Annotated in this window: 49 protein-coding genes (1 of these 49 only partly in view); 19 read left to right on the top strand and 30 right to left on the bottom strand. The window is 70.5% G+C overall.

Annotated elements, in window-relative coordinates:
• The first annotated feature begins 535 nt into the window (after positions 1–535).
• Entirely contained in the window at positions 536–1546 is a 1011-nt protein-coding gene (gene trpS, locus ACFVXC_RS05105; protein ID WP_389901593.1) for a tryptophan--tRNA ligase, read from the top strand.
• 46 nt (positions 1547–1592) lie between these two features.
• Here trpS and proC read toward each other — a convergent pair whose 3' ends face one another.
• The 4 genes from proC to ACFVXC_RS05125 all read right to left on the bottom strand — a co-directional run bounded on the left by proC (position 1593) and on the right by ACFVXC_RS05125 (position 5300).
• Entirely contained in the window at positions 1593–2405 is an 813-nt protein-coding gene (gene proC / locus ACFVXC_RS05110; protein WP_389901594.1) for a pyrroline-5-carboxylate reductase, read from the bottom strand.
• A 75-nt stretch (positions 2406–2480) separates the two neighbouring features.
• The gene (locus tag ACFVXC_RS05115) at positions 2481–3218 is read right to left on the bottom strand and encodes an ABC transporter permease (protein ID WP_389901595.1); all 738 of its coding nucleotides are present in this window, start codon (positions 3216–3218) and stop codon (positions 2481–2483) included.
• Positions 3215–4066 carry an ABC transporter ATP-binding protein gene (locus tag ACFVXC_RS05120; protein ID WP_389901596.1) on the bottom strand — a complete coding sequence of 284 codons (852 nt, stop codon included), beginning with the start codon at positions 4064–4066 and terminating at the stop codon, positions 3215–3217. The genes ACFVXC_RS05115 and ACFVXC_RS05120 overlap by 4 nt, the downstream gene beginning before the upstream one ends.
• A gap of 724 nt (positions 4067–4790) precedes the next feature.
• Positions 4791–5300 carry an EamA/RhaT family transporter gene (locus tag ACFVXC_RS05125; protein ID WP_389901597.1) on the bottom strand — a complete coding sequence of 170 codons (510 nt, stop codon included), beginning with the start codon at positions 5298–5300 and terminating at the stop codon, positions 4791–4793.
• Between the two features lie 244 nt (positions 5301–5544).
• Here ACFVXC_RS05125 and ACFVXC_RS05130 point away from each other — a divergent pair, with 244 nt between their 5' ends.
• The gene (locus tag ACFVXC_RS05130) at positions 5545–7899 is read left to right on the top strand and encodes a PQQ-binding-like beta-propeller repeat protein (protein WP_389901598.1); all 2355 of its coding nucleotides are present in this window, start codon (positions 5545–5547) and stop codon (positions 7897–7899) included.
• 70 nt (positions 7900–7969) lie between these two features.
• On the opposite strand, the gene ACFVXC_RS05135 is transcribed toward ACFVXC_RS05130, so the two are convergent.
• The 5 genes from ACFVXC_RS05135 to ACFVXC_RS05155 form a co-directional block, all read right to left on the bottom strand.
• On the bottom strand, positions 7970–8263 hold the full coding sequence (locus ACFVXC_RS05135) for an SH3 domain-containing protein (protein ID WP_389901600.1): 294 nt from the start codon (positions 8261–8263) through the stop codon (positions 7970–7972).
• A 253-nt stretch (positions 8264–8516) separates the two neighbouring features.
• Positions 8517–10370, bottom strand: a complete 1854-nt coding sequence (gene ilvD / locus ACFVXC_RS05140; RefSeq protein WP_389901602.1) for a dihydroxy-acid dehydratase — start codon at positions 10368–10370, stop codon at positions 8517–8519.
• A gap of 145 nt (positions 10371–10515) precedes the next feature.
• Positions 10516–11178: a TetR family transcriptional regulator gene (locus ACFVXC_RS05145; RefSeq protein ID WP_389901604.1), complete on the bottom strand. Its 663-nt coding sequence runs from the start codon at positions 11176–11178 to the stop codon at positions 10516–10518.
• Positions 11175–11999 carry a sugar phosphate isomerase/epimerase family protein gene (locus tag ACFVXC_RS05150; RefSeq protein WP_389901605.1) on the bottom strand — a complete coding sequence of 275 codons (825 nt, stop codon included), beginning with the start codon at positions 11997–11999 and terminating at the stop codon, positions 11175–11177. The genes ACFVXC_RS05145 and ACFVXC_RS05150 overlap by 4 nt, the downstream gene beginning before the upstream one ends.
• A 180-nt stretch (positions 12000–12179) precedes the next feature.
• Positions 12180–13112 carry a Ppx/GppA family phosphatase gene (locus ACFVXC_RS05155; RefSeq protein ID WP_389901606.1) on the bottom strand — a complete coding sequence of 311 codons (933 nt, stop codon included), beginning with the start codon at positions 13110–13112 and terminating at the stop codon, positions 12180–12182.
• Between the two features lie 71 nt (positions 13113–13183).
• Between ACFVXC_RS05155 and ACFVXC_RS05160 the strand changes: the two genes are divergently transcribed.
• The gene (locus ACFVXC_RS05160) at positions 13184–14035 is read left to right on the top strand and encodes a hypothetical protein (RefSeq protein ID WP_389901608.1); all 852 of its coding nucleotides are present in this window, start codon (positions 13184–13186) and stop codon (positions 14033–14035) included.
• Positions 14036–14315: 280 nt separating this feature from the next.
• Here the strand turns inward: ACFVXC_RS05160 and ACFVXC_RS05165 are convergent, their stop codons facing one another.
• Positions 14316–16079, bottom strand: coding sequence for a hypothetical protein (locus tag ACFVXC_RS05165; RefSeq protein WP_389901610.1), 1764 nt, complete (start codon positions 16077–16079; stop codon positions 14316–14318).
• A gap of 223 nt (positions 16080–16302) precedes the next feature.
• On the opposite strand from ACFVXC_RS05165, the gene radA reads away from it, so the two are divergent.
• Both radA and disA read left to right on the top strand, forming a co-directional pair.
• The gene (radA, locus tag ACFVXC_RS05170) at positions 16303–17712 is read left to right on the top strand and encodes a DNA repair protein RadA (protein ID WP_389901612.1); all 1410 of its coding nucleotides are present in this window, start codon (positions 16303–16305) and stop codon (positions 17710–17712) included.
• A gap of 79 nt (positions 17713–17791) precedes the next feature.
• Positions 17792–18916 carry a DNA integrity scanning diadenylate cyclase DisA gene (gene disA / locus ACFVXC_RS05175; protein ID WP_389901613.1) on the top strand — a complete coding sequence of 375 codons (1125 nt, stop codon included), beginning with the start codon at positions 17792–17794 and terminating at the stop codon, positions 18914–18916.
• 63 nt (positions 18917–18979) lie between these two features.
• On the opposite strand, the gene ACFVXC_RS05180 is transcribed toward disA, so the two are convergent.
• Positions 18980–19798 carry a hypothetical protein gene (locus ACFVXC_RS05180; RefSeq protein ID WP_389901615.1) on the bottom strand — a complete coding sequence of 273 codons (819 nt, stop codon included), beginning with the start codon at positions 19796–19798 and terminating at the stop codon, positions 18980–18982.
• Between the two features lie 185 nt (positions 19799–19983).
• Here ACFVXC_RS05180 and ACFVXC_RS05185 point away from each other — a divergent pair, with 185 nt between their 5' ends.
• Positions 19984–20637 (top strand): phosphatase PAP2 family protein, encoded by a 654-nt coding sequence (locus ACFVXC_RS05185; RefSeq protein ID WP_389901617.1) that lies wholly within the window; start codon positions 19984–19986, stop codon positions 20635–20637.
• 75 nt (positions 20638–20712) lie between these two features.
• Here the strand turns inward: ACFVXC_RS05185 and ACFVXC_RS05190 are convergent, their stop codons facing one another.
• The gene (locus ACFVXC_RS05190; protein WP_389901618.1) at positions 20713–21366 is read right to left on the bottom strand and encodes a response regulator; all 654 of its coding nucleotides are present in this window, start codon (positions 21364–21366) and stop codon (positions 20713–20715) included.
• A 41-nt stretch (positions 21367–21407) separates the two neighbouring features.
• Positions 21408–23039, bottom strand: coding sequence for a sensor histidine kinase (locus ACFVXC_RS05195; protein ID WP_389901619.1), 1632 nt, complete (start codon positions 23037–23039; stop codon positions 21408–21410).
• 194 nt (positions 23040–23233) lie between these two features.
• On the opposite strand from ACFVXC_RS05195, the gene ACFVXC_RS05200 reads away from it, so the two are divergent.
• From ACFVXC_RS05200 to cseC, 6 genes are all read left to right on the top strand, one after another.
• Entirely contained in the window at positions 23234–24166 is a 933-nt protein-coding gene (locus tag ACFVXC_RS05200; protein ID WP_389901620.1) for an A/G-specific adenine glycosylase, read from the top strand.
• 274 nt (positions 24167–24440) lie between these two features.
• Entirely contained in the window at positions 24441–24989 is a 549-nt protein-coding gene (locus ACFVXC_RS05205; protein ID WP_389901622.1) for a SigE family RNA polymerase sigma factor, read from the top strand.
• Between the two features lie 20 nt (positions 24990–25009).
• Positions 25010–25630: a hypothetical protein gene (locus ACFVXC_RS05210; RefSeq protein ID WP_389901624.1), complete on the top strand. Its 621-nt coding sequence runs from the start codon at positions 25010–25012 to the stop codon at positions 25628–25630.
• 9 nt (positions 25631–25639) lie between these two features.
• Complete coding sequence (cseB, locus tag ACFVXC_RS05215) at positions 25640–26353, top strand: two-component system response regulator CseB (RefSeq protein WP_389901625.1); 714 nt, start codon at positions 25640–25642, stop codon at positions 26351–26353.
• The gene (locus ACFVXC_RS05220; RefSeq protein ID WP_389901627.1) at positions 26274–26465 is read left to right on the top strand and encodes a PT domain-containing protein; all 192 of its coding nucleotides are present in this window, start codon (positions 26274–26276) and stop codon (positions 26463–26465) included. Before cseB ends, ACFVXC_RS05220 begins: the two co-directional genes overlap by 80 nt.
• A 121-nt stretch (positions 26466–26586) precedes the next feature.
• Positions 26587–28002 carry a two-component system sensor histidine kinase CseC gene (cseC, locus tag ACFVXC_RS05225; protein WP_389902974.1) on the top strand — a complete coding sequence of 472 codons (1416 nt, stop codon included), beginning with the start codon at positions 26587–26589 and terminating at the stop codon, positions 28000–28002.
• Between the two features lie 82 nt (positions 28003–28084).
• On the opposite strand, the gene ACFVXC_RS05230 is transcribed toward cseC, so the two are convergent.
• Positions 28085–29809 carry an MDR family MFS transporter gene (locus ACFVXC_RS05230; protein WP_389901629.1) on the bottom strand — a complete coding sequence of 575 codons (1725 nt, stop codon included), beginning with the start codon at positions 29807–29809 and terminating at the stop codon, positions 28085–28087.
• A gap of 157 nt (positions 29810–29966) precedes the next feature.
• On the opposite strand from ACFVXC_RS05230, the gene ACFVXC_RS05235 reads away from it, so the two are divergent.
• Positions 29967–30578 (top strand): TetR/AcrR family transcriptional regulator, encoded by a 612-nt coding sequence (locus ACFVXC_RS05235; protein ID WP_389901631.1) that lies wholly within the window; start codon positions 29967–29969, stop codon positions 30576–30578.
• A 12-nt stretch (positions 30579–30590) separates the two neighbouring features.
• Here the strand turns inward: ACFVXC_RS05235 and ACFVXC_RS05240 are convergent, their stop codons facing one another.
• Complete coding sequence (locus tag ACFVXC_RS05240; RefSeq protein ID WP_389901632.1) at positions 30591–31253, bottom strand: M23 family metallopeptidase; 663 nt, start codon at positions 31251–31253, stop codon at positions 30591–30593.
• 499 nt (positions 31254–31752) lie between these two features.
• Between ACFVXC_RS05240 and ACFVXC_RS05245 the strand changes: the two genes are divergently transcribed.
• The 3 genes from ACFVXC_RS05245 (at position 31753) to ACFVXC_RS05255 (ending at position 40850) form a co-directional block, all read left to right on the top strand.
• The gene (locus ACFVXC_RS05245; RefSeq protein WP_389901634.1) at positions 31753–34953 is read left to right on the top strand and encodes an NACHT domain-containing protein; all 3201 of its coding nucleotides are present in this window, start codon (positions 31753–31755) and stop codon (positions 34951–34953) included.
• 18 nt (positions 34954–34971) lie between these two features.
• Positions 34972–38085 carry an NACHT domain-containing protein gene (locus tag ACFVXC_RS05250; RefSeq protein WP_389901635.1) on the top strand — a complete coding sequence of 1038 codons (3114 nt, stop codon included), beginning with the start codon at positions 34972–34974 and terminating at the stop codon, positions 38083–38085.
• A gap of 200 nt (positions 38086–38285) precedes the next feature.
• A complete protein-coding gene (locus ACFVXC_RS05255) occupies positions 38286–40850 on the top strand; it encodes an NACHT domain-containing protein (RefSeq protein ID WP_389901637.1) in 2565 nt (854 codons plus the stop codon).
• Positions 40851–40996: 146 nt separating this feature from the next.
• Here ACFVXC_RS05255 and ACFVXC_RS05260 read toward each other — a convergent pair whose 3' ends face one another.
• Positions 40997–43525 (bottom strand): ATP-dependent Clp protease ATP-binding subunit, encoded by a 2529-nt coding sequence (locus tag ACFVXC_RS05260; protein ID WP_389901639.1) that lies wholly within the window; start codon positions 43523–43525, stop codon positions 40997–40999.
• 441 nt (positions 43526–43966) lie between these two features.
• Here ACFVXC_RS05260 and ACFVXC_RS05265 point away from each other — a divergent pair, with 441 nt between their 5' ends.
• On the top strand, positions 43967–44560 hold the full coding sequence (locus ACFVXC_RS05265) for an SCO3374 family protein (protein ID WP_389901640.1): 594 nt from the start codon (positions 43967–43969) through the stop codon (positions 44558–44560).
• Here the strand turns inward: ACFVXC_RS05265 and ACFVXC_RS05270 are convergent.
• The 11 genes from ACFVXC_RS05270 to ACFVXC_RS05320 all read right to left on the bottom strand — a co-directional run bounded on the left by ACFVXC_RS05270 (position 44539) and on the right by ACFVXC_RS05320 (position 53400).
• The gene (locus tag ACFVXC_RS05270) at positions 44539–44877 is read right to left on the bottom strand and encodes an Lsr2 family protein (RefSeq protein ID WP_351171837.1); all 339 of its coding nucleotides are present in this window, start codon (positions 44875–44877) and stop codon (positions 44539–44541) included. The genes ACFVXC_RS05265 and ACFVXC_RS05270 overlap by 22 nt on opposite strands.
• A 223-nt stretch (positions 44878–45100) precedes the next feature.
• Entirely contained in the window at positions 45101–45634 is a 534-nt protein-coding gene (locus ACFVXC_RS05275) for an amino-acid N-acetyltransferase (protein ID WP_389901642.1), read from the bottom strand.
• 9 nt (positions 45635–45643) lie between these two features.
• Positions 45644–46168: a BlaI/MecI/CopY family transcriptional regulator gene (locus tag ACFVXC_RS05280; protein WP_389901644.1), complete on the bottom strand. Its 525-nt coding sequence runs from the start codon at positions 46166–46168 to the stop codon at positions 45644–45646.
• 154 nt (positions 46169–46322) lie between these two features.
• Positions 46323–46493, bottom strand: coding sequence for a hypothetical protein (locus ACFVXC_RS05285; RefSeq protein ID WP_383267737.1), 171 nt, complete (start codon positions 46491–46493; stop codon positions 46323–46325).
• 14 nt (positions 46494–46507) lie between these two features.
• Positions 46508–47158 carry a hypothetical protein gene (locus ACFVXC_RS05290; protein WP_389901646.1) on the bottom strand — a complete coding sequence of 217 codons (651 nt, stop codon included), beginning with the start codon at positions 47156–47158 and terminating at the stop codon, positions 46508–46510.
• Positions 47159–47282: 124 nt separating this feature from the next.
• Entirely contained in the window at positions 47283–47693 is a 411-nt protein-coding gene (locus ACFVXC_RS05295; RefSeq protein ID WP_389901648.1) for a hypothetical protein, read from the bottom strand.
• A 138-nt stretch (positions 47694–47831) separates the two neighbouring features.
• A complete protein-coding gene (locus tag ACFVXC_RS05300) occupies positions 47832–48638 on the bottom strand; it encodes a type III pantothenate kinase (protein WP_389901650.1) in 807 nt (268 codons plus the stop codon).
• Positions 48639–48645: 7 nt separating this feature from the next.
• Positions 48646–49680, bottom strand: coding sequence for a carboxylating nicotinate-nucleotide diphosphorylase (nadC, locus tag ACFVXC_RS05305; RefSeq protein WP_389901652.1), 1035 nt, complete (start codon positions 49678–49680; stop codon positions 48646–48648).
• A gap of 2 nt (positions 49681–49682) precedes the next feature.
• Positions 49683–51470 (bottom strand): L-aspartate oxidase, encoded by a 1788-nt coding sequence (locus ACFVXC_RS05310; protein ID WP_389901653.1) that lies wholly within the window; start codon positions 51468–51470, stop codon positions 49683–49685.
• Positions 51467–52468 (bottom strand): pantoate--beta-alanine ligase, encoded by a 1002-nt coding sequence (gene panC, locus ACFVXC_RS05315; protein ID WP_389901654.1) that lies wholly within the window; start codon positions 52466–52468, stop codon positions 51467–51469. The genes ACFVXC_RS05310 and panC overlap by 4 nt, the downstream gene beginning before the upstream one ends.
• Positions 52465–53400: a Rossmann-like and DUF2520 domain-containing protein gene (locus ACFVXC_RS05320; RefSeq protein ID WP_389901656.1), complete on the bottom strand. Its 936-nt coding sequence runs from the start codon at positions 53398–53400 to the stop codon at positions 52465–52467. Before ACFVXC_RS05320 ends, panC begins: the two co-directional genes overlap by 4 nt.
• Before the next feature lie 147 nt (positions 53401–53547).
• Here ACFVXC_RS05320 and ACFVXC_RS05325 point away from each other — a divergent pair, with 147 nt between their 5' ends.
• The gene (locus tag ACFVXC_RS05325; protein WP_389901658.1) at positions 53548–54744 is read left to right on the top strand and encodes a threonine aldolase family protein; all 1197 of its coding nucleotides are present in this window, start codon (positions 53548–53550) and stop codon (positions 54742–54744) included.
• Here ACFVXC_RS05325 and ACFVXC_RS05330 read toward each other — a convergent pair.
• Entirely contained in the window at positions 54701–54946 is a 246-nt protein-coding gene (locus ACFVXC_RS05330) for a hypothetical protein (RefSeq protein ID WP_389901661.1), read from the bottom strand. The genes ACFVXC_RS05325 and ACFVXC_RS05330 overlap by 44 nt on opposite strands.
• A 217-nt stretch (positions 54947–55163) precedes the next feature.
• Here ACFVXC_RS05330 and ACFVXC_RS05335 point away from each other — a divergent pair, with 217 nt between their 5' ends.
• On the top strand, positions 55164–56276 hold the full coding sequence (locus tag ACFVXC_RS05335; RefSeq protein ID WP_389902977.1) for a DUF5937 family protein: 1113 nt from the start codon (positions 55164–55166) through the stop codon (positions 56274–56276).
• An 85-nt stretch (positions 56277–56361) separates the two neighbouring features.
• On the opposite strand, the gene ACFVXC_RS05340 is transcribed toward ACFVXC_RS05335, so the two are convergent.
• Positions 56362–57036, bottom strand: a complete 675-nt coding sequence (locus ACFVXC_RS05340; protein WP_389901664.1) for a response regulator — start codon at positions 57034–57036, stop codon at positions 56362–56364.
• A gap of 117 nt (positions 57037–57153) precedes the next feature.
• Positions 57154–57369: the 3' end of a sensor histidine kinase gene (locus ACFVXC_RS05345; protein ID WP_389901666.1), read on the bottom strand. 987 nt of this gene lie beyond the right edge of the window; 216 of the gene's 1203 nt are visible here — the last part of the coding sequence; its start codon lies off the right edge, out of view; the stop codon is at positions 57154–57156.

Consider the following 57369-nt stretch of genomic DNA (forward strand, 5'->3'; position numbering starts at 1 on the left):
TTTCCCTTTCCGGCGAGTCCGACTCTACCAGATCCTTTCGGGCCTGATTCCCAGTCAGCGGGGCTTGTCTTCCCGGCTGTTGGGCCGTTCCGACGAGTGAGACTTTAGCGGAATCCTGGCTCCCGATCCAAATCGGGGCGTCCTTTCGAACGCGGATTCCTCATTTCGCAAAAGCGCATGAAAACGAGCAGACGACGAGGCATCGAAGATGACACGGCATCGATCGCTTGAATGGTTCTGTTCTTGCGGAATGGCTGCCCGGGGACCGACCAAGGGTCGACGCTCACGTCGGGCAACTCGGAGAACACTACGTACGCGGTCTTGGCGTGTCAACCCTGGTCCGTGCCACCCCTCGCTCGCTACTGTAGGAGCCGTGACAACGCATGCGCACACCCAGCTGTGGTGGGCCGCCTGACGGCGGCCGTACACACGCATGTACTCAACGGCTGCCGACTCGGCGGCCGTTCTTGTTTCTCCCCCTGGAGGACCCGGAGCCCGGTCGTCGGGCCGGCGGTCCTGACCAGGAGGCGGAGAGATGACGAGGATCTTCAGCGGGATCAAGCCGACGGGGCATCTGACCCTGGGGAACTACCTGGGCGCCGTGCGCCAGTGGGCAGAGGTCGATCAGCACCGCGCAGAGTCGCTGTTCAGCATCGTCGATCTGCACGCCCTGACCGTGGACCACGACCCCGGTCGGGTGCGCAGGCTCAGTAGGCAGGCGGCGACGCTGTTGCTCGCGGCGGGGATCGATCCCGAGCGGGCCACCGTGTTCGTACAGAGTCATGTGGACGAGCACGCCCGGCTCTCGTATCTGCTCGAGTGTGTCGCGACGGACGGCGAGATGCGGCGGATGATCCAGTACAAGGAGAAGTCCGCGCTTGAGCGAGCCCGCGGCGGGAGTGTGCGGCTGTCGCTGCTCACCTATCCCGTGCTGATGGCGGCGGACATCCTGGCGTACGGGGCGGATCAGGTGCCGGTCGGGGACGACCAGGTGCAGCACGTGGAGCTCACCCGGGATCTGGCCGTGCGGTTCAACCAGCGGTACGGCCATACGTTCGTCGTACCGAAGGCCACGTATCCCAAGGTCGCGGCCAGGGTCATGGATCTTCAGGACCCGACGTCGAAAATGGGGAAGTCCGGCGATGCGGGGGCCGGGATCGTCTATCTGCTCGATGAGCCCGACGTCGTACGGAAGAAGATCCTGCGCGCCGTCACGGACAGCGGGAGCGAGGTCGAGTACGACCGGGAGGCCAAGCCGGGCGTCTCGAATCTCCTGGAGATCCTGGCGTCCTGCGAGGGCGGGAGTCCCGAGGGCTTGAGCGGTGTGTACGAGACGTACGGGGCCTTGAAGAAGGACACCGCCGACGCCGTGGTGGAGATGCTGAGGCCCTTGCAGGAGAAGCACAAGGAGCTGGTCGCCGATCCCGCGTATCTGGACGAGGTGCTGCGGCGGGGAGCCGAGCGGGCCAGAGGGATGGCCAGGCCGACCGTGGACACCGCCTACCGCGCGATCGGCCTGCTGCCGCCGGTGAGCGAGCCGCGGTAGGTGCTGGTCGAGGGGCGCGCGCTGTCGCGCGCCCCGAGGCCGGACGTCAGCTGTTGCTGCCGGAGGCCAGTTCGCGGCTGCGGTCGCGGGCTGCTTCGAGGGCGGCGATGAGGGCTGCCCGTACGCCGTGGTTCTCGAGTTCGCGGATGGCGTTGATGGTGGTCCCGGCCGGGGACGTGACGTTCTCGCGGAGCTTGACCGGGTGTTCGCCGCTGTCGCGGAGCATCACGGCGGCGCCGATCGCGGCCTGGACGATGAGGTCGTGGGCCTTGTCGCGGGGCAGGCCGAGGAGGATGCCCGCGTCGGTCATGGCCTCGACCAGGTAGTAGAAGTACGCCGGTCCCGAGCCGGAGAGGGCCGTGCAGGCGTCCTGCTGGGTCTCGGGGACGCGCAGGGTCTTGCCGACGGCGCCGAAGATCTCCTCGGCGTGGGCGAGGTGGGCCGCGGTGGCGTGGCCGCCGGCGGAGATCACGGACATGCCCTCGTCCACGAGGACCGGGGTGTTGGGCATGACGCGGACGACGGGGGTGCCGTCGGCGAGGCGCTCTTCGATGAAGGAGGTGGTGATACCGGCGGCGGCGCTGATGACCAGGCGGTCGGCGGTGATGTGCGGGGCGAGTTCGTCGAGGAGGCGGCCCATGTCCTGCGGCTTGACGGCGAGGATGAGGGTGCCGGCCTTCTTGGCGGCATCGGCGTTGCTGACGGGGTCGACTCCGTAGCGGGTGCGCAGCTCCGCCGCGCGCTCGGAGCGGCGGGTGGTGACCACGAGGTCGGCGGGGGCCCAGCCGGCCCGGATCATTCCGCTGAGGAGGGCTTCGCCGATCTTGCCGGTGCCGAGGACTGCGACGGGCTGGGGCATGTGTGGGTCACCCTCCAGGTGCGGGGCTAGCGAGTCAGCGCTTCAGCTGGGTGGGGTCATCCTCGCATTGGTGGGTCAGGCCGTGCGGCGGCGGAGGGTGGCGGCGCCGAGCGCGAGTACGAGTACCGCGCAGCCCGCGACGATGACGGCGTCGCGTACGAAGGCGCCGGTGACGGAGGGGTGGCGCAGGACTTCGTTCATGCCGTCCACGGCATACGACATGGGGAGGACGTTCGAGATCGCTTCGAGGGCGGGCGCCATCTTGTCGCGCGGGGTGAACAGGCCGCAGAGGAGCAGCTGGGGGAAGATCACGGCCGGCATGAACTGGACGGCCTGGAACTCGGACGCCGCGAAGGCGGACACGAAGAGGCCGAGGGCCGTGCCGAGCAGGGCGTCGAGGAGCGCGACCAGGAGCAGCAGCCAGGCGGATCCTGTGACGTCGAGGCCCAGGGCCCACAGGGCGAGGCCGGTGGCGAGGACCGACTGGATGACGGCGAGGAATCCGAAGGCGAGGGCGTAGCCAGCGATGAGGTCGCCCTTGCCCAGGGGCATCGCGAGGAGGCGTTCGAGGGTGCCGGATGTGCGTTCGCGGAGGGTGGCGATGGAGGTCACCAGGAACATCGTGATGAGGGGGAAGATGCCGAGGAGCGAGGCACCGATGGAGTCGAAGGTCGCCGGGCTGCCGTCGAACACGTAGCGCAGGAGCAGCAGCATCACGCAGGGGACGAGCAGCATCAGCGCGATGGAGCGGGGGTCGTGGCGGAGCTGCCGCAGGACACGGGCCGCGGTGGCGAGGGTGCGGTGGGTGTTCATCGGGAGCTCCTGGTGGGGGGCGCGCCTGGGGTGGGGGTCGTGCCTGGGGTGGGGGTGGCGCCTGTGGTGGGGGTGGTGTCGGCGCTCTTGGCTGCGGCGGTGGCCTCGTCCACCAGGTGGAGGAAGGCCGCTTCGACGGTTTCGGAGGCGGTACGGGTGCGCAGAGCCTCCGGGGTGTCGTCGGCGAGGAGCTCGCCTTCGCGCATGAGGAGGAGGCGGTGGCAGCGCTCGGCCTCGTCCATGACGTGCGAGGAGACGAGGATCGTGGTGCCCCGGTCGGCGGCGATGGAGTGGAAGAGGTTCCACAGGTCGCGGCGGAGTACGGGGTCGAGGCCGACGGTGGGTTCGTCGAGCACGAGGAGTTCCGGGGCGCCGAGGAGGGCCACCGCCAGGGAGACGCGGCTGCGCTGGCCTCCGGAGAGGTTGCCCGCGAGTGCGTCGGCGTGGGTGGTCAGGTCGACGTCGTCGATGACTCGGGTGACGTGCTCGTGGCGGCGGCGGGCGGCGGGGCCGCGGCCGGGGTCCAGGACGGCGGCGAAGTAGTCGAGGTTCTGGCGGACGGTGAGGTCGTCGTAGACGGAGGGGTGCTGGGTGACGTAGCCGATGCGGGAGCGGAGGCCGGGGGCGCCTGCCGCGTGGCCGAGGACGTTCAGGGTGCCGGTGACCTTGGCCTGGGTGCCGACCGTCGCGCGCATGAGCGTGGATTTGCCGCAGCCTGAAGGTCCCAGGAGGCCGGTGATCTGGCCCTTCGGGACGGTGAAGTCCAGGGCGCGCAGGACTGTGCGGGGGCCTCGGACGACGGTCAGGCCCTTCGCCTCGATGGCAGGAGGTTCGCCGATATTCATCATGTGATGATTATTGCGCGCCGGGCTGCGGGGACGTCAAGGGCGGGCGGGCGTTTTCGGGGGGCGCGACGGCTGATGGGCGGCGGCTGGTGGGCGGCTGGTGACCGACGGCTGGTGGGCGAGCGGGTGACCGACGGCTGGTGGGCGAGCGGGTGACGGGCAGCGCGAGCACCCGGCCCGTTGGGCGACGGGTGACGGGCAGCACGAGCACCCGGCCCGTTGGGCGCCGTGCGCCCGGACGATGGGCGGCGCACAGTTGTCGGGTGCGATGGGCGGCGGGCGGGGCCATCGGGTGCGACGGGCGGCGCGGGGCCATCGGGTGCACTGGGCGGCGCGCGGCCATCAGGTGGGGGTGGGCCGGGCCGATGCGTAGCCCCGGCTTTCGGGCGGCCTCCGCGGGCTGGCGAGCAGCGCCCGACCGACGGCGGCCTTCACGAGCCGACAAGCAGCGCCCGCCAACGGGTGCCCCGCACGGGCCGATGAGTAGCCCCCGGCTTTCGGGCCCCGCACCGGACGATGGGCAGCCCCGGCTATCGGGCGGCCTCCGCGGCCGATGCGCAGCGCCAAGAGGGGCGGTGGGCCGCGTACTGGGCGGCTGCCGCGTTGAAGGAGTGTGCGCGGCGCGAAGGGGCTGCGGTCATGCGGGTCAGTCTCGACCCGTGGCCCCGGGCCGCGTCACTCCTTTACTCCGTCCCTCTCCTCACTCCATGCCGTTCAAGGTGCTGTTTCAGGCCTTCTTCTTTCGGGACGGGTTGCCCGTGCGGCGTGACGTGCGCTTGGCGTACTGCTCGCGGGCCGTCTCGTACTCCTCGCGGTGCAACTGTTCGCCGGGGGCCTCGGTGAGCGAGCGGAAGAAGTAGGCGAGGAGGACGCCGACGAAGCCGATCGTCATGAGGCCGCGCATCGACGACTGGGACGCGGGGTCGTGGCGGCGGGTGAAGCCCTCCCAGGTGCGGCGGAAGGCGATCGCGCTGCAGATCGAGAACATGATGAGGACCAGGAAGTTCACGAACGTCCCTACGTCCGCGATCGCCATGCCCTCGTACGCGAAACGCAGCACGAAGCAGCCCGCCGCGGCGGCGAGCAGTGATCCTGCCGCGACACCCGCGCGACGTGCGCCGTAGCCGTTGTCGTGGCCGACCCAGGTCGTGCCGAAGAAGCGGATGGGCTCGGGCTGCGGGCCTGGGGCCGTCGCCGCCGTCGCCGTGCGGTCGGGGGTGCTGGAATCTGCGCTCACCCGTCGAGTATCGCCCGGGGCGGCCTCGATGCGGGTGCGGGGCGGGTGCGGGGCGGCCTCGACGCGGTGTGCGGGGCGGCGTGCGTACGCGGCGGAGTGGGCGCGTGGCGGTCTGTGGGCAGGCTCTCCCTATTCGTCCCCCGCCTTGCCCCGCACTACCACTCGGCGGCTAGTTTGTGAGGCAGGACAAATACACGGACCCATGCGGGAACTGGTGCACGGGAGGACGGGGAGGTCGGGAAGAGTGTCGCTCCGCGGAGGTGACCCAGCTGAGATCGGCGGCTACCCGCTTGAGGCACGGCTCGGCTCGGGCGGCATGGGCACGGTCTTTCTGGCACGTACGGCATCGGGGCGGCCGGTCGCGATCAAGCTGATCCACCAGCAGTTCGCCGGGGACGAAGAGTTCCGCATCCGTTTCCGGCAGGAGGTGGCGGCGGCTCGGCGGGTGAGCGGCGCGTTCACCGCGGCCGTGGTCGACGCCGACCCGGAGGCCGAGTATCCGTGGATGGCGACCTCTTACATCGAGGGGCGCACTCTCGCCCAGCGCATCACGGAGACGGGCCCGCTGACCGGCCCGGACCTGCGCATGCTGGCCATCGGTCTGACGGAGGCGCTGCGTGACATCCATCGCGCGGGCGTCGTGCACCGTGACCTGAAGCCCTCGAACGTCGTGCTCTCGCCCGAGGGACCGCGCGTCATCGACTTCGGCATCTCGCGCGCCGCGGACCAGCAGACGCTGACGATGACGGGCCGGGTCATAGGTACGCCGCCGTTCATGTCGCCGGAGCAGTTGCAGGCGCCGCGTGGGGTCGGACCGCGGTCCGACGTCTTCTCGCTGGGTACGTTGCTGGTGTACGCGGCGACGGGGCAGGGGCCGTTCGACGCGGACAGCCCGTATATGACGGCGTATCAAGTGGTGCACGAGCCGCCGGAGTTGGCTGCTGTTCCGGCCGCTCTGCGCGCGGTGGTCGAGCCGTGCCTCGACAAGGACCCGGACGCGCGTCCGTCGGCGGACCAGCTGCTCGAGCGGCTGCGGGATCTGCCTGCCGAGCTGGGGGACGCGCCGCAGGGGGCGCGGGGCAGCCTCACGCGGGACACGAACACGCAGCATCACCGGTCATCGGGGGTCGGGACCGGGGCCGGGACCGGGGTCGGGGCCGGAGTCGGGACCGGGGCCGGGGCCGGAGTCGGGGTCGAGGTCGGGGCCGGAGTCGGGGTCGAGGTCGGGGTCGGGACCAGCACCGGGATCAGCACGGAGGGCGGTTCGGGTGCGAGCGAAGGCACCCTCGTCGTCCGTGGATCGCGCCGCCGTTGGCGCCCCGTGCTCGCCGCGGCCGTAGCCGTGACCGCGCTCGGGGGCGGGATCGCCGCGCTCCAGCTCGGCTCGTCCGGCGCCCCGTCCGGTGACGGGGACGGCAACGACAAGGAACGCACGGTCGCCGCGGCCGAAGCGCCCCTGCCCGACGGCTTCCGGCCGTGGCGCGCCACCGTCCCCAACGACCTCGACATCCCGGACGAGGTGCGCTGCGTACCGCGCAAGGACGCGTTGTTCTGCGGGGGCGGCGGGGTCGTCGCGACCCGGCTCCGGATCTCCGACGGCAAGGAGGTCTGGAAGGTGAAGAGCCCCGGCGTGCCCACGCAGGGCATGCACATCGTGGGCGCCACGAACGACACCGTCCTCGGCTACCGCCTCCCGCCGGAGGGATCGGGGCAGCCGCAGAAGCTGGTGGCCCTGGACGCCGACACCAGCAAGGAACTGTGGTCCCGGCCGATCAGCGGCCAGTCGACGGCCGTCGCCGGGCGGACGGACGACGCGGTCCTGTCCGGCTCGACCGTCCTGTCCGTCGACACGGGCCGTACACGGGTCGAGGCCAGGGACGCGCGCACCGGGCGCACGCTCTGGTCGACGCCGTTCCCCGCGGGCTCACAGTGCACGCCGGTCGCGGCCGGTCAGCGGATGTACGCGATGTGCGCGCCGGCCGCCGAAGTCGCGAACGTCGACGTGCGCCACCCCGTCCTCCACACCCTCGACCTCAAGTCGGGGACGTTCGGCAAGGGCATCCCGGTCCAGGGTCCCGTACACCCGGCCGGGGTGAGCGAGGGCGAGCTCGTGCTCCTTCACCAGCGGCGGAACGGGCCCGAGTTCCTCGGGTACGACAAGGTGCTGCGGGTCGACCCGGGCAGCGGTCGCGTCGAGTCCCGGCCGCTGAAGAAGACGTACGACGCGACGCCCGGCATCGCGGACGGCACCGTCTACTTCGCCGAGCAGACGGGGCGGATCAGCGCGGTGGATCCCGCGACCGGACGCCAGAAGTGGACCCGGCAGACGAGTGTGGAGGGAGCCTCGGGGCCGGTGCCCGCCGCGGATGCCGGATCCGGGAGCGGCTCCCTCTATTTCAGCTCCGCCAGCGGGCGGGTCGTCGCCCTCTCCACGCGCAGCGGCAAACCGCTCTGGAGCACGGGGCCGCGGGCGGACGGGCTCACCGGTGGCACGAACGCGAGTCCGCGGGTCGCGGTGTCGGGGCGTGTGGTGGTGGTGACCGCGGCCGAGAACACGGTCTTCACCTTCGACGCGACGAAGCCGCCGAAGTCCGAGTGAACTTCGGCGGCCCGCGCGCGGCTGTGGCTCTGGCCGTGGCCGTGACTATGGCTGTGGCTGTGGCTGTGGCTCAGCAGCGGGGTGCGACGTAGCCGCTGCTGCCCGTACGGATGTACGTGTCGGAGACGTAGCGGCCGCTGCCGATGCGGTCCCAGAGCTTCGACGTGCCGGTCGGGCCCGTGACCTTCTCGCCCGGCTTCTGGCAGAGGATCGTCACTCGGGTTCCTGCCGAGACGTGGCCGACCTTGCCGTACGACGTGCCCGGGCCCGAGCGGACGTTGACGTCCGCGACGATCGCGTACGTCTTCGCCGCCGCGGCTTCGATCTCCTCCGCGGACTCCGGTGCTATGACGTTCTCGCTCATGCTTCTCTCCCCCGTGAAGCGGCGGCTCGGGGCCGCCCTGGCGCGTTCGCTCACAGGGGTGGACGCGTGGGTGTGCCGGGGCGGTTGCGGGGGGCCGGGGCTGAAGAACAGTGAGCCGCGCCCCGTAAGGGGCGCGGGGAACTGCGCGACCAGCCCCCACCGGCCCGGGGATCCAGCACCGCACTCCGGCACCGCACTCCGGCACCGCACTCCGGGCGGAGCCCGGGCCGGGCTCACCGTAAAAAGGCAGGCGCTAGCCCAGCTTCGACACGTCCCGCACCGCGCCGCGGTCCGCGCTCGTGGCCATGGCCGCGTAGGCCCGCAGGGCCGCCGAGACCTTGCGCTCGCGGGACTTGGGGGCGTAGACGCCGCCCAGGGCCTCGCGGCGGCGGGTCAGTTCGGCGTCGTCGACGAGGAGTTCGATGCCGCGGTTGGGGATGTCGATGCGGATGCGGTCGCCATCCTCGACCAGGGCGATCGCGCCGCCGGACGCCGCCTCGGGCGACGCGTGGCCGATCGACAGGCCCGACGTGCCGCCGGAGAAGCGGCCGTCCGTGACCAGGGCGCAGGCCTTGCCGAGGCCGCGGCCCTTCAGGAAGGAGGTGGGGTAGAGCATTTCCTGCATGCCGGGGCCGCCCTTGGGGCCCTCGTAGCGGATGACGACCACGTCGCCTTCCTTGATCTCCTTCTTGAGGATCTTGTCGACCGCTTCCTCCTGCGACTCGCAGACCACGGCCGGTCCCTCGAACGTCCAGATCGACTCGTCGACGCCCGCCGTCTTCACGACGCAGCCGTCCTCGGCGAGGTTGCCCTTGAGGACCGCGAGGCCGCCGTCCTTCGAGTACGCGTGGGCCGCGTCCCTGATGCAGCCGCCCGCGGCGTCCGTGTCCAGGGTCGCCCAGCGCTTCGACTGGGAGAAGGCCGTCGCCGAGCGCTCGCAGCCCGGGGCCGCGTGCCACAGCTCGACCGCCTCGGCGGACGGAGAACCGCCGCGCACGTCCCAGGTCTCCAGCCAGTCCTTGATGGACGCGGAGTGGACCGTGTGCACGTCCTCGTTGAGGAGGCCGCCGCGGTACAGCTCGCCCAGGATCGCGGGGATGCCGCCGGCGCGGTGCACGTCCTCCATGTAGTACGTGCCGCCGGGCGCGACGTTCGGGGCGACCTTGGCCAGGCAGGGGACGCGGCGCGAGACCTCGTCCATGTCGGCGAGGCTGTAGTCCAGTTCGGCCTCCTGCGCCGCCGCGAGCAGGTGCAGGATCGTGTTCGTGGAGCCGCCCATGGAGATGTCGAGCGCCATGGCGTTGTCGAAGGCGGCACGGGTGGCGATGTTGCGCGGCAGGACCGACTCGTCGTCGCCGTCGTAGTAACGCTTGGCGATCTCGACGACCGTTTCGCCCGCCTTCTCGTACAGCGCCTTGCGGGCGGTGTGCGTGGCGAGCACCGAGCCGTTGCCGGGCAGGGAGAGGCCGATGGCCTCGGTCAGGCAGTTCATGGAGTTGGCCGTGAACATGCCGGAGCAGCTGCCGCAGGTCGGACAGGCGTTCTCCTCGATGCGGAGGATGTCCTCGTCCGAGACGTTCTCGTCGACCGCGTCGCTGATCGCGTTGACCAGGTCGAGTTTTCGGACCGTGCCGTCCACCAGCGTGGCCTTGCCGGCCTCCATCGGGCCGCCGGAGACGAAGACCGTCGGGATGTTGAGGCGCAGGGCCGCGTTCAGCATGCCGGGGGTGATCTTGTCGCAGTTGGAGATGCAGATCAGGGCGTCGGCGCAGTGCGCCTCCACCATGTACTCCACGGAGTCCGCGATCAGATCGCGCGAGGGCAGCGAGTACAGCATGCCGCCGTGGCCCATCGCGATGCCGTCGTCCACGGCGATCGTGTTGAACTCGCGCGGGATGGCGCCCGCCGCGACGATCGCCTCGGAGACGATCCGGCCGACCGGCTGCAGGTGGGTGTGGCCCGGGACGAACTCGGTGAAGGAGTTGGCGACGGCGATGATCGGCTTCCGCCCGATGTCCGCGCCGGGTACACCGGAAGCACGCATAAGGGCGCGTGCGCCCGCCATGTTGCGGCCGTGGGTGACTGTGCGGGACCTGAGCTCGGGCATCGTCGCTCGCTCCTTCTGAGATCTCAGAGACATAGGAATCGACTGTTTTCGAGGGTACGCCGACGCTCCACGATCTGGACAGCCTGTCCGAATAGCGGGATATCCGTCTCGGTGAGCGGCCGGCGAGAAGAGGTGGGCGGCGAGGTCAGGGCCCGGTCAGATGCCCCTGCACCACCGGCGCGATCCGCGCGATGATCGCCTCCGGGTCCGCTGAAGCCAGCGGCTCCACCTGGATCACGTACCGCAGCATCGCCGTGCCCACCAGCTGCGCGGCCGCCAGTTCCGCCCGCAGCTCGGCGTCCGGCTGATCGATCCTGCGCGCCACCCTGCTGAGCAGTTGCGCCGCGATGAGGCGGCGGAAGACGGCCGCCGCCGTCTCGTTGTTCACCGCCGAGCGCACGATCGCGAGCAGCGGTACACGGGTCGCGGGGTTCTCCCAGACGCCGAAGATGAAACGGGTCAGGCGCTCGCCGACACCTTCGAGCGGGCCCTCGTCGATCGCCGTCGGCGCGTCGAGCGCGGGCGCGAAGGCCACTTCGATCGCCGACTCGAAGACCTGCTCCTTCGTGCCGAAGTAGTGGTGCACGAGCGCCGAGTCCACCCCGGCCGCCTTGGCGATCCGGCGCACGGACGTCTTCTCGTACCCATGGGCGGAGAACTCGGTGCGGGCCGCCTCCAGGATGCGGTCGCGCGTCGCGGGGCCCTCGGCGGACTGCGTACGGGAAGGACGTCCTCGGCGGCGCGGAGCCGCACCACCCTGTGCCGCACCACCACCCTGGGAGGCATCGCCCCGTGCCGTCTTCGTCACGACCGGGGCACCTTCACCGCGGACGCCAGATGCAGCCGCGTATAGGCGAGAGCCTCGGCGAGGTCCGCCTCGCGTTCGGCACTGGACATCGCGCGCCGCGTATTGACCTCGATGACGACGTGTCCGTCGAAGCCGTTCGTCGCCAGGCGCTCCAGGAGCTCGGCGCACGGCTGCGTGCCGCGGCCGGGCACCAGGTGCTCGTCCTTGGCCGAGCCCTTGCCGTCGGCGAGGTGGACGTGCCCGAGGCGGTCGCCCATGCGGTCGATCATCCGCATCGCGTCCGTGCGGGCGGTCGCGGTGTGGCTGAGGTCGACCGTGAAGTGGCGGTAGTCGTCCTTGGTGACGTCCCAGTCGGGGGCGTACGCGAGCATCTCGCGGTCGCGGTAGCGCCACGGGTACATGTTCTCGACAGCGAAGCGGACGTCCGTCTCGTTCGCCATGCGCCAGACACCGTCGACGAAGGCGTTCGCGTACCCGCGCTGCCAGCGGAAGGGCGGATGCACGACGACGGTCGACGCGCCCAGCTTCTCGGCGGCGGTCTGCGCGCGCTGGAGTTTGACCCAGGGGTCCGTGGACCACACGCGCTGCGTGATCAGGAGACACGGCGCGTGGACGGCGAGGATCGGGATCTGGTGGTAGTCGCTGAGTCTGCGCAGGGCCTCGATGTCCTGGCTGACGGGGTCGGTCCACACCATGACCTCGACACCGTCGTAGCCAAGGCGCGCGGCGATCTCGAAGGCCGTCGCCGTCGACTCCGGATAGACCGAGGCCGTCGACAGGGCGACCTTCGCATCCGGGATGCGCACCACTGGTTCTGCCACGAGGGACAGCGTACGGGCCTGACCCAGGCACCGGGGAGGTGGTCTCCCACACACCCGAGTCCTGTGTGACGTATGTCTACTGGCGGGAAGACGCACGCCTATGCGCCGTCGTCCGCGGTTGTGCGCCACTACCGCCCGGCTACCGCCCGGCTCCCGGCCGACTACCGGCCGACTACCGCCCTATGGCGTCGGAAGATGGTCGAGCCTGCGCAGGATCACGCCCTCGCGCAGTGCCCACGGACAGATCTCAAGGGTCTCGACGCCGAAGAGATCCATCGCACCCTCGGCGACGAGCGCACCGGCGAGCAGCTGTCCGGCCCGTCCCTCGGAGACTCCGGGCAGTTCGGCACGCTCCACGGCCGTCATCGCGGCCAGTTGCGGGACCCAGTCCTCCAGGGACTTCCGCTTCAGTTCGCGCTGTACGTAGAGGCCGTCGGCGGAGCGTGCGGCGCCCGCGAGCCTGGCCAGCTGCTTGAACGTCTTCGACGTCGCCACGACGTGGTCAGGGGCGCCGAAGCGGCTGAACTCCCCCACCGTGCGGGCGATCTGGGCGCGCGCGTGCCGCCGCAGCGCCTTCACGTCTGCGGGGTCCGGCGGGTCCTGGCTCAGCCAGGCAGACGTCAGACGGCCCGCGCCGAGCGGCAGGCTGACTGCCGCGTCCGGTTCCTCGTCGATGCCGTACGCGATCTCCAGGGAGCCGCCGCCGATGTCGATGACCAGGAGCTTCCCCGCCGACCAGCCGAACCAGCGGCGTGCGGCGAGGAAGGTGAGGCGGGCCTCCTCGGCGCCGGTGAGGACCTGCAGATCGACGCCGGTCTCCTCCCTGACCCGGGCGAGGACCTGGTCGGCGTTGCTGGCCTCGCGCACCGCGGAGGTCGCGAACGGCAGCAGATCCTCCACGCCCTTGTCCTCCGCGGCCTCCATCGCGTCGCGGACGGTGGCGACCAGGAGGTCGACGCCTTCGGGGCCGATCGCCCCGGCGTCGTCGAGGAGTTGGGCGAGGCGCAGGTCGGCCTTGTGCGAATACGCGGGCAGCGGGCGCGCGCCGGGGTGGGCGTCCACCACCAGCAGATGCACCGTGTTCGAACCAACGTCGAGGACACCGAGTCTCATATACGGAACGCTACTGCGCGTACGGCTGTCGCTGGTCCTCGGACCGGGTACCGCGCGCATACCCTGGAGACGTGCCAAAGACGAAAAAGGCGAAGACCGACAAAACGAAGCCGAAGAACAAGTCGGGGAAGCGGGAGAAGCCTGCGAAGGCGGATAAGCCTGCGAAGGCGCAGCCGGACGAGAAGGGCCTCGACTTCGCCCGAGCCTGGGTGGAGTTCCCTGATCCCGCGGACGACGAGCAGGTCTTCCGCTGCGATCTGACATGGCTGACCTCTCGGTGGAGCTGCATCTTCGGCAGTGGCTGCCAGGGCATCGCGGCGGGCCGGGCGGACGACGGCTGCTGCACGCTGGGCGCGCACTTCTCGGACGAGGACGACGAGAAGCGGGTCGCCGAGTCCGTGGCGCGGCTCACTCCGGACATCTGGCAGCACCACGACATCGGTACGGAGTCCGGGTGGGTGTCGACGGACGACGACGGCGAGCGCCAGACCCGCCCGTACAACGGCTCCTGCATCTTCCAGAACCGACCCGGTTTCGCCGGGGGCGCGGGGTGCTCGCTGCACATCCTCGCGCTGAAGGAGGGCCGCGAGCCGCTGGAGACGAAGCCGGACGTCTGCTGGCAGTTGCCGGTCCGGCGGACGTACGAGTGGATCGACCGGCCCGATGACACGCGCATCCTGCAGGTGTCCATCGGGGAGTACGACCGGCGGGGCTGGGGTCCCGGTGGCCACGATCTGCACTGGTGGTGCACGTCGGCGACGTCGGCGCACGGTGCCGGTGATCCGGTGTACGTCTCCTACCGGCCCGAGCTGACGGAGCTGATGGGCAAGGAGGGGTACGACCGGCTCGCGGAGCTGTGCGAGGAGCGGCTCGCCTCTCAGCTGCCTCTGCTCGCGCCGCATCCTGCGGATCCCTCTCGCTGACAACCCGCCGGGCCGGGTCCGGCGGATCCCTCTCGCTGGCATCCCGCCGAGCCGGGTCCGGCGGATCCCTCTCGCTGGCATCCCGCCGGGCCGGGTCCGGCGGATCCCTCTCGCTGACATCCCGCCGGGCCGGGTCCCGCGTGCCGTCATCACCGGCTCCGCCGAGTTCGTCCCCGGAGGCCGGAGGGGCTGAGATTCCAGCCCCTCCGGACTTCGAGGATCGGCGCGCGGATGAACGCGGATGAACGGGGGACGAGAGCGGGGGATGGAACGGATGGAACTAGCCCTCGCTCGGGCTCGGGTCGCCGCTGTCGCTGGGCGGCGGTGTCGAGTTTCCCGGGTCCGATGGCGTCGGGGTCGGGTCCGGGGTCGTCGGGGTGGGATCCGGGGTCGACGGTGTCGGGGTCGGGTCCGGGGTCGACGGGGTCGGCCTGGGTTTTGGTGGGGTCGGGGTCGGCCGGGGGCCGGGGTGTGTCGGGCGGCCCGATCCGTTGCCGTACCCGTCGATCGAGATGATCGCCCCCGAGGGTGCGATGGAGACGCGTGCGCTCCAGTGGCCCGCCGGCTCCCGTGCACGGTCGACGTACACCCGGATCGTGGCCGTCTGTCCCGGCGCGAGCGTCCCGGAGGACCGGCTCAGGTTGAGCCAGGGCGCCCCCGCGCTCGCCGACCAGTGGACCGGCTCGCCCCCTGACGCGGAGAGCGTGATCAGTGTCGTACCGCCGCTCGACTGCGCCTCGACGGTGAGGCGTCCGGCGCCGGTCCCCGAGCGGGACGGCGGTGATCCGGCGCTGATGACCTCCACGGAGACGTCCGGTGAGTGACTGCCCGCGGTGAAGCGGGGGTCGGGAGGCGTGTCGGCGTTGCCCGCGTTCTCGTAGTCCTCGTGCCTGCGGTCGCCGTTCACCGCGTCGGACCCGGACTCGCTCGCGCTGACCGAGCGGCCGTCCTGGCCTTCGCCGGTCAGCGGCGCCCCGCGGTACGCCGCCCAGAGCGCGAGCACCGGCGCGGCCACCACGGTGGCGACGACCGTCGTCGTCACGGCACGCGCGCGCATCCGGTCGCGGCGGGCGGCGTGGTCCTTGGGATCCATCGGGAAACCGCGCCGGTCGAAGCGCGGACCGCCGCCCCGCGCGCGCGGGACATGCGCCATCGCCACGTGCACGGCGGCCCGCGGGGCCTCGATGACGGGCAGCGCGGCCGGGGACACCGCCGTGCCGGGCCAGGACCCTGATCCGGCACGCTCGGCGGTGCGGCGGCAGCGCGGGCAGTCGTCCACGTGCCGGACGAGTTCACGGCGCAGGGCCGTGCCCAGGAGGAGTTGGTTGTCGCCGGTGAGGCGGGCGACGATCGGGCAGGTGCCGGTCTCCACGACGGCGAGCGCGGCCCGGGTGCGCTCCACCTCGCAGGCGGCGGAGGCGAGGAGGTCGCGGGTCCTGGCGACGTCAAGCCCGATGACCGCGGAGACCTCCTGCGGGGAGAGCTGGTGGCGTACGGCCAGCTCAAGGGCCTCGCGCTGCTCGGGGGTCGTGCCCGCGGCCTCGGGCCAGGCCAGCTGGGCGAGTTCACGGCGCCGCTGCCGCTGCGTCTCGTCCGGCGGTGTCGCGGACGCGGGGGACGCGGGGGACTCAGGAGACTCGGTGGACGCGGGGGACGCGGCGGACTCGGTGGACTCGGTGGGTTTCGGGACGCGGGCGGCCGATCCGGAGGCGTGCGCGCCCTGGCGCTTGCGCTTGGCGTCGGCGAGGGCACGCAGGCAGACCCAGCGGGCGAGTGCGTACAGCCAGGACTTCAGTTCGGCCTCGCCGACGGGGCCGCGTGAGCCGCGGCGCTCGGCGATGGCGAGCACGTCGCCCAGGGCGGCGGTCGCGGCGTCATGATCGCAGAGGACGGACAGGCAGTACGTGAACAGGCCATCCAGACAGGGCTCATAGCGTGTGGGAGGCGCCTGCGGCACCGAGCGGGGCACAACGCGCTGGCGCGCGTCCCGATGCGCCCGGTGTGCGCCGGTTGCTTGCGTGGGGGTTTCCGGCCTGCTGCTCATCACCCGTGCGAAGTTAGGCGGATGCTGGCGAGTCCCTCCTCCACCTTGAGCACATTTAATCCTTACGGGTGAATAGATCCCTCATAAGGGGACAGGAACCCGCGATTCCGTGACTCGCGCCGCGAGCCGTTCGGATCGCGTGCGCCACCGTGATCAGATCGCGTGCGCCACTGTGATCGGATCGCGTGCGCCACTGTCAGTGGTGCCCGCTACGGTTCGGTTCATGGCTGCCCGTACGAAATCCGGCAAAGACCGGCCGTCCTACCGCTGCACCGAGTGCGGCTGGCAGACGGCCAAGTGGCTCGGCCGCTGCCCCGAGTGCCAGGCCTGGGGCACGGTCGAGGAGTACGGCGCGCCCGCGGTCCGCACCACGGCCCCCGGCCGTGTCACCTCGTCCGCCCTGCCCATCGGCGAGGTCGACGGCCGACAGGCCACCGCACGCTCCACCGGAGTGCCCGAGTTCGACCGCGTCCTGGGCGGCGGCCTCGTCCCCGGCGCCGTGGCGCTGCTCGCGGGCGAGCCGGGCGTCGGCAAGTCGACGCTGCTCCTGGACGTCGCGGCGAAGTCGGCGAGCGACGAGCACCGCACGCTCTATGTGACGGGCGAGGAGTCGGCGAGCCAGGTCCGGCTGCGCGCCGACCGCATCAAGGCCATCGACGACCACCTCTATCTGGCGGCCGAGACCGATCTCGCCGCCGTTCTGGGGCACTTGGACGCGGTGAAGCCGTCCCTCCTGATCCTCGACTCGGTCCAGACGATCGCGTCGCCGGAGATCGACGGGGCGCCGGGCGGCATGGCCCAGGTCCGCGAGGTGGCGGGCGCGCTGATCCGCGCCTCCAAGGAGCGCGGCATGTCCACGCTCCTGGTCGGCCACGTCACCAAGGACGGCGCGATCGCGGGCCCCCGCCTCCTGGAGCACCTCGTGGACGTCGTCCTGTCCTTCGAGGGCGACCGTCACGCGCGCCTGCGCCTCGTCCGGGGCGTCAAGAACCGGTACGGGACGACGGACGAGGTCGGCTGCTTCGAACTGCACGACGAGGGCATCACCGGCCTCGCCGACCCCAGCGGCCTCTTCCTCACCCGGCGCACGGAGGCCGTCCCCGGCACCTGTCTGACGGTCACGCTCGAAGGCCGCCGCCCCCTGGTCGCCGAGGTCCAGGCCCTCACCGTCGAGTCCCAGATCCCCTCCCCCCGCCGCACCACGTCCGGCCTGGAGACCTCCCGCGTCTCGATGATGCTGGCCGTCCTGGAGCAGCGCGGCCGCATCACCGCCCTCGGCAAGCGCGACATCTACAGCGCGACGGTCGGCGGAGTGAAGCTCTCCGAGCCGGCCGCCGACCTCGCGATCGCCCTCGCCCTGGCCAGCGCGGCGAGTGACACCCCGCTGCCGAAGAATCTCGTCGCGATCGGCGAGGTGGGCCTGGCGGGCGAGGTCAGACGGGTCACGGGGGTCCAGCGCAGACTGTCCGAAGCGCACCGTCTGGGCTTCACCCACGCCCTCGTTCCGGCCGATCCGGGCAAGGTTCCGCCCGGTATGAAGGTCATCGAAGTCGCCGACATGGGGGACGCGCTGCGTGTTCTTCCGACGTCGCGTCGCAGAGAGGCCCCACGGAAGGACGAAGAGCGCCGGTAGACTTTGCCCTGGTCTCGCCCAACCGTACGAAGCAGTCGTGTGGACCGGGGCTAGGACAACCCGCGACCCGAGGAGTGCAGTGGCAGCCAACGACCGGGCGTCAGCTCCCGGCAAGTCCGGTGGAAGCTCCGGCGCCGACGGGCTGATGCGTGCCTCCCTGAGCGCGGTCGCGCCCGGCACAGGCCTGCGCGACGGACTCGAGCGCATCCTCCGCGGCAATACCGGAGGGCTCATCGTCCTCGGCTGGGACAAGACCGTCGAATCCATGTGTACGGGCGGCTTCATCCTGGACGTCGAGTTCACGGCGACCCGGCTGCGCGAGCTCTGCAAGCTCGACGGCGGAATCGTCGTCGACAAGGACATCACCAAGATCCTGCGGGCGGGCGTGCAGCTCGTCCCCGACCCGAACATCCCCACCGAGGAGACGGGCACCCGGCACCGCACCGCGGACCGCGTGTCCAAGCAGGTGGGCTTCCCCATCGTCTCCGTCTCCCAGTCCATGCGCCTCATCGCGCTCTACGTGGACGGTCAGCGCAAGGTCCTCGAGGACTCGGCGGCGATCCTGTCCCGCGCGAACCAGGCCCTCGCGACCCTGGAGCGCTACAAGCTGCGCCTCGACGAGGTGGCGGGCACGCTGTCCGCCCTGGAGATCGAGGACTTGGTGACGGTCCGCGACGTCACCGCGGTCGCCCAGCGCCTGGAGATGGTGCGCCGCATCGCCACGGAGATCGCCGAGTACGTGGTGGAGCTGGGCACCGACGGCCGTCTGCTCGCCCTCCAGCTGGACGAGTTGATCGCGGGTGTCGAGCCCGAGCGCGAGCTGGTCGTCCGGGACTATGTTCCCGAGCCGACCGCGAAGCGCTCCCGCACGGTCGAGGAGGCGCTCTTCGAGCTGGACGCGCTCTCGCACGCGGAGCTCCTTGAACTGCCCACCGTGGCACGGGCGTTGGGTTACACCGGCTCTCCGGAAGCGCTGGACTCCGCGGTCTCCCCGCGGGGCTTCCGCCTCCTGGCCAAGGTGCCGCGCCTTCCCGGCGCGATCATCGACCGGCTCGTCGAGCACTTCGGGGGGCTTCAGAAGCTTCTCGCTGCGAGCGTCGATGACTTGCAGACTGTGGACGGGGTGGGGGAGGCGCGGGCCCGGAGCGTGCGCGAGGGACTCTCGCGGCTCGCCGAGTCGTCGATTCTGGAGCGGTACGTCTAAAGGCTGCGAGTGGGTGAGTGAGTGGGCGGCGGCTTTCCCGCCCACCACCCGATCGCCCCGCGCTCAGCTGTCTTCGAGCACGAACGAGGCCTGCGCCGATCCAAGACCGGAAGACTTGGCCTCGACCAGGTAGGTTCCCGGCGCCGCGCTCCCCGCCGAAGGCGTCGCGCAGTGGGGCTCGCTCCCCCGGCGGTTCCACTCGACGGTGTGCGTGACCCGGCCCTCGCCCGGCACCTGGAGCAGCAGGCTCCCGCCGCCCGCGGGGCAGTCCTTCGAGGACCAGATCACCTTGTCGCTGTCGGCCTGAGTGATCGTCAGGACCGTTTTCCTGCCGCCGAGATCCGCCTTGCAGGCCTTGCCCGCACTGTTCTGGGCGATGATCTCGAACTTCGGCTTCTGACCGACCTCGTACGTGTTGTGCACGCTCCGCAGCTTCAACTTCACGTCATCGCTGGAGCAGTTGGGGAGGCTCGATCCGGCGGGCAGCTGTCCGCCCGCACCGCCGCCGCCCTTGGCGCCGTCGTCGGAGCCGCTGCCGTCTCCGCCGCCGGAGCTCTCCGAGCCGCCGGAACCGGCGGAATCACCTGAGCCGCCGCCCGAGCCACCGGAGCCGGAGCCGCCGTCGCCCTCGTCGCCCGACTCGTCTCGCCCACCCGGGTTTTGGCTGATGGCGGGCCCTGATTCGGAAGGTCCGGGTGTGATGGACGTGGCGGGATCGGAACCCGACGGGCCGTCGGCGCCGTTCTTCTGGCCCCCACCCCCCAGGGTGAGCACCCACACGACAAGCAGAGCCATCAGTCCGATCAAGGACAGCAGAACGGCCCTCCGACGCCAGTAGATACTGGAGGGAAGCGGCCCGACCGGATTGCGCATAGATCCCACGGCCCAAACCTTACGAGAGATCCGCGCCGTATCCTGCCCCACCCGCCGCCCTGAACAACAAAGTTTACGGATCATCATCACGGAACCAGTGATTCCGCTTCCCGTACCCCTGTCTTTCGTCAGGGGCTGTGACGGGTCGATCGCCGGATGTGACGATTCGGACCTACTCCGTACCGTCCGTAATCATGGACACCATGGACGACGATCTCTATCGCGATGTCACCGACTTCGCCCACGACACCCCTACCTGGTTCCAGCATCTCGCCGAGGTGTGGACGGAACTCGGGCTGCTGCTCTTCGGCGTGCTCTTCATCGTCGCCTGGTGGCGGGCACGGCGCGGTGACCCCCGCGCCCTCGCGATAGCTGTTCTCGCACCCCTCGTCACTGCGGTGGCCTACGTGTGCAGCGAGGTGCTCAAGTCCGCGATCACCGAGGAACGCCCGTGCCGGGCCGTCTCCGGGGCGCTCAACTCGATCGTCGAGTGCCCGGCGTACGGCGACTGGTCCTTCCCCAGCAACCACTCGACGATCGCGGGCGCCGCTGCCGTCGGGCTCGCCCTTGCCTGGCCGCGGATCGCGGCCCTCACGCTGCCGATGGCCGTGCTCATGGGGTTCTCGCGGGTCTTCGTGGGTGTGCACTATCCGCATGACGTGGCAGTGGGTCTGCTCCTCGGAGCCGCGCTCGCCTTCCTCCTCGTCCGTCTCGCGACCCGCCCGGTGGCACGCGTCGCCGAGACGATGCGCGGGTCGTCGACGGGCGTCGTCAGGTGGTTCGCGGGCCCGGGCGGCCCGACGCCGAACGCGACGTCGCACCGGCGGCCCGCGTCGCACCGCCGCTGAGACGTCCGAGACGGTGAGACGTCCGAGACGGTGAGGTGTCCGAGATGGTGAGCTGTCCGAACTCTTGAGGCGGCGTCAGAGCCGCACAAGTCCCGCCTCGTAGGCGACGATCGCCGCCTGGACACGGTTCTTGACCCCGAGCCGGTCGAGGACCGCGCTCACGTACGCCTTGACCGTGCCTTCCACCAGATGGAGCCGGGCGGCGATCTCCGGGTTGGAGAGCCCCTCCCCGACGAGCCCGAGCACTTCGCGCTCGCGCGGGGTGAGGGCCGCGGTCCTGGCGCGGGCGTCGGCGCCACGGCCCATACGCTGTGCGCCATATCCGTCGATGACGTGGCGGGCCACCTTGGGCGAGAGGAAGGCGGCGCCACCGGCCACCGCGCGCACACCCGCGATGAGTTCGTGCGGGTCGCCCGACTTCAGCAGAAACCCGGTGGCTCCGCCGCTCAGCGCCCGCGCCACGTACGCGTCCTCGGAGAAGGTCGTCAGCATCGCGACCGCGGTGCCGGGCACCGTCCGTACGATCTCCTCGCCCGCTGCCAGGCCGTCGAGCCCCGGCATGCGGATGTCGAGCAGCACGACGTCGGGCCGGTGGGCCTGCGCGAGCGCGACCGCCTCTCTGCCGTCACCGGCCTCCGCGACGACCTCGATGTCATCGCCCGCGCCGAGGATCGCGCGGACGCCGGCGCGGATCATCGCCTCGTCGTCGGCCAGCAGTACGCGGATCACCGCACCCACTCCTTCACTCCTCGCTCCTCATTCCTCACTCCTTACACGTGCTCCCGCACTTCACCGACGGCTCCGGCCCCGACCCCGGCCTTGGGGATCACGCTCTTCTCCACGAGGATCCCGCCGTCGAAACAGACCCTGAAGTGCTCGACCGTGACGAAGAGTTCGCCGCTGGCCCGGTAGTAGCGGCAGTCGGCGCCCTCGGGGGGCGGGGTCGGGGCGCGCTCGTCGGGCGGATCGGACGCGTCTGTGTCGGGCAGTATCCGTACGGCGTCGGCCTGGGCCTGGCCGACCGTGAGGCGGGCGAAGTCGGCCGGTTCGAGTACGGCGTGCGATCGCGAGTACGCGTACCAGGCGAAGGCGCCGCCCACGAGGAGTACTCCGGTGGCCAGAGCTGCTCCGAAGGCCAGCACGGTTCGGCGCCTCGCGTACGCGGGGCCGGTGGGGGCGGCGGGTGTCACCGGGAGCGGCTCCCCGCCCTCTGCGGGGAGCCGTGCGACGACCCGGAATCCGTCGCCGTGCGGCCCCGCGTCGAGGGTGCCGCCGAGGTCCTCGACCCTGGCCCGCAGGCCTACGAGGCCGGAGCCGACGCCCGGCCCCGAACCCGGCTCCTTGGCGGGCCCGTTGGTGACGACCACGGTCGCCGCCCTCACCTCGACGGTCACGGAGGCGCCGGGGGCATGCTTGGCGGCGTTGGTGAGGGCTTCCTGGACTATTCGGTGGACGGTCCGGTCGGTCTCTTCTGTTCGGTGCGGCTCGTCATTCGGGGGCGGCTCTGCTTTCGGGGGCAGCTCTTCCTTCGGGGGCGGCTCGTCTGTCTGAGGTGATCTTGTACGGTCCTCATCCGCGTCCCCGGCCACGTACCGGACCGGCAGGCCCGAGTCGGCGGCCCGCTCCACCAGGGCCCGTACGCTTTCGCCCGCCGGGGCCAGCGGCGCGACCTCGTCCCCCTCTTCCCTCAGCAGCCCGATGATCTCGTGCAGCCGGTCCGTGGCGTCCGACGCGGCCACGCGCAGGTCGGCGGCGGCGCCTCGGTGCCGTTCCGGCAGGTCGGCGGCAACTTGGAGTGCGCCGGCCCGTACCGCGATGAGGCTCAGCTCGTGCCCCAGGGAGTCATGCATGTCCTGGGCGATCCGGGCCCGTTCCCGCAGCCTGGCCCGGTCGGCGACGATGCGCTGCTCGCGCTCCAGCTGGCCTGCGCGGGCCCATCCCGCGGCGGCGAGTTCCCGGCCCTGCCGGAGGTAGCGCCCCGCGAGCCACGGGAAGACCGCGCCGAAGAGCAGGGTGCCCATGAGGACGAGCCACTCCACGACGGGGTCGACCCCGCGTACGACGATCTTTGCCGTGCCCAGCAGGGCGATGGCCCCGAAGAGGAGGAGCGCGGGCCTCACGCGGGTGGCTTTGCGGCCCATGAGCAGGGCGAACACGGCGAGGGCGGTGCCGTACGAGAGTGTGAACAGGGAGGGCGCCGCTGCGAGCTCCAGGCCTGCTGCCGCTGCGAAGCCCGCCTGGGGCCAGCGGCGCCAGGCGGCTGCGGCTAGGCCGAGTACCGCGATGCCCGCTGCCTGTTGCCAGGCCGGGCGGGGCTCGTTCAGGCCCATCCTGTCCACTGTCAGCGCGGGGACGGCCAGCGCTGCCCAGAGGAGGGCGTCCGCCCGGCGTCTGCTTCTCACCTGCGTGACGCTACTTCGCGGGTCCCGGTGGGCGCCCCTGCCGATCGTCAGGTCCTCGGGCTTGACGGGCGTGGCTCTCCCTCCCACCCGCCCGATTGCCCCCACCACCCCACACCGAACAACCCCGCCCGATTGCCACGCGACCGCCCCGCCTGTCCCGCCCTCCGCCGCCCCCATGGCAGGATCGTCCTGCCATGACTGCGCCCACGAAGCCCATGCCGCCCATGCCGATGTCAGACACCCCCGAGCCCGTCCCCGAGGCCCTGCACAGTCCCGTCATCGCCTGGTTCGACGCGAACGCGCGCGATCTGCCCTGGCGTCGGCCCGACGCCGGGCCCTGGGGAGTGATGGTCAGCGAGTTCATGCTGCAGCAGACGCCGGTCAGCCGCGTCCTGCCGGTGTACGAGCAGTGGATCGCCCGCTGGCCCCGCCCCGCCGACCTCGCCAAGGAAGCCCCGGGCGAAGCCGTCCGCGCCTGGGGACGGCTCGGCTATCCGCGCCGTGCGCTCCGGCTGCACGGCGCCGCCGTCGCCATAACGGAACGGCACGGCGGCGACGTACCGGCGAAGCACGCACAGCTGCTCGCACTGCCCGGCATCGGTGAGTACACCGCCGCGGCCGTCGCCTCCTTCGCGTACGGGCAGCGGCACGCCGTCCTCGACACGAACGTGCGCCGCGTCTTCGCCCGCGCCGTCACCGGCGTCCAGTACCCGCCCAACGCCACCACCGCCGCCGAGCGCAAGCTGGCCCGCGCACTCCTCCCCGACGACGAGCGCACGGCGTCCCGCTGGGCCGCCGCCTCCATGGAGCTCGGTGCCCTCGTCTGCACCGCCAAGAACGAGGACTGCGCCCGCTGCCCCATCGCCGAGCAGTGCGCGTGGCAGGCGGCGGGCAAACCGGCGCACCAGGGTCCGGCCCGCCGGGGTCAGACGTACGCGGGCACGGACCGCCAGGTCCGCGGCAAGCTGCTCGCGGTGCTTCGGGAGGCCGTGGCGCCCGTTCCGCAGACGGCCCTCGACCGGGTGTGGGACGAGCCCGTGCAGCGGGCCCGCGCGCTGGACGGTCTTGTCGCCGACGGCCTCGTCGAGCCACTCGCCGGGAACCTCTACCGCCTGCCCCTCACCTGAGGGACCGCCCCTCACCTGACGAAGCAGTTGAAGCGACTCAAGCAGCCGAAGCGACTCAACTAGCTCCCGCATAGCTCCCGTAGCTGACAGATCGTCCGATAAACGGCCTCGCTTTACGCCCCGCCTACATCTGTTACACAACCGACGGAAGGCCGTGCGCCCTCCGCTGGCTGCTCCGCACAGCCTCGTGACAAGCCGTCCGTAGCTTCATTGCTGTACCGCACAAGCAAGGACAGCGGTCGAAGCAGACGGTGGGAACGAGAGGTGGTCAGAGATGGCGCACGGCGAGGTGCTCGAGTTCGAAGAGTACGTCCGCACACGGCAGGACGCCCTGCTGCGCAGTGCCCGGCGCCTGGTCCCTGACCCCGTCGACGCCCAGGACCTGCTGCAGACCGCGCTCGTGCGGACGTACGGCCGCTGGGACGGCATAGCCGACAAGCGGCTCGCGGACGCCTACCTGCGCCGCGTCATGATCAACACGCGTACGGAGTGGTGGCGGGCCCGCAAGCTCGAAGAGGTCCCCACCGAGCAGCTGCCCGACGCGAGCGTGGAAGACTCCACCGAACAGCATGCGGACCGCGCCCTCCTGATGGACATCATGAAGGTGCTCGCACCCAAGCAGCGCAGCGTCGTCGTGCTGCGACACTGGGAGCAGATGTCCACAGAGGAGACCGCCGCGGCACTGGGCATGTCGGCGGGAACGGTCAAGAGCACACTGCACCGGGCGCTCGCCCGGCTCCGCCAGGAGCTGGAGAGCCGGGACCACGAGAGGCCCGCCACCGGCGCGCTCGAACGTGAGGAGCGGGAGCGTTGCGCGGCCTAAGCACTCGGGCTGGCAGGACGATGAGGGCGGGGAGTGCGGCAGGGGCCGCGCTCGCCGCCATAGGTCTTTCGCTCACCGCCTGCTCGACCGGCGGCTCCGGCGCCCGCGACGAGGGTCCCGGCAACAGGGGCGAGGCGGTGATGTCCCCGTCACCGTCCCCGTCGCCCTCAGAGACGTCCGCGCCCTCGCCGCCCTCCACACGTGAGGCGGTGAGACTCATAGAGGACGATCCGAAGGTCAGCCAGGCGGTCAAGCGGGATCTGAAGCCCTGCGTCGCCGATGAGTACCCGGTGGACGTCTCGTACGGCAACCTGACCTCGGGCTCCGCCCCCGACGTCGTCATCAACATCATGACCTGCGGCGACGCGGTCGGCACCAGCTCTTTTGTGTATCGCACCGAGGGCAAGAAGTACGAGAATGTCTTCCAGGACGAGGAGCCTCCCGTCTACGCGGAGATCGACCGGGGCAATCTGGTCGTCACCAAGCAGCTGTACGAGAAGGGCGATCCGGTGTCGTATCCATCCGGCGAGGACGTCATCACGTACGAGTGGGCCGCGAACCATTTCCGGGAGACGGACCGCATCCGCAATCGCTACAGCAGCGCGGCGGGCGGCGATACTCCCGCCCCGACGGAGAACTGAGAGCACCCGATGGCAGAGCACACCCATGTCCTGTTCGTCGAGGACGACGACGTCATCCGCGAGGCGACGCAGCTCGCGCTCGAACGGGACGGCTTCGTCGTCACCGCGATGCCCGACGGCCTGCTCGGCCTTGAGGCGTTCCGTGCCGACCGCCCGGACATCGCCCTGCTCGACGTGATGGTGCCGGGCCTGGACGGCGTCTCGCTGTGCCGCCGCATCCGCGACGAGTCCACGGTCCCGGTGATCATGCTCTCGGCGCGTGCGGACTCCATCGACGTCGTACTGGGCCTTGAGGCGGGGGCCGACGACTATGTGACGAAGCCGTTCGACGGCGCCGTCCTGGTCGCCAGGATCCGCGCCGTGCTGCGCCGCTTCGGCCACGCGAGCGGGCCCGACTCGGCGGGACCCACCGCCGGTGAGGGCGGTTCGATGGACGGCGGCGTGCTGCACTTCGGCGATCTGGAGATCGACACGGAGGGCATGGAGGTCCGCAGGGACGGTGCTCCGGTGGCGCTGACGCCGACCGAGATGCGTCTGCTGCTCGAATTCTCGTCCGCGCCCGGCACGGTCCTCTCCCGCGACAAGCTCCTTGAGCGCGTGTGGGACTACGGCTGGGGCGGTGACACCCGCGTCGTCGACGTCCATGTGCAGCGGCTGCGTACGAAGGTGGGCCAGGACCGGATCGAGACGGTCCGCGGCTTCGGCTACAAGCTCAAGGCATGAGCCGACGGACAACCCGACGGACAACCCGGCGGACGAGCCCACGAACGAGCCGACGGACGAGCCCACGAACGAGCCGACGGACGAGCGACGGATGAGCCGACGACATGGCTGAACTCAACGGCGCGGCTGACGTGAACGGCACGGCCGACGTGAACGGCACGGCGCGTCTCGACGACCGGACGCGCCTCGACGACCAGGCGCATCACGACGACAAGGCGCATTCCGGGGGACATATGAGCAGCAGGACGGTGGCCGCGCTGCGCGCCCGCCTGCGCACCCGCCTTGGCACCCGCCTGCGCATCGGCGTGCGCTGGAAGATCAGCGCGGCGATCGCGCTGGTCGGCGCCCTCGTCGCGGTGGCGTTGAGCCTGGTCGTGCACAACGCGGCGCGCGTCTCGATGCTCGACAACGCGCGTGACGTGCAGGACGAGCGGATCCTGTACGCCCAGCGGATCTACGAGACGTCCGGGCGCACATCGCAGTTCGGCATGAAGATCGACGACCCGGCGATGCCGAAGGAACTCCTCTCGAAGGTGCTCGCCGGGCGCCGCGCGACGTACGTGGCGGACGACGGGGGCGGCGTACCGGACATCTGGGCCGCGGTGCCGCTGAGCGACGGCCACATCCTGTCGCTGCACACCCGCTTCACCGACCGCAGCGCCACCGTCATGCGGGACCTCGACCAGGCCCTGGTCATCGGCTCCATCTCGGTGGTCTTCGGCGGCTGCGCGCTCGGCGTGCTCATCGGCGGCCAGCTCTCGCGGCGTCTGCGCAAGGCGGCGACCGCGGCGCAGGAGGTCGCTCAGGGGCAGACGGACGTCAGCGTACGAGACGCCATCGGCGGTGTCGTACGCGATGAGACCGACGATCTGGCGCGCTCGGTGGACGCGATGGCCGACGCGCTCAAGCAGCGGCTCGAAGCCGAGCGGCGGGTGACGGCGGACATCGCGCACGAGCTGCGTACGCCGGTGACGGGTCTGCTCACGGCGGCCGAACTCCTTCCGCCGGGCCGCCCGACCGAGCTGGTCAGGGACCGGGCGCAGGCGATGCGCACGCTCGTCGAGGACGTACTGGAAGTGGCCCGACTGGACAGCGCGGCCGAGCGGGCCGAGTTGCAGGACCTGATGCTCGGCGAGTTCGTCACGCGCCGGATCGCCGTCCTCAACTCGGACGTGCGGGTGACGGTGGTGCACGAGTCGGAGGTCACCACCGATCCGCGCCGCCTGGAGCGCATCCTGGGCAATCTCCTCGCCAACGCGGCCAAGCACGGGAAGCCGCCGGTCGAGGTCAGCGTCGAGGGCCGGGTGGTGCGGGTCCGCGACCACGGGCCCGGTTTCCCCACGGGTCTCCTGGAGGAGGGCCCGAGCCGTTTCCGTACCGGCAGCACGGACCGTGCGGGTGTCGGTCACGGCCTGGGTCTGACGATCGCGGCGGGCCAGGCGCGGGTACTCGGCGCGCGGCTCACGTTCCGCAACGTGACCCCCGCGGGCGCGGGCCCCGACGACCCGGCGGAGGGCGCGGTGGCAGTCCTCTGGCTCCCGGAACACGCCCCGACGAACACGGGCAGCTACCCGATGCTGCAACTCTCGGACAAGTACAGGCCGGATAAGTACAGGCCGGACAAGCACTGGCCGGACAAGTACAAGTAGCCGTCCCAGCGGAACACAGCGAAAAACGGGCCCCGCACCAGAAGGTGCGGGGCCCGTTCAGCCGAGGGGGTAGGACCGCAGGTCAGACGGACTCTGCCACCGCTTCCCGCGTCCCAGGCACGGCGTCCCCAGCCGCACCCTCGGCCGGCTTATCGGCCCCGGAGTCCTTGGGCTCGGAGTCCTTGGGCTCGGAGTCCTTCTTCGCCTCGGAGTCCCCGGAGTCCTTCGGCCCGGCGGAGTCCTTGGGCCCGGCCCCCCGCAGGGGAACCTCCTTGACGAACAGCGCAGCGATCAACGCCGCGACTCCGATGACCGCGCCGAGCAGGAACGCGGAGTGCGTACCGGCCGACACCGCGTGCTGATACGCGTCCCGCACCGGCGCCGCCAGCTTCCGCAGGCTGTCCGCGTCCAGCTGCGCGGACTGCTCGGTGACCTTGCCGCCCAGCTGCCCGGCGCGCTCGGACATCGTGTGCTCGACCCGGTTGTTGAAGAGCGCGCCCATGATCGCGACGCCGAACGAGGAGCCGAGCGTACGGAAGAGCGTGGCCGAGGACGACGCGACGCCCATGTCCTTCATCTCGACGCTGTTCTGCGCGACCAGCATGGTGATCTGCATCAGGCAGCCCATGCCCGCACCGAGCACCGCCATGTAGACGCCCGCCATGAACCGCGTGGTGTCGGTGTCCATCGTGGACAGCAGGAACAGACCGAGGACCATCAGTACGGTGCCGGCGATCGGGAAGATCTTGTACTTGCCGGTGGAGGTGGTGAACCGCCCCGAGAAGAACGAGACGACCATCATCGAGAGCAGCATCGGCAGGAGCAGCAGGCCGGAGTTGGTGGCCGAAGCGCCCTGCACCGCCTGCTGGTAGAGCGGCAGGAACAGCATCGCGCCGAACATCACGAAGCCGGTGAGGAAGCCGATCACCGACATCAGGGTGAAGTTGAGGTTGCGGAAGATGTGCAGCGGCAGAATCGGTTCCGCGGCCCTCTTCTGCACGATGACGAAGCTGATGAGCGCGACGACGCCGATCGCGATGAGCTCCATGATCACGGTCGAGGTCCAGGCGTACTCGGTGCCGCCCCAGGTGGTGACGAGGACCAGCGAGCTGATGCCGACGGTGAGCAGCGCCGCACCGAGGTAGTCGATGCGCCCCTTGGACGTCTTCTTCGGCAGGTGCAGCACGGCGGTCACCATCGCGAGGGCGACGACGCCGAGCGGCAGGTTGATGTAGAAGGCCCAGCGCCAGCCGAGGTGGTCGGTGATGGTGCCGCCGACGAGCGGCCCGCCGATCATGGCGACCGCCATGACGCCGGTCATCATGCCCATGTACTTGCCGCGCTCCCGCGGTGTGACGAGCTCACCGATGATCGCCATGACGCCGACCATCAGACCGCCGGCGCCGAGTCCCTGTACGGCACGGAAGCCGATCAGCTGGCCCATGTCCTGCGCCATGCCGCTGAGCACCGAACCGAGCAGGAAGATGACTATGGAGGTGAGGAAGACGCCCTTGCGTCCGTACATGTCGCCGAGCTTGCCCCAGATGGGGGTCGAGGCCGCCGTCGCCAGCATGTACGCGGTGACGACCCACGACAGGTGTTCCATGCCGCCGAGGTCACCGACGATCGTCGGCATCGCGGGGCTCACGATCATGTTGTCGAGCATCGCGAGCAGGATCGTGACCATCAGGGCCATCATCACGACGCGCACGCTGCGCGGCTGTGGCGCGTCCTTGGCCTGACCCTGCGGCTTCACCCGCTCCTGCGGCTTCGCCCGCTCCTCCGTCTGTTTCTTGATCTCCGCCATGTTCCCCACTCCCCGGTTCACCCGACTGCCCTCCGCCACTTACTTGCCGACCGGCAAGCTGACTACACTGAGGGAAACTAGACCCCTAACTAGCCGGGCGTCAAGTAAGTAAAGTCGGGTCCAAGGATTCGAGTCGAGGGAGCCGAGGAGCACCAAGATGGTCACGGGCACAGGCGCGGGCACGGGTACGAACACGGGCAGCGGCAAGCAGCAGCGTCGCGGGGACACCCGCCAGCGCATCCAGGACGTGGCCCTCGAACTCTTCGCCGAGCACGGCTACGAGAAGACGTCACTGCGCGAGATCGCGGAACGTCTGGAGGTCACGAAGGCGGCGCTGTACTACCACTTCAAGACCAAGGAAGACATCCTCACCAGCGTCTTCCAGGACCTGACACGGCCCATCGACGAGCTGATGGAGTGGGGCAAGGACCAGCCGCGCACGCTGGAGACCAAGCGGACGATCCTGACCCGTTACAGCGAGATCCTGAAGGACGCGTCCCCGCTCTTCCGCTTCATGCAGGAGAACCAGGCGACGATGCGGGACCTGAAGACGGGCGAGACCTTCAAGGACCGCATGATCGGCCTGCTGGACATCCTCAGGGAGCCGGGCACGCCGATGACGACGCAGGTGCGCTGCTTCAGCGCCCTGTTCACCATGCACGGCGGGATGTTCGTGCTCAAGGACGTCGAAGGCGACCCCGAGGAGAAGCGCAAGGCCATCCTTGAGGTCGCCATCGAACTGGTGACACGGGCGCACGAGGGCCCCTGAGGGGCTACCGGGTCAGACGTTGACGCCGTTGGAGCGCAGGAACGCGACCGGGTCGACCGCCGAGCCGTAGTTCGGCGTCGTACGGATCTCGAAGTGCAGGTGCGGGCCGCTGGAGTTGCCGGTGTTGCCGGAAGCGGCGATGTGCTGGCCGGTGCCGACGGTCTGGCCGACGCGCACGTCGATCTTCGACAGGTGCGCGTACTGCGAGAACGTGCCGTTGTCGTGCTTGATCACGATGGCGTTGCCGTACGCGGGACCGTCCCCGGCGCCGTTGCCGCCGGCCTTCACGACGGTGCCGTTGTGCACGGCCTCGACGGAGGTGCCGATCGACACCGCGAAGTCCTGGCCGGAGTGCTTGCTGGACCACATGTTGCCGCCGAGTCCGAAGGACGCGGAGAGCGTGTACTTGTCGACCGGGTCCTGCCAGGCGACGGCCTTCTTCGCGGCGGCCTGCTTGGCCTTGCCCGCGGCCTTGGCCTGCGCGTCGGCCTGCGCGGAGATCGAACCGGCGGAGACGCCGGGCAGCGCGCCGCCCTTGGCGTTGTCGGCGGCGGCCGCGATCCCGGACCCGAGAACCGCTGAGGCGCCGAGCCCGACGGTGGCGACGGTGACGACGGCTGTCCGCGTGCGGAGCAGGGACAGACCGGACTGGTTGGACGTGGCGCGCTTCGGCATGCGGATGGCCTCCGGGATGGGGAGCGTGTGGCATGCGGCGCATGCCGGGACGTGGGGCACCCGGCACATGCCGGGACATAAAGGGACCCGGCCTACGCAGCTCTGCGTCCCGCCGGGTTGGCCATCCCTTGGTAACCCGCACCCCGGCACCCGCCCAAACACCCCATCTACTACCGAAAGCCGTAGCGATCCAGCCGACTTTCTCCTCCTTGACACCCCCAAATTCAGACAATTCCCCCTTCAACCAGTTGCCGGATTTACCCATCGAGGTCGGGTTTAACCCCACTTCGGAACGGCCCTCCGAGCCAGCACCGGCCCTCGCCGGGACCCGGCCGCGCCGGTGAGGCGAACGTCCCGGGGGTCGCGGTCCGAAGGTCCTCCCGCTCGCCCCGAACACTCCCACTATTCCGCCTAGTACCGGACATAACGCCTGTGCGTCATGTCACCGGCCGCCGAGATCAACACCCTCCCGAATGTGACGGGCACTACGCTGCGGCGCATGGATCCCGCGGTCATAGGCGCCCGGCTCGCCTCGGGCGTCGTAGCCCCTCTGATCAAGAAGCTGTTCGTACGGGAGGGACCGGGCGCGGGCCTGGTGGACAGGCCGGTGCGGCTGTCGGGGCTTGTGTCCTTCCGGGGTGAGAAGCGGACTCTCGGCGAGAAGGACTTCCGCAAGCTGGCGGCCGAGCTGACGCGGCACGCGGCCCATGCGGCTCGCGAGCGGCCGGAGGACGGCATCGAGCTCGAAGCCCTCACCGACGCCCTGGAACGAACGCTCTACGCACTCGCGGACCTGGACCTCAGCGATGTCGAGGCGGTCCGGCTCGGTCAGGGGCCGCTGGCGACCAAGCTCTTCGAGCAGGCGGGCGGCGCCGGGCTCGTAGGGCACCTGAACCAGGAAACGGCGTCCCTCTACATCCAGCTCCTGGACAGCGCCTGCCTCCACATCCTGCACTTCCTCACGCAACGATCCACCTTCATCGCCCGCTCCCTGGTCGAGCAGAGCCGACAGCTGGACGAGCTGATCACCCGTACCGACGTCCTCATCCAGCGCCTCACCTCCCAGTCCGCGCAGGACGCGGGTTTCGAGGTGCGCTACGGGGCGTACGTCGCGAAGAAGCACAGCCGCCTCACGATCTACGGCGTAGACCTCGACGAGTGCCGCGACTGGCCCCTCGACGCGGCCTATCTGAGCCTGCGGGCATCCCGGAGCGCGGACCACAGCCCTGTCTCCGACGGCACCTTCGCCGCAGGGAGCCACGAGGCGACACCCCCGTCCGGGCACTGGCCGCCCGCCCTCTCCCACCCCGTCGAGGGAGTGTTCGCGGGCGCCGAACGAGTCCTGCTGCGCGGCGCCGCCGGTTCCGGCAAGACCACCCTGGTGCAGTGGCTGGCGGTCACCACCGCCCGTCAGGACCAGCTCACGGGCGACCTCGCCCACCTCATCGGACGCGTCCCGTACGTCCTGCCCCTGCGTACCCTCACACGCGGCGGCGCCTCCTTACCCACCCCCAAAGACTTCCTGAGCGCGGTCGGCAACCCGCTCGCCGGCGCCCAGCCCGCCGGCTGGACGGACCGCGTCCTGTCGGCGGGCCGGGGGCTCCTGCTGATCGACGGCATGGACGAGGTCCCCGACCAGGAACGCGAACGCACCCGGCGCTGGCTCTTCGACCTCCTGACCGCCTACCCCGGAAACCTGTGGCTCGTCACCTCGCGCCCGTCGGCCGTACGCGAGGACTGGCTCGGCGCGGAGGACTTCACCGACCTCACGCTCTCCCGGATGAGCCGCGAGAACATCACGGTCTTCATCCGGCGCTGGCACGAGGCGGCCGGCGCCGACACGGCCATGGGCGAGACACTCCTGAACGCCGTACGCACCAAACAGGACCTCGGCCGACTCGCCACCAACCCCCTCATGTGCGCCCTCATCTGCGCCCTGCACCGCGAGCGCCGCGGATTCCTCCCACGCGGCAGGAAAGCGCTCTACGACGCGGCGCTCTCGATGCTCCTGGAACGCCGGGACCGCGAACGCGACCTGGCCGTGGAGCTGGACGAGGAGTCCCAGATCGAGCTCCTCCAGAAGCTCGCGTACTGGCTCATCCGCAATGGCCGCGCGGAGATGGACCACACGGACGCCGTGCACCAGCTGGAGCGACTGCTGCCGTCCATGCCGTACGTGGCCGAGCAGGGCACGGCCGGTGACATCCTGCGCCATCTGCTCGTACGGTCGGGCCTGCTGCGCGAACCGGCGCCGGGAGCCGTCGACTTCGTGCACCGCACCTTCCAGGACTACCTGGGCGCGCGGGCGGCGGTGGAGGAGCGCGACTTCGACCTGCTGCTGCGGCACGCGCATCTCGACCAGTGGGAGGACGTCGTACGCATGGCGATCGCCCACGCCCGCCCGGACGAGCGGGTGGGGCTGCTGCGGGGCGTCATGAGACGCGGGGACAACGAGCCCGAACACCGCGCACGGCTGCATCTGCTGGCCATGGCCTGCCTGGAGCACGCGGCCAAGCTGGACCCCGAGGTGCGGGGGGAGGTGGAGCGGCGGGCGGCGGAGCTGATTCCGCCGCGGAGCTACCCCGAAGCGCGCGAGCTCGCCGAACTCGGCCCCATCGTCCTTGAGTTGCTCCCAGGGCCCGAAGGCGTACCGAACGACATGGAGGCCGCCTACGTGGTCGGCACGGCGGGCCAGATCGGCGGGGACGCGGCGCTGGCTTGCCTGGTCAAGTACAGGGACCGCGCCGGCTCTCCCGTACGCGCCCAACTCGGCGCCCACTGGCACCGGTTCGACACGGAGACCTACGCGCGGGAGATCATCAGTCATCTCCGCCAGAAGACCCCCACGGCGATCGTCGTCCACTCCACGGCCGAACTCTCCGCGCTCAGCCGCATGGGCGGCCACAGCCGCGTCGAGCTCATGGGCGACTTCACGGAGAGTCAGATCACGCAAGCCTTGGGCGAAGCCGAGTTGGAGCAGCTCACCCTGACCGACAATGCCGTGCTCGACGGCCTGGAGTTCGTCGGCCGATACAGGAAGCTGAAGTTCCTCAGCGTGAGGTCGTGCTCCGGCATCGACTCCCTCGCCCCGGTGGGGGGCCTCCCCCTCAACCATCTGGTTCTCTTCGAACTTCCGCTACTGCGAGACCTCAGCCCCCTGCGGGAGCTCGATCAGCTCCTGATGGTCAGCGCGCGAGCGGAATCAGAGTGGCCGATCCTCGATCTGATACCGCGCGAAGCCCCACTGGAATGCGTCTTCCCGCCCAAGAACACCACCGGACTCACCGGTCTCAGAGACTTCAAGTCAACCCTGGGCCAGCTCGGTCTGGAGCTGGAGGCCCCGATCTCCGTGGAGGACTGGCGGGCGGTCGCAGACCTGAACCACCTGACCTACCTGAGCCTGAGCCCGCGGGAGATGGCGGATCTGGCGGCCTGCGGAGTCCAGCTGGACACGGTGAGCGAGGTCTCGGTCATGACCCGCCGCGCCGACTGCGACCTGCGCCACGCGGTCACGGCATTCCCCGCGATGACCAGCCTGCACGTGTACGAGCCGCAGTCCCTGGACCTCACCCCGCTGCGTGCGCACACCCGCCTGCAACGGGTGACGGTGGCGCAGGCCCACACCGCACCCGACGCCGCCCAACTGCCCGACTCCATCACGCTGACGGTAAACGGCCGCGTCGTTGCCGGGCCGGCGTGAGCCGCTACTCTCGCGCCCATGGACCCCATCGCCGTACGACTCGCGTCGGGCGTCGTCACGCCCCTGGTCAAACGGCTGTTCGTACGTGAGGGACCCGGCGCCGGCCTGGTGGAGAACCCCGTTCGTCTTTCGGGCCTGGTCTCCTTCCGTGGCGAGAAGAGAAAGCTGACCGAAAAGGATCTGGCGGGGCTGGCGGCGGAACTGGTGCGCCAGGCGGTACGGGCCTCCGGCGAGCGCGCCGCCCCCGCCGACGAGGAGCAGGCCGTCACCGACGCCCTGGCCCAAACCCTGCACGCCCTGGGCGACCTCACTCTCACGGACGTCCAGGCGGTCGAGCTCGGCCACAACGCGCTCGCGCTGCACCTGCGCCGGGCGAGCGGCAACCCGGACCGTCACCTGTCCGCGGACGCGACGTACTTCTTCGACCGCCTGCTCGACACGACGTGCCTGCACATCCTGCACTTCTTCACGCAGCGGTCCGCCTTCGTGGCCCGCTCAGCGGTGGAGCAGAGCCGGAAGCAGGCTGAACTCATCGCCAAAATCGATGAGTTGATCGCGCGCAATCCGCTCCCCGGTGCGGAGGACGTGACGTTCGAGCAGCGGTATCTCGCATACGCGGCGAAGAAGCACGGGCAGCTGACGATCTTCGGAATCGATCTGGCGAATTCGCCGGGGCGGTGGCCGTTGGATGCGGCCTATATGTCGCTGGAGGCGACGGGGGCCTCATCGCTGGCCAATATGCCTACCAGGGAGGCGGCCTACGGGCTCTCGCTGGAGGGGGCCGAGTACGAGCAGTGGGTGAACGAGATGAAGCGGATCGCCTCCGCCCCACGGCCCGCCGACCAGGCTCTGGCCACCCACGACCGCGTACTCCTCCGCGGCGAGGCGGGCTCCGGCAAGACCACGCTGGTGCAGTGGCTGGCGGTGAGCGCCGCGCGCACCGCCCCGGCCGACGACGACCGCATGACGTACCTCTACGACCGCATCCCCTACGTACTCCCCCTCCGCACTCTCACCCGCCACGGCGAGCGCCTCCCCGCCCCGGCGGACTTCCTCTCGGCGGTCGGCTCCCCACTGGCAGGCACGCAGCCCAGGGGCTGGGAGTCCCGCGTACTGGCGGCGGGCCGCGCTCTGGTCCTGGTGGACGGCATCGATGAGATCCCGGACTCGGAGCGGTCGCGCACACGGGAGTGGCTGAGAGACCTGATCGACGCGTACCCCGGCAACCGGTGGCTGGTGACGTCGCGCCCTTCGGCGATTCAGGAGGACTGGCTGACCGCGGAGGATTTCACGGAGCTGACGCTCTCCCCGATGAGCCGGGCGGATGTAGCGGCGTTCATCAGCCGCTGGCACGGTGCCGCAGGTACCGGCGCGGCGGAGGAGGACGCCGAGCTCGTCTCGTACGAGACGCAGCTCTCGGAAGCGGTCCGGTCCAAGCCCGACCTCGCGCGCCTGGCGACCAACCCCCTGATGTGTGGCCTCATTTGTGCCCTGCACCGCGACCGCAGGGGCTTCCTCCCTCTGGGGCGCAAGGATCTCTACTCCGCCGCTCTGTCGATGCTGCTGATCCGCCGGGACCGCGAGCGCGACATGGACGTACAGGAGCTGCGCGAGGAACCGCAGCTCCAGCTCCTCCAACGCATCGCGTACTGGCTGATCCGCAACGGCCGTACAACCATGGACCGTTCCCGCGCAGAGACGATCATCGCCGACACGCTGCCTGCCGTACCCGAACTCACGGCCCTCGGCGACGCGAAGGCGGTATACACCCATTTCCTGCACCGCAGTGGCCTCCTCCGGGAGCCGGGGCCCGACACGGTCGAGTTCATCCACCGCACCTTCCAGGACTTCCTGGGCGCGCGGGCAGCGGTGGACGAGGGCGACTTCGGCATGCTCGCCGGGCATGCGGCGGACGACCAGTGGGAGGACATCATCCGGATGGCGGTGGCACACGCGCGGCCCCGTGAACGGACAGAGATCTTCCGCGAATTGCTCGCGTACGGGGACCGGCATGCACAGCGGCGTGACCGCAAGCGCGTCCAGCTGCTGGCCGCGGCCTGTCTGGAGCATGCGGCCGAATTGGCACTCGCGATACGGGAAGAGGTGGAGTGGCGGACGGCCGAGCTCATCCCGCCCCGCACTCCCTCGGACGCCCGCGCCCTCGCGAAGGTCGGGCCTGTCGTGCTCGACCTGATGCCGGGCCCGGCTCCGCCCCTGTCCGACGAGGACGCCCGGAACATAGCCATCACCGCGACGCACATCGAGTCGGACGCGGCCATCGCGTTCCTCGGCCGCTTCGCCGAACACCCCTCCTTGAGCGTTCGCAGCCAGCTCATGTGGGGATGGGACCGTTACGACTGCCGCACCTACGCGGAACGGGTCATCGCCCACCTTGATGACGGCAGAACCCACTTCACCCTGCGCGCCGACGAACAAGTCTCGGAGCTCGAAAGGCTGGGCATGCGGCCCAGGCTTCTGGACATCCGTGCCACCGTCTCCCCTGCGGCCGCCTCCCGTCTGATCACGGCCTGCGCGCCTACGTTCCTCTCGCTCGGGCTCCCTCCCGAGCGGCTGTCGGCCGAGGCCACCCGTGCGCTGAGCGGACTGGAGCAGCTTCGGCTCCGCCAGTTCGGGAGCCTCGGCCTGTTCCCCGCCGAAGCTCCGCTGCGGGTCCTCGGCCTCTTCGGCGCCATCAGCACACTGGCCGACCCGCACACCATGGACAGATGGCCGGAGCTGGAGTGGGTCATCTTCGGCGAAATGGACGCTCCCGTCCCACCCGCCGCATGGAGGTCCCTCACGCGCCTTCCTCACCTGGCCCGGCTGGACGTGGCATCCGGCGACCTCGCCCAGGCGCCGGCCGGGCTGACGTTGCCCGGTTTGACGGAGCTGTCCCTGCTGTACGAGGGCGACGACTGGACGTCGACAGCAGTCCACGTCACGAGGCTGTTCCCGGACATCACACACCTGTCCGTGTACGGACTCATGAGCCAAAAGACCTACACCTTGGGCCCCTTGGCCCGCCTCTCCGCCCTGAGCCACCTCACGATCTCCACCGCCCAGGTATCCGACCTCGCCACACTCCCCTCCCACATCAAGATACGCAACCCCCACCCCGTGACCACCGACTGACCTGAAACCACACGCCCCCCCGGCCCCCGGTCTGCGTCATAAGGGATTGCAGGAAAGTCTCGCGACACGCCGTGTGCGGGCGGGGTGGAGCGGGATTTTGTTGCAGTCCTCCTCTCACCCTTCCGCCGCCTGGGGTGAGTTGACCTACGCTTGGCTCTCCACGGCACGCGCAATCCCACCCGCAGGGACCCCCTATGTCCATGGAGCCCGTTGTCCGTATCCCCTCGACCCTCGCAGCGCCTCTGGTACAACGGCTCATCCGGCTGCCTCCCCCGCTGCCGCCCGCCACGCCCGACCTGATCGCCGCCCTCACCACCTGGCGCGGCGCGGACGCCCCGGCGACACCGGACGACGTGCACCGCACGGCCGCCGACCTCGTCCATCTCGCCGCCGAGTCGCACTCCGCCCCGACGGCCGAACTGGGCTCCGTCGTGGCTGTGTTGACGCGCACGCTGCTCGCCATCGGGGAGCTCGACCTCACGGATGTGGACGCCGTGCGCCTGGGTCCGCAGGACTACGCACGGCGCCTGCGCGGCGCCGTGCAGGGCGCGGACCGTTCCCTCTCCCCCGGAGCCGCGTCGTTCCACGACGAGCTGCTCGTGGCCGTGTGTCTGCACGTCCTGTACCACTTCGTCCGGCGCTCCCCGCACATCCAGCGGCACATGGCCGAGCGGGCCAGCCGCATCCGCCAGCTCATCGACCTGAACGACGCGGAGGCCGCGGCCCGCCAGCCCGAACGGTCGCAGGAGGACAGGGACTTCGAGGCCGCCTACGCCGAAGAGGTCGTACGGCAGTACGGCTGGCTGACCATCGTCGGCGTCGACCTGTCCAACGCGCCGGACCGCTGGCCCCTGGAGGACACCTACCTCAGCCTGGAGGCCGAGGAGAGCAGCGGCAGCGGCGTACCGGGCGAGCCGCAGACCGTGCTGCTCGCCGACCGGGCCCTGGAGGGGCACGAGAGGGTGCTGCTTCGCGGCGTCGCGGGCTCGGGCAAGACGACCCTCATCCAGTGGCTCGCGGTGGCGGCGGCGCGCGAGGGCGTCCGCGTGCCCTTCGTCCTGCCCGTGCGCCGCTTCGCCCGCGAGGGCTTCCCCGCCCCGGACGACTTCCTGCACGCCATCCGGCACCCGCTCGCCGACCAGGCACCCGAGGGCTGGGTCGTGCGTACGCTCCTCGCGGGCCGCGCCATGCTCCTGGTCGACGGGATCGACGAGGCCCCGGAGGCGACCCGCGGCGAGCTGCGCAACCAGCTGCGTCGGCTGCTTCGCATCTACTCCGGGAACGGCTGTCTGGTCACCTCCCGGCCCTCCGCCGTCGAGGACGGCTGGCTCGCCCAGGAGCGCCTCGCCGAGGAGGGCTTCAAGGAGCTCTTCCTCGCGCCGATGTCACGCGACCAGGTCACCCGCTTCATCCGTGACTGGCACGCGGCGGCGATGAGCGACGAGCAGTGCAAGGAGCAGGCGGAGCGCGACAAGCTGAAGGAGTACGAGCAGCGGCTCCTGCACTCCGTGCGGATCTTCCGCGAGCTGCGCCAGCTCGCCACCAACCCCCTGATGTGCGGCCTGATATGCGCCCTCAACCGCGACCGCTCAGGCTCACTGCCCAAAGGCCGCAAGGAGTTGTACGACGCCGCCCTGGAGATGCTCCTCCAGCGCCGCGATCCCGAGCGCGATGTCCTGTACGCGGATGATGTGCGCCTCCAGCAGGGGGCCCGGGAGCTCCTCCTGCGCAAGCTGGCCCACGCCATGGTGGAGGAGGGCGTCTCGGAGCTGCCGCGTGGGCGCGTGGTCGCCATCCTGGACGGCGCCCTGCCCGCCATTCCCTCCGCGCGTGCCGAGGGCGACGGCGAGAAGATCTTCCGTCATCTGCTGCACCGCACGGGGTTGCTGCGCGAACAGGCCGGTCTCTCGGTGGACTTCATCCACCGCACCTTCCAGGACTATCTGGCCGCCAAGGAGATCGTGGCCCGCGGGCAGTTGCGCACCCTCGTCGAGCACGCGCACCAGGCCGAGTGGGAGGAGGTCATCCGCATGGCCGCCGCCCACGCGCGGCCCGAGGAGTGCGCCGACTTCCTCGAACGGCTCCTGGCCGCCGCCCCGAACCTGCGCCGCCCGCACATCAACCACCGGCGCCTGATGGCCGCGGCCTGCCTGGAACACGTCACCGAGCTCGATCCGGCGGTGCAGCAGCTCGTGCACGACCGCACCAAGAACCTCGTACGCCCCACGACCGAACTGGCCGCCCGCAGCCTCGGCTGGGTCGGCCCCATCGTCCTTGAGCAGCTGCCGGACCCCGAGCAGGTGCCGAGCGACCAGCAGGCGCTCCTCCTGGCGATCACGGCGACCCGCGTCGCGGACGACGCCGCCATCGACTACCTCGCCCGACTGCGCCACCGCTCGGCGCTGTCCATCCGGTTCGAGCTGGTCCGCCCGTGGCGGCACTTCGACACGGAACGGTACGCGCGCGAGATCATCGCCCATCTCGATCCGGTCGGCCTGTACTACCCCGTCGCCGACACCGCCGAGCTCGCGGCCCTTCGGCACCTCGGCGGGCGGCCGTGGATCCAGGTCGTCGGCGTCATGCGCACCGAGGAACTCCTCGACGGCCTGGAGCACGAGCAGCTCACCCACCTGTGGATCACCGCCGAACTCGCCGACACGGACATGTCCTGGCTCTCGCGCTTCCCGAACCTGAGCGTGCTCCGGGTCAACCCCCGGCTGCCCCGCGTGCGGAACGTACCGGAGGGCATCACGATCACGTCGTAGTGCCCCCTGGGGGGGGCGCGGGGAACGCGGGGAACTGCGCGACCAGCCACGAAGCACCCGCGGTCAAGAACGCAGAAAGGGGCTGCCCCGAACCGTGGGAAACGGTTCGGGGCAGCCCCTGTACTGCTGTCCTGCGGGCCGGAGGCCTAGGCTTCCTTGCTCAGGTTGGGCCCGGCGCCACCAGCCGCCTGCTCGATCGGCGGGACGTCCGGAAGCGCCGCCTTCTCCTCGCCGCGGAAGGTGAACTTGGCTTCGTCGCCCTCACCCTCCGTGCCGACGACCACGATGTGGCCGGGGCGGAGTTCGCCGAAGAGGATCTTCTCCGACAGGATGTCCTCGATCTCGCGCTGGATCGTCCGGCGCAGCGGCCGGGCGCCCATCACGGGGTCGTAACCCTTCTTGGCAAGCAGCTTCTTCGCGTCACCGCTGAGCTCGATGCCCATGTCGCGGTCCTTGAGACGCTCGTCCACCTTGTCGGTCATGAGGTCGACGATCTGGATGATGTCTTCCTCGGTGAGCTGGTGGAAGACCACCGTGTCGTCGACACGGTTCAGGAACTCCGGGCGGAAGTGCTGCTTCAGCTCGTCGTTGACCTTGGTCTTCATGCGCTCGTAGTTCGTCTTGACGTCTCCCGCGGCGGCAAATCCGAGGTTGAAGCCCTTGGAGATGTCACGCGTGCCGAGGTTGGTCGTCATGATGATGACCGTGTTCTTGAAGTCCACGACCCGGCCCTGGGAGTCGGTCAGGCGACCGTCTTCCAGGATCTGGAGGAGCGAGTTGAAGATATCCGGGTGGGCCTTCTCGACCTCGTCGAAGAGGACGACCGAGAACGGCTTGCGGCGGACCTTCTCCGTCAGCTGACCGCCCTCTTCGTAGCCGACATATCCGGGCGGCGAACCGAAGAGCCGCGAGACCGTGTGCTTCTCGCTGAACTCCGACATGTCGAGGGAGATCAGGGCGTCCTCGTCACCGAAGAGGAATTCGGCGAGCGTCTTGGAAAGCTCCGTCTTACCGACACCGGACGGGCCGGCGAAGATGAACGAACCACCGGGACGCTTCGGGTCCTTCAGACCCGCACGCGTACGACGAATCGCCTGGGAAAGCGCCTTGATGGCGTCCTTCTGGCCGATGACCCGCTTGTGGAGCTCGTCCTCCATGCGCAGCAGACGCGAGGACTCCTCCTCGGTCAGCTTGAAGACCGGAATGCCCGTCGCCGTGGCGAGGACCTCGGCGATGAGCTCGCCATCGACCTCGGCGACGACGTCCATGTCGCCGGCCTTCCATTCCTTCTCGCGCTTGGCCTTCGCCGCGAGCAGCTGCTTCTCCTTGTCGCGGAGAGAGGCCGCCTTCTCGAAGTCCTGGGAGTCGATGGCCGACTCCTTGTCGCGACGCACGCCCGCGATCTTCTCGTCGAACTCGCGGAGGTCCGGCGGCGCGGTCATCCGGCGGATGCGCATCCGGGAACCGGCCTCGTCGATCAGGTCGATCGCCTTGTCCGGCAGGAAGCGGTCCGAGATGTACCGGTCGGCCAGGGTGGCGGCCTGCACCAGCGCCTCGTCCGTGATGGAGACCCTGTGGTGCGCCTCGTAACGGTCGCGCAGACCCTTGAGGATCTCGATGGTGTGCGGCAGGGACGGCTCCGCGACCTGGATGGGCTGGAAGCGGCGCTCAAGGGCCGCGTCCTTCTCCAGGTGCTTGCGGTACTCGTCCAGCGTCGTGGCACCAATGGTCTGCAGCTCGCCTCGCGCCAGCATCGGCTTGAGGATCGATGCGGCATCGATCGCGCCCTCGGCAGCACCGGCACCCACCAGGGTGTGGAGCTCGTCGATGAACAGGATGATGTCGCCGCGGGTGCGGATCTCCTTGAGGACCTTCTTCAGGCGCTCCTCGAAGTCACCGCGGTAGCGCGAACCGGCGACGAGCGCGCCCAGGTCCAGGGTGTAGAGGTGCTTGTCCTTGAGGGTCTCGGGCACCTCGCCCTTGACGATGGCCTGCGCGAGGCCCTCGACGACGGCGGTCTTGCCGACGCCGGGCTCGCCGATGAGCACGGGGTTGTTCTTCGTACGGCGGGACAGCACCTGCATGACCCGCTCGATCTCCTTCTCGCGCCCGATGACCGGGTCGAGCTTGGATTCACGAGCGGCCTGGGTGAGGTTCCGGCCGAACTGGTCGAGCACCAGGGACGTGGAAGGCGTGCCCTCCGCAGGACCGCCACTTGCGCCGGCGGTCTCCTTGCCCTGGTAGCCGGAGAGCAGCTGGATGACCTGCTGCCGCACCCGGTTGAGATCGGCGCCCAGCTTCACGAGGACCTGGGCTGCGACGCCCTCGCCCTCGCGGATCAGGCCGAGCAGGATGTGCTCCGTGCCGATGTAGTTGTGGCCCAGCTGAAGGGCCTCGCGGAGCGAAAGCTCCAGCACCTTCTTGGCACGGGGGGTGAAGGGGATGTGCCCGGACGGGGCCTGCTGGCCCTGACCGATGATCTCCTCCACCTGCTGGCGGACCGCCTCGAGCGAAATCCCGAGGCTCTCCAGGGCCTTAGCGGCGACACCCTCGCCCTCGTGGATCAAGCCCAGGAGGATGTGCTCGGTGCCGATGTAGTTGTGGTTGAGCATCCGGGCTTCTTCCTGAGCCAGGACGACAACCCGCCGCGCGCGGTCGGTGAACCTCTCGAACATCGTTAATCGCTCCTCAGAGCGGTCAGGCAGTAAGGGGGCTGTCCCCTCCCTGTCCTTCCGCAGCTTAGTCCCGCAAGCGGGGACCGCTCATTCCAACTGCCGACACCCGGCCGAGAACAAGAGGTGCCTCCTGACCCCGAACGCCGACAACTGCTCCAACCCGATGGTGCGAGACGATGTTCCCGCAGGCCAAGCACTTACCCTCACCTCAGCTACGCCGATGGCGAACGTGAGACGGCCTCGCGCGTGTGTCGCCCCTCCCCACTAGGGATGTCTTACCCGTAAGGACTGACACTCCATGCGGCGCGCGCCGGTTCCCTCCGCTACGGGCGAACACCCTTGCGCCGCCGAACATGTCCGCACGCCTCTTTTCCGGACACCGCGTGCGATCGTAGCGACACTCTGCGTAACCCGAGGCCCTTCCGGCCGGTTGCTCCGGACATGGCCATCACCGTTCCCCAGCCTCGTGAACCGGTCGAGCAGAGCGACCCGGTCCGGCAGTGGTACGCGAACGAACTCGGCTGGGCGACGGCCGATCGCCGTCCCGGCCTTCCGGTGCAGCTCCTGACGGGGCTCCGCTTCGATGTACTGCAGCTGCCCGCCGAAGCCGGATTCGCCGCCCTGCGGCATGTCGGCCCGAAGGCTCCGGTGGCTCTGCGGGGCGATTCGATGCGGCTCTTCGTGGCCGCGGGGAGCGCCGACGAACTGCCGGGGCTCCTGGAGTGGCTCGAATGGGGCGACATCGCGCTGGATCTCACGGCCATCGGAGCGGACGGTCTCGTCGACGCGCCCACGCCTCCGGGGTGGTCCGGCACGCAGGGGGCCGCCGTGTGGCTGCGACCCCCGGAGCCCGGGTGCGAGGTGGAGCCGACGCTGCCGGCACTGCCTTCCCTGTCCTGCGTGGGGGGTGGCACGGTGTCCCACAGCGAACCCGCCGTGGGCTCCGGTCTCGTACGACTTGTGGACACGGCGGCAACGCATTGCCACCGGGTCCGTTTGAGACGAACCCGTCGTCAGCCGTTGGCCTTCTCATAGGCCTCGCGAATGGAGGCGGGAACGCGGCCGCGGTCGTTGACCTCGAAGCCGTTGTCCTTCGCCCAGGCACGGATCGCCGCGGTGTCCTGACCGCCGCTCGTGGCAGAGGCACGGGCTTTGGCGCGCCCGGCCGAACCACGGCCACCGGTACGACGACCGCCCTTGAGGTACGGCTCAAGAAGACCGCGGAGCTTGTCCGCGTTCGACGTGGTGAGGTCGATCTCGTAAGACTTGCCGTCCAGCGCAAACGTCACGGTCTCGTCTGCCTCGCCACCGTCGAGGTCATCGACAAGAAGGACCTGAACCTTCTGTGCCACCGGATTTCCTTTCATCGATAACTTCGGGCCGGATCGAACGGCGCGAGCCGCTGAATCGCCGCCCCCTGTTATATGCAGTACTGCAGTACGTCGGAAAGCAAACCGCTTTTGCTGGGAAAACACAAACCCCCGGGAGAGACCGATGACCACGGGAACCCAGGAAACATGCGCGTTTCGGACATAGGGAACCCGGGCAGCGGACAGCCCGGAATACCGGCGACGATCACAGATGCAGAAGCATCCGACTGTTGCCCAAGGTGTTCGGTTTCACTCGTTCGAGGCCGAGGAACTCCGCGACTCCCTCGTCTTTGGAACGCAGCAGCTCGCTGTAGACATCTCCGTCGACAGGTGTCTCACCGATCTCCACGAACCCGTGCTTCGCGAAGAAGTCGACTTCGAAGGTGAGACAGAAAACCCGCCGGACTCCGAGCCAACGAGCGGTCTGCAGCAACTTCCCCAACACCTGGTGCCCCACTCCGGCGCCCTTGACATCGGGGTTCACGGCGAGAGTGCGCACTTCCGCGAGGTCTTCCCACATCACGTGCAGGGCGCCACAGGCGACGACGTCGGCGTTGTCGTCGCGTTCCGCCACCCAGAACTCCTGGATGGACTCGTAAAGCGCGACCGTCGCTTTGTCGAGCAGGATCCCCTGGCGGACGTAGGAGTCGAGGAGGTTGCGCACGACCGGCACATCGGCTGTGCGCGCCCGGCGTACGGAGACTGCTTTAGCGCTGAGTTCAGGGGGTTCTGCTGGCATGAGCGGACGCTATCGCTCTGCTTCGGGCTCAGCCGCGCCGGGGTTCTCCGGAGCTTGGCCAGGGTTCTCCAGCGCTTGGCCGGGGTTCTCCGGGGCTTGAACGGGGTTCTCCGGGGCTTGAACGGGGTTCTCCGGGGCTTGAGTGACGGCGCCTTCGGAGAGAGGGACCTGAGCGGCCGGGCCGATGATGCGCATCGCGTCACTGAGTGCCTCGCGCTGTTCCGCCGACATCATCCCGAAGAAGGCGACGAGAGCGGCGGCGGGGTTGTCACTCCGCGACCATGCTTCGTTCATCAGTGCGGCGGCGTAGGCGGCCCGAGTGGAGACCGCCTCATATCTATAGGCGCGGCCTTCCGCTTCACGGCGCACCCAGCCCTTCTGATGAAGATTGTCCAAAACGGTCATGACGGTGGTGTATGCGATGGACCGTTCCTGCTGAAGGTCTTCCAGGACTTCTCGAACGGTCACGGGGCGGTTCCACTTCCACACCCGTGTCATGACTGAGTCTTCGAGTTCTCCCAAGGGGCGAGGCACACCAGAACAATAGTGGGAGATGTCACTAATCCCATGACGGACGTGGCGGAGGGGTCATTTCCCCAACAAAAAGGGCGTACGACTCGGAATGTGAGCGAGTCGTACGCCAAGAGTGTGCGGGTGGTGACCTCGGGTCACCGGAAGTCAGGACCGGTCAGGCCTTCGGGGTCTGCTGGGCGCCTTCGGCGCGGGCGAGCACGGCGTCGACGGCCGCGTCCTCCTTGGCCTTGTTGGCGCCGCCCTGGGTCTTCACGATCGTCACGATGAGACCGCCGAAGAACACGGCCATCACTACGGGGGGCAGGAGCGCGGAGACGTATTCCATGCCCCCCAGAGTAGCTAGCCCGCGGCGAGCTGGTGCGGCGGGTCCGTCGGTCTGCGCTTGGGCGGGAAGACCTCGGCCGGGGTCGGCACGGGGCGGGGCGGCTCGGGAGCGGCCGGTTTCGCCGGCGGGGCGCTCGGCGTAACGGGCTTCGGCGCCGCCCGGTCGTCGCGCTCACTCCGGCCGCCGGGGAGGGCGAGCAGGCGCGTGCGTGAGGCGGGAACGAGGGGGCGGGGCGCCGGGGCGGACGTGCCGGACGTATGGGACCGGCCGGCGAGGCGGGCGCGTACGGCCCGTTCGGCGGTGGTCCGGCAGCGATCGAGGAGGGCGGCGGCGACCGGGTTGCCGCGCAGGGCGCGCAGCGCGGCGAGGTCGTCGGGGCCCGGCTGGTAGCCGGAGGCGAGGACGTCCTCGAGGAGTGCGAGGTAGCCGGTCGTGGTGCCGGGCAGGGCCGCCCGGTAGCGGGCGAGGTCGGCCAGCAGGAAGGCGCGGAGCCTGGCGCCCTCGCTCACCGCCTCGTCGACGGCGTCGGCGAGGCGGTGGCAGTCCTTGACGTCTTCGTCGGAGGCGGGTCTTGGATGCAGGGCGAGGGCCAGAGCGCGGCGGAGCACACGCAGCTCCTCCGTACCGAAGGCCATGCCGCCGCGAGATCCATATGGCGTGGGCATGAGCCGAAGATACGTGTTAAACGGACAAAATCCGCTTAACGCCAATATGTGGCGTGGCTACCGCTCGGTGGCTGCCGCTCGGGTGGCAGCGGCTCGCGTGGCAGCGGCTCGCGTGGCCGCCGATTCACTCCGAGCGGCGGCGGATCATCGCGAAGACGACCGCGCCGACCCCGAGGGCCCCGGCCGCGGCGACCGTGATCCAGGGGAGCACGCCCGCGCCGGTGTCCGCGATGATGCCGTCAGGACCGTCGGCGGGGTCGTCCCGGACGTCGGACGACATGCTTGAGGTGGCCGACGCGGTGGGGGCGGCGGACGGGGACACCGTCGCGGTCGGGCCGCCGGAGGAGTCGTCCACCGCGTACGTCACCGCGTGCGTCACGGTCCGCGTCATCGCGTACGTCACTGTGTGCGCCGCACGACCGCCCTCGAACCCGTCGTCGAAACCGGTGACCGCGCTCGCCGCCGCGGCCGGTCCGGCGAGCCCGGCCAGCACCCCGGCCGCCACTGTCGCGGCCAGTCGTCCCCTACGCCCCATTATCTCCACGCCCGCTCGAACCCGCCCAAGTCCCGCCCCTGCGCAGACTCTTGTATGGCGCGCGGGGTTGTGTGCGCAAGCCCCGCTTATGAGCCGCCAGTTATGAGCCGCCGGCCTCGCGGGCCCCGGCCGGAGCGGTCAAGTCCGGGCGATGTTCCGCTCGTAGACCAGGCGAAGGCCGATGAGGGTCAGCCACGGCTCGTGCTCGTCGATGACCGACGCCTCGCCGAGGACCATGGGCGCGAGGCCGCCGGTCGCGATGACCGTGACGTCGTCGGGGTCGCCGCCCGGACCGGCCAGTTCGCGGGCCATGCGCTGCACGACGCCGTCGACCTGGCCCGCGAAGCCGTACAGGATGCCCGACTGCATGGCCTCCACGGTGTTCTTGCCGATGACGCTGCGCGGCCGGGCCAGCTCGATCTTGCGGAGCTGGGCGCCCCGCACCCCGAGCGCCTCGACGGAGATCTCGATGCCGGGGGCGATGACACCACCGGTGTACTCCCCGCGCGCGGAGACCGCGTCGAACGTCGTCGCCGTGCCGAAGTCGACGACGACGGCGGGGCCTCCGTAGAGCTCGACCGCCGCGACCGCGTTGATGATGCGGTCGGCGCCGACCTCCTTGGGGTTGTCCATGAGGATCGGTACGCCGGTCTTGATGCCGGGTTCCACGAGGACGGCGGGCACGTCTCCGTAGTAGCGGCGGGTGACCTCGCGCAGTTCGTGCAGGACGGAGGGGACCGTCGAGCAGATGGCGATTCCGTCGATTCCGTCACCGAGCTCCTCGCCGAGGAGCGGGTGCATGCCCATCAAGCCGTTGAGGAGCACGGCGAGTTCGTCCGCGGTGCGGCGGGCATCGGTGGAGATGCGCCAGTGCTCGACGATCTCTTCGCCGTCGAAGAGGCCGAGGACGGTGTGGGTGTTTCCGACGTCGATGGTCAGCAGCATGTCGTCGTCACTCCGCCCCATCGGAAAGCGCGCGAGGCGCTTCCTTGGAAGGGTGGTGGGAGACGGGCGGGCGCAGGTCGAGGCCGATGTCCAGGATCGGCGCGGAGTGGGTGAGGGAGCCCACCGCGAGGAAGTCCACGCCCGTGTCCGCGTACGCCCGGGCGTTCTCCAGGGTGAGGCGGCCCGATGACTCCAGGATCGCGCGGCCCGCCACGATGGCCACGGCCTCCTCGGTCTCGCCCGGCGTGAAGTTGTCCAGGAGGATCAGGTCGGCGCCCGCGTCCACGACCTCGCGCAGCTGGTGGAGGGTGTCGACCTCGACCTCCACGGCGAGGTCGGGGAAGGCGGCGCGCACGGCCTTGAAGGCCTGCTCCACGCCTCCCGCGGCCACCACGTGGTTGTCCTTGACCAGTGCCGCGTCGGAGAGCGACATGCGGTGGTTCACGCCGCCGCCCATGCGCACCGCGTACTTCTCCAGGGCGCGCAGCCCGGCCGTCGTCTTGCGGGTGTCGCGGACCTTGGCGCTCGTGCCGTCGAGCGCGTCGGCCCACGCGCGCGTGGCCGTGGCCACGCCGGAGAGGCGGCACAGGAGGTTGAGCGCGGTGCGCTCGGCGGTGAGCAGGTCGCGGGTGCGGGTGGCGACGCTGAGCAGCTTGGCGCCCGCCTCCACCCGGTCGCCGTCCTCCACGTGCCGCTCGACCTCGAACGTGTCCGTGCAGACGAGGGAGATGACGGCTTCGGCGATGCGCAGGCCGGCGACCGTGCCGGCCTCGCGCGCGGTGAAGTCGCCGGTGGCGACGGCCTCTTCGGGGATCGTGGCGACCGAGGTGACGTCCACGCCGCCGTCCAGGTCCTCCTCGATCGCCATGTGCGCGATGTCCTCGACCTGTACGGGGTCGAGCCCCGCGTCGGTCAGGAGCTGCGCGAGGGCGGGGTCGAGGCCGCACTCCAGGGGGTCGTACGCGTCGTCCGCGCCGCAGCCGCAGGCATCGCCGCAGCCGCCGCCTGTGGGGGCGAGAGGGAGGTCGTCGGGGGTGCTCACGGTCACATCTCCTGGGGACTTGGGCGGCCGGGACTCGGGCTGAGGCTGGAGCTCGGGCCGGGGCCTGGACTGGTCGGCGGGAAGTCGGGGGACTCTGTCGTGTGCGCCGCCAGGGTCCGGTCCGCGTTCAGGCGTACGACGATGTGGCGCCGCCAGGCCTCGTCGTCGCGGTCGGGGTGGTCCTCGCGCCAGTGGCAGCCGCGGGTCTCCTCGCGGCGCTGTGCGGCGGCCACCAGGACGCGTGCCACGCACAGGAGGTTGGTGGTCTCCCAGGTGTCGACGCCGGGCTCGGCGGTCTTGCCGTCCTCGGCGAGCGCGCCCGCCGCCTCGGCGTGGATGCGGGCGAGTCGGGCCGCGGCGTCGGAGAGGGAGTCGGCGGACCGGAGCACTCCGGCGCCGTCGGTCATCACGCGCTGGATGGCGAAACGGGCCTCGGGGGGCAGCAGGGGGTGCGCGGGGGTGTCGGGGTGGGGCACCGGTGCGGGTGCCGGCACGGGGATGGGTACTGCCGCGTAGAGCGCGGGGAGGGTCTTCTCCGCGTGCCGCGCCGCGATGTCCGCGGCGATGCGCTCGGCGTAGACCAGGCCCTCGAGGAGGGAGTTGGAGGCGAGGCGGTTGGCGCCGTGGACGCCGGTGCAGGCGACCTCGCCGCAGGCGTACAGGCCCGGGACCGTGGTGCGGCCGTGCGGGTCGGTGCGGACGCCGCCGGAGGCGTAGTGCGCGGCCGGGGCGACGGGGACGGGCTCGGTCACCGGGTCGATGCCGTGGGCACGGCAGGCGGCGAGGATCGTCGGGAAGCGGTTCTCCCACATGTCGGCGCCGAAGTGCCTGGCGTCGAGGTACATGTGCTCGGCGCCCTTCTCCTGCATGCGCCGCGTGATGCCCTTGGCCACGATGTCCCGGGGCGCGAGCTCCGCGAGTTCGTGCTGGCCGACCATGAAACGCACGCCGTCCGCGTCCACGAGGTGGGCTCCCTCGCCGCGCACCGCTTCGGAGACCAGCGGCTGCTGGCCCTCCGCGTCGGCGCCCAGGAAGAGCACGGTGGGGTGGAACTGCACGAACTCCAGGTCGCTCACCTCGGCTCCCGCGCGCAGGGCGAGCGCGACACCGTCGCCCGTCGACACGGAGGGGTTCGTGGTCGCCGAGAAGACCTGGCCCATGCCGCCGGTGGCGAGGACGACCGCGGGGGCGTGGACGGCGCCCACGCCGTCGTGCTGGCCCTCTCCCATGACGTGCAGGGAGACACCGGCCGTGCGTCCTTCGGCATCCGTGAGGAGGTCGAGGACCAGGGCGTTCTCCACTGTCGGTATGCCATGCGCGCGCACCGCTTCGACGAGGGCGCGGGAGATCTCCGCGCCGGTCGCGTCGCCGCCCGCGTGCGCGATGCGGCGGCGGTGGTGGCCGCCCTCGCGGGCCAGCTCGATGTCGCCTTCGGGTCCTGTGTCGAAGTGCGCGCCGGTCTCGATGAGGCGGCGCACGGCGCCGGGGCCCTCGGTGACCAGAGTGCGCACGGCCTCCTCGTCGCACAGCCCGGCGCCCGCCACGAGGGTGTCGTCCAGGTGCTGCTCGGGGGTGTCGCCCTCGCCGATCGCCGCGGCGACGCCGCCCTGGGCCCAGCGCGTGGAGCCTTCGTCCAGGCTGGCCTTGGTGACCACGACGGTTTTCAGGCCCGCCGCCGAGCAGCGCAGGGCCGCGGTCAGTCCGGCCACTCCGGAGCCGACGACGACGACGTCGGCGGCCAGGGACCAGCCGGGGGCGGGGGCGTGCAGACGTATTCCGGTGGCACTCATGCGGTGGCTCCGAACGTGAGCGGAATGTTGTCGATCAGACGGGTCGCGCCGACCTTGGCGGCGACGGCGAGGACCGCCTCACCGATGTGGCCCGGCCGTACGTCCGTGAAGTCGGCCGGGTCGACAAGGGCCAGGTAGTCGAGCTCCAGCGGGGGTTGGCGGCGGGCCGCCTCGTCGAGGACCTGCCGGGCGGCGGCGCGGACGGCCGCGGGGCCGCCGGGCACGGCCGGCGTGACGGACTGGGCCAGGGCGTGGGTGTCGGCCGCGGCGCGGGACTCCCCCAGGGCGTTCAGGGCGTCGGCGCGTGCGCGCGTGACGGGGGCCAGCGCGGCCCGCGCGTGGAGGGCTTCCTGCGCGGCGTGCCGGTCGCGGCCCGCGAAGAGAGCGCCGGAGAGCGCGAGTGCGGTGCGCCGCTCGGCCGGGGAGAGATAGCGGTTGCGGCTGGAGAGGGCCAGGCCGTCGTCCTCGCGCACGGTGGGTACGCCGACGATCTCGACGCCGAAGTTCAGGTCCTGCACCATGCGGCGGATGAGGGCGAGCTGCTGGGCGTCCTTCTGTCCGAACAGCGCCGCGTCGGGCCGTGTGAGGTGCAGCAGCTTGGCGACGACCGTGAGCATGCCGTCGAAGTGCCCGGGGCGTGTTGCCCCTTCGAGGAGTGTGCCCATGGGGCCCGCGCTGATCCGGACCTGCGGGTCGCCGCCCGGATAGACCTCCTCGACGGACGGTGCGAACACGAAGTCCGCGCCTTCTTGTCCGGCGATCTTGACGTCGGCGTCCAGCGTGCGGGGATAGCGGCCGAGGTCCTCGCCCGCGCCGAACTGGAGGGGGTTCACGAAGACCGTGACGACGACTTCGCCCTCTTCGCCCGCTATGCGGCGCGCGGTGCGGATCAGCGTGGCGTGACCCTCGTGCAGGGCCCCCATGGTCATGACGACGACCCGGCGGCCCGCACGCGTGCGCGTGCGCAGTGGTTCGGCGGTGTGCACCAGGCTGGTCATCGCGTGCCTCCCCCGGCGCCGCTCCCGCCCTCTCCGTTCGCCAGGACCCCCAGGAGGTCCTCGGCGAGCTCGGGCTTGAGCAGTCCGTGGGCGAGCGCCCGGTCGGCGGTCGCGCGGGCCATCGCCAGATATCCGGCGACGGTCTGCGGCGCGTGCTTGCGCAGCTCGGCGACGTGCGCGGCGACGGTGCCCGCGTCCCCGCGCGCGACGGGTCCGGTGAGTGCGGCGTCCCCGGACCGCAGCGCGTTGTCCAGGGCGGCTCCGAGCAGCGGGCCGAGCATCCGGTCGGGGGCCTCCACGCCCGCGTCCCGGAGCAGGTCCATGGACTCGGCGACCAGCGTGACCAGGTGGTTCGCGCCGAGCGCGAGCGCCGCGTGGTAGAGCGGGCGGGACTCCTCGGCGATCCATTCGGGCTCGCCGCCCATCTCGATGACCAGCGCCTCGGCGGCGAGGCGCAGTTCCTCGGGGGCGGTGATGCCGAAGGAGCAGCCCGCCAGGCGCTGCACGTCGACGGGGGTGCCGGTGAACGTCATGGCGGGGTGCAGGGCGAGCGGCAGGGCGCCTGCTCGCAGCGCGGGCTCGAGCACCTTGGTGCCGTACCGCCCCGAGGTGTGCACCATGAGCTGGCCGGGGCGGACCGCTTCGGTCTCGACGAGGCCTTCCACGAGGCTCGGCAGGGCGTCGTCCGGCACGGTCAGGAGGACCAGGTCGGCGCGCTCCAGGACCTGGGCGGGCGTGACGAGGGGGACGTCGGGCAGCAGGAGCGCCGCGCGTCTCACGGACGCCTCCGAGACTCCTGACGCGGCGACCGGGCGGTGCCCGGCGAGCTGGAGTGCCGCGGCGAGCGCGGGGCCGACACGGCCCGCTCCCACGACGCCCACCGTGAGCCTCGCGGGGCGGTCCCGCGGGTCTGGCTGATGAGGTGCGTTCACGCGATGACGCCTTCCCGTTCCAGTCCGCTCGGGGTACCGGACGATTTCTCGTCATGCTAACGCGATTGGTCCGCGCCGCGTCCTGCGCTGTCCACAGGCTGTGGGTATTGATATGACCGGCGGCCGACCGCACGGCATGCTCGGGGGATGACGTCACACGACGAAGCACCGGGGCCGGAGCAGCATGCGGACGGCGACGGATCCGAGGCGAGCGCGGAGGACCTGCTGGCCGCCCGCCGCCGGGCCGCGGGATTCGGCGCCGACCGGACCCTCCACCGCTGGTCCGCGCACGTCCCGCTCGCCACGCGCCTCTCGGCACTCGCGGAAGCGGCCTCGCAGGTCGTGGGTCCTGCCGAGCCCGTCGACATCTACGGCGACGCCGTCGTCGGCCGCCTGGAGGACGAGGTCGCCCGGCTGCTCGGCAAGGAGGACGCCGCCTTCTTCCCGACCGGCACGATGGCCCAGCAGGTCGCCCTGCGCTGCTGGGCGGGCCGCACGGGCGACGCGACTGTCGCCCTGCACCCGAGGGCCCACCCCGAGGTCCACGAAAGGGGCGCCCTGTACGCGGTGAGCGGCTTGCGCACGGTGCATCCGACGAGCGAGCCGCGGCTGCCGACGGCCGGGGAAGTGCGGGACTTCGAAGAGCCCTTCGGGACGCTGATGCTCGAACTGCCGCTCCGGGACGCCGGTTTCGTCCTGCCGTCCTGGGAGGAGCTCGTAGAGGTCGTGGAGGCGGCCCGCGAACGCGACGCCGTGGTGCACTTCGACGGTGCCCGCCTGTGGGAGTGCACGCCGCACTTCGGCCGCCCCCTCGCGGAGATCGCCGGGCTCGCGGACACCGTCTACGTGTCGTTCTACAAGTCCCTGGACGGCCTGAGCGGCGCGGCGCTCGCGGGCCCGCGCACCTTGATCGACGAGGCGAAGACCTGGCGGCACCGTTACGGCGGGCTGGTCTTCCAGCAGTACCCGGCCGCCGTCGCCGCCCTGCTCGGCCTGCGGAACACGCTTCCGCGCCTGCCGGATTACGTCGCCCACGCGCGCGTGGTGGCCGACGCGCTGCGCGAGGGGTTCGCGGCCGCCGGGGTGCCCTGGTCGCGGGTGCACCCCGAGCGGCCGCACACCCATCAGTTCCAGGTCTGGCTGCCGTACGACGCCGATGTCCTGACCGAGGCCGCGCTCGGGCAGGCGGAGGAGACCAAGACCCACCTGTTCAGCCGCTGGTCCCCCGACGGGCCGCCCGGCCTCTCGGTCACGGAGGTCACCGTGACCGAGGCGGGCCTGGAGTGGACGCCCGGCGACGTCAATGATGCGGTCGCGGAGTTCGTACGGCGGATCCCCGGCTGAGCCCGGCGCGGGCGACGAAGCCGGCCAGGGCGGCGCGGAACCGTCCGTGGGCGGGGCGTTCCTCGACGACGGCACGGAAGCGTCCGTAGTCGCGCACCTCGCGGACGATCTGCCAGTCCTGCCGACCGGGGGCGGGCGGGGTGCGTTCGTCGTGCTGGGCGGCGCGGTAGCTGTCGAGCAGGTACTGCTGAGTGATGCTCATGACGGGTTCGCCTCTCAAGACAAATAGTACTTATCGGGCACCCATGGGACGACGGGAAGCAGAGTCGGCGCAGGAGTGGGTTGAGACGGGCCGCTGTGGATGCCGACCCGGTCACCACAGACTGCGCCCGCCACCGAGCCGCCGTCGCGCCGATTGACACCGGACGTCAATCGGCGGCCGGGATGTCAGTGGCGCGGTGCACGATGGGGCCATGAGCGTGCACATCGAGATCGCGGGCCTGCCGCAGGAGCGGATCTTCTTCGACCCTTCGCCCCTGGCCGAGCTGGGCGTCGCCCTGCACGCGCTGTCCGAACCGGGACACCATCCGGGTCTGCACGGCTGGGCCACGGCGACCACCGCCTGCCTCAAGCCGGACCTCGCCGACCGGCTGTGCGAGGCGGACTTCCTGTGGCGGAACACGTTCTCGGACGTGTTCATGCCGTTCGCGGGCCTCGTGGACGGCGACGGCAGGCCGGGAGCGACGCTCGCCGAGGAGCTCGACCTGCTCGACCGCCTGGACGACGAGCGATTCGTCATGGCGGCCCTGGAGTTCACCTGCGGCACGACGTACAACGAAGGCGGGCCTTCGCCGCTCACCGACCCCGTCAGGGGCGCCCGTGCCCTGGAGCTCGCCGCCACGCGCGGCACCCGGCAGCTGGACTTCGCCGAGCGCCTCCTGGCCGATCCGCACACCGTCCGGGCCTGGCTGCGCCGCCTCCTGGAGGACTGCGACGAGGCGTTCTTCGCCGACACCTGGCGACGGGTGCGCGTCCAACTGGCCGCCGACGCCCGGCACAAGACCGAGATACTGCGCCACAAGGGCCTGGCCGAGGTGCTCACCTCGGTGTCGGCGGCGCTCTCGGTGGACGCCGAAGGACGCCGCGTCACCGCGGACAAACTGGTGCCGGGCACCACGACGGCCCTGGACCACACCCTGGGCGCGGGGCTCACGTTCGTGCCCTCGCACTTCGCCTGGCCGCACCTGATGGTCCTGCACGCCCCGGGCTGGCGCCCGGTGATCCATTACCCCGTGTCCGCCCCGGACCTGGCCAAGCCCACCTCCGTGGAGACCCTGGAGCGGCGGCTCACGGCCCTGGCCCACCCCGTGCGCCTGCGGCTGTGCCGCGACATGGCCCGCGCGCCCTTCAGCACCGGCGAGCTGGCCCACGCCACCGGGCTCACGGCGCCGGAGGTCTCCCGCCACCTCACGCTCCTGAAGAAGGCGGGCCTGGTCACCACGGCACGTCGCGGCCGGTACGTGATGCACCAGCTGGACGTCACCGTGGTGGCCCGCCTCGGCAGCGACTTCCTGGAGGGCATCCTGCGCTGACTCCGCGGCTCCCCGGGGTCAAAGACCCCGCACGGCCGGATCAGAGCCCCCGCACGGCCGCCCGCGATCAGGGCAGCCGCAGCCGTCAGGCCGCCCCGCCGCCCGCCCGCACCAGACCCGTCTCGTACGCGAGAACCACCACCTGCACCCGGTCCCGCAGTCCGAGCTTGGTCAGGATGCGCCCCACGTGGGTCTTCACCGTGGCCTCCGACAGGACGAGCCGCGCCGCGATCTCCCCGTTCGAAAGTCCCTGGGCGACCAGGATCATGACCTCGCGCTCACGTTCCGTGAGCCGCTCGAGCTCCTTGTACTGCGGCTGCCCGCCCGCGTTCGGCAGCATCGGAGCGAAGCGGTCGAGGAGGCGCCGCGTCGTGGACGGCGCGACCACCGCGTCACCACTGTGCACGGAGCGGATCGCGGCGAGCAGCTCCCCCGGAGGCACGTCCTTCAGCATGAAACCGGAGGCGCCCGCCTTGAGGCCCGAGAAGGCGTACTCGTCGAGGTCGAAGGTCGTCAGGATGAGGACCTTCGGCGGGTTCTCGTCCTGGCAGATGCGCCGGGTCGTCTCCACACCGTCCAGTTTCGGCATGCGTACGTCCATGAGCACCACGTCGACCTCGGTCGTCCGCAGCACCTGGAGCGCCTCGACACCGTCGCCCGCCTCCGCGACGACCTCCATGTCCGGCTGTGCGGCGAGGACCATGCGGAACCCGGTGCGCAGCAGCGCCTGGTCGTCGACGAGCATGACGCGGATCGACATCAAGGGCCCTCTCCTGAATGTGTTCTGGTGAATGTGTTCTGGATGTGCTCATGAGCGAATTCATGAGCGAATCGGTGTGGTCACGAGCCTAGGGCGTGGACGAATCGGTGACAGGTGTCAATTTGCGGGCTTGAGCGGGAGCAGCGCACTGATGCGGAAGCCGCCGCCCGGGCGCGGACCCGCGTCCAGGGTGCCGCCGACCATGCCGACGCGTTCCCGCATGCCGATCAGGCCGTGCCCGCTGCCGTCGGCGCCGCCGTCCTCGTACAACTCGTGCGGCGCGCCCTTGCCGTCGTCCTCGACGAGCAGCCCAAGGCCGTCGTCGAAGTAGAC

Source organism: Streptomyces sp. NPDC058257 (assembly GCF_042881845.1).
In the GTDB taxonomy this organism is placed as follows: Bacteria; Actinomycetota; Actinomycetes; order Streptomycetales; family Streptomycetaceae; genus Streptomyces.

Excerpts from the sequence above, each read along its gene's own strand:
- ACFVXC_RS05245 (WP_389901634.1), top strand. The coding sequence starts at position 31,753 with ATGGATCCCGCGGTCATAGGCGCCCGGCTCGCCTCGGGCGTCGTAGCC.
- ACFVXC_RS05300 (WP_389901650.1), bottom strand. The coding sequence starts at position 48,638 with ATGCTGCTGACCATCGACGTCGGAAACACCCACACCGTCCTCGGCCTC.
- ACFVXC_RS05250 (WP_389901635.1), top strand. The coding sequence starts at position 34,972 with ATGGACCCCATCGCCGTACGACTCGCGTCGGGCGTCGTCACGCCCCTG.
- panC (WP_389901654.1), bottom strand. The coding sequence starts at position 52,468 with ATGACCAGCCTGGTGCACACCGCCGAACCACTGCGCACGCGCACGCGT.
- ACFVXC_RS05185 (WP_389901617.1), top strand. The coding sequence starts at position 19,984 with ATGGACACCATGGACGACGATCTCTATCGCGATGTCACCGACTTCGCC.
- ACFVXC_RS05235 (WP_389901631.1), top strand. The coding sequence starts at position 29,967 with ATGGTCACGGGCACAGGCGCGGGCACGGGTACGAACACGGGCAGCGGC.
- ACFVXC_RS05165 (WP_389901610.1), bottom strand. The coding sequence starts at position 16,079 with ATGAGCAGCAGGCCGGAAACCCCCACGCAAGCAACCGGCGCACACCGG.
- cseC (WP_389902974.1), top strand. The coding sequence starts at position 26,587 with ATGAGCAGCAGGACGGTGGCCGCGCTGCGCGCCCGCCTGCGCACCCGC.
- ACFVXC_RS05330 (WP_389901661.1), bottom strand. The coding sequence starts at position 54,946 with ATGAGCATCACTCAGCAGTACCTGCTCGACAGCTACCGCGCCGCCCAG.
- trpS (WP_389901593.1), top strand. The coding sequence starts at position 536 with ATGACGAGGATCTTCAGCGGGATCAAGCCGACGGGGCATCTGACCCTG.
- proC (WP_389901594.1), bottom strand. The coding sequence starts at position 2,405 with ATGCCCCAGCCCGTCGCAGTCCTCGGCACCGGCAAGATCGGCGAAGCC.
- ACFVXC_RS05115 (WP_389901595.1), bottom strand. The coding sequence starts at position 3,218 with ATGAACACCCACCGCACCCTCGCCACCGCGGCCCGTGTCCTGCGGCAG.
- ACFVXC_RS05155 (WP_389901606.1), bottom strand. The coding sequence starts at position 13,112 with ATGAGACTCGGTGTCCTCGACGTTGGTTCGAACACGGTGCATCTGCTG.
- ilvD (WP_389901602.1), bottom strand. The coding sequence starts at position 10,370 with ATGCCCGAGCTCAGGTCCCGCACAGTCACCCACGGCCGCAACATGGCG.
- ACFVXC_RS05265 (WP_389901640.1), top strand. The coding sequence starts at position 43,967 with ATGGCCATCACCGTTCCCCAGCCTCGTGAACCGGTCGAGCAGAGCGAC.
- ACFVXC_RS05240 (WP_389901632.1), bottom strand. The coding sequence starts at position 31,253 with ATGCCGAAGCGCGCCACGTCCAACCAGTCCGGTCTGTCCCTGCTCCGC.
- ACFVXC_RS05295 (WP_389901648.1), bottom strand. The coding sequence starts at position 47,693 with ATGGGGCGTAGGGGACGACTGGCCGCGACAGTGGCGGCCGGGGTGCTG.
- ACFVXC_RS05340 (WP_389901664.1), bottom strand. The coding sequence starts at position 57,036 with ATGTCGATCCGCGTCATGCTCGTCGACGACCAGGCGCTGCTGCGCACC.
- cseB (WP_389901625.1), top strand. The coding sequence starts at position 25,640 with ATGGCAGAGCACACCCATGTCCTGTTCGTCGAGGACGACGACGTCATC.
- ACFVXC_RS05255 (WP_389901637.1), top strand. The coding sequence starts at position 38,286 with ATGGAGCCCGTTGTCCGTATCCCCTCGACCCTCGCAGCGCCTCTGGTA.
- ACFVXC_RS05200 (WP_389901620.1), top strand. The coding sequence starts at position 23,234 with ATGACTGCGCCCACGAAGCCCATGCCGCCCATGCCGATGTCAGACACC.
- ACFVXC_RS05310 (WP_389901653.1), bottom strand. The coding sequence starts at position 51,470 with ATGAGTGCCACCGGAATACGTCTGCACGCCCCCGCCCCCGGCTGGTCC.
- ACFVXC_RS05285 (WP_383267737.1), bottom strand. The coding sequence starts at position 46,493 with ATGGAATACGTCTCCGCGCTCCTGCCCCCCGTAGTGATGGCCGTGTTC.
- ACFVXC_RS05220 (WP_389901627.1), top strand. The coding sequence starts at position 26,274 with ATGTGCAGCGGCTGCGTACGAAGGTGGGCCAGGACCGGATCGAGACGG.
- ACFVXC_RS05230 (WP_389901629.1), bottom strand. The coding sequence starts at position 29,809 with ATGGCGGAGATCAAGAAACAGACGGAGGAGCGGGCGAAGCCGCAGGAG.
- ACFVXC_RS05325 (WP_389901658.1), top strand. The coding sequence starts at position 53,548 with ATGACGTCACACGACGAAGCACCGGGGCCGGAGCAGCATGCGGACGGC.
- ACFVXC_RS05135 (WP_389901600.1), bottom strand. The coding sequence starts at position 8,263 with ATGAGCGAGAACGTCATAGCACCGGAGTCCGCGGAGGAGATCGAAGCC.
- ACFVXC_RS05290 (WP_389901646.1), bottom strand. The coding sequence starts at position 47,158 with ATGCCCACGCCATATGGATCTCGCGGCGGCATGGCCTTCGGTACGGAG.
- ACFVXC_RS05205 (WP_389901622.1), top strand. The coding sequence starts at position 24,441 with ATGGCGCACGGCGAGGTGCTCGAGTTCGAAGAGTACGTCCGCACACGG.
- ACFVXC_RS05275 (WP_389901642.1), bottom strand. The coding sequence starts at position 45,634 with ATGCCAGCAGAACCCCCTGAACTCAGCGCTAAAGCAGTCTCCGTACGC.
- radA (WP_389901612.1), top strand. The coding sequence starts at position 16,303 with ATGGCTGCCCGTACGAAATCCGGCAAAGACCGGCCGTCCTACCGCTGC.
- ACFVXC_RS05210 (WP_389901624.1), top strand. The coding sequence starts at position 25,010 with ATGAGGGCGGGGAGTGCGGCAGGGGCCGCGCTCGCCGCCATAGGTCTT.
- ACFVXC_RS05120 (WP_389901596.1), bottom strand. The coding sequence starts at position 4,066 with ATGATGAATATCGGCGAACCTCCTGCCATCGAGGCGAAGGGCCTGACC.
- ACFVXC_RS05260 (WP_389901639.1), bottom strand. The coding sequence starts at position 43,525 with ATGTTCGAGAGGTTCACCGACCGCGCGCGGCGGGTTGTCGTCCTGGCT.